Raw genomic sequence first — 57,671 nt, 5'->3', positions numbered from 1 at the left:
GATAACATGAACTATCGGTTATATCTCAGCTTACAAGAGTATCTAAACGAATAAAAAGGAGCAGCCGTCCAATGGACAATCTGCTCCTTTTTCTATACACATGTTTAGTTTGCACATCTTAAAATGAGTTCCTCTACTGATCGTTTGCAAGCTTTGTTCCCTTTGTAAGCATGGATCTCTTTATAAGCGTTCAAATGATGCTTGATCCTGTAGTGGTATCTGTCCTAACAAAAACAGTCTGCATACACACTCTAATCCAGCATTCATTGCACATGTAGCCGCAAGTAAACAGCAAACGATACCCGATTAATTCACCAGTTTCGTACTTTTCAGCCAGTCTACCAGTGTCTGAGCGCCTTCACTTTGACTCATATCCGGATTCGCAGTCAAGGATGCATTGCCTGAGGAACGAATACCGGTATCGTTACCCTGAGCAAGTGCCTGCTGCAACTCATCCTGTGCCCATTTACTAGAGCTACCTGCTGCTGTGCCTGTAGCAGCTGTACTATTTTCACTGAGTCCATACGCGGATGCAGCACGGGTCAAAATAACAGCCAGTTGTTCACGGCTAATGACACGATCCGGTGCAAATTCGGTGTTGCTCACACCTTTAAGCACACCTGCCTGGAATAGCGCCTCAACCGCACGACTTTCTTCCGATGCCGTTCCCAGATCGGTAAATGTGCTGCTCGTAACATTCGCTGTATTCACACCAAGTGCGCGTGACAGATACAGCGCAAGTTGACCGCGTGTTAATGAGCGATCCGAAGAGGCGGGCGCACGATCGACCGTGGGTACAATTTGCTTTTGCTCCAGTAGTTGCATAGCGGTTGAGCTACTGCTCGTTGCTGGCGCTGCTGCTTTAACGATCTGTACAGTGCTGCCTTCCAATGTGTGCACAGTCGCTTGTCCCTGGGCATCAAACGTTACAGGCACAGTATACGTGTGTCCAGCTGCGTCTGTCGCAAGTGCAATATAGCTGCTTGTATCGCCTATTGCTTCAGGTACAGCGAAACTGAGCTTCACATACCGATTTTCATACGTGGATGGAGTTGTATGGGTATCGGCATTAACAACAGCCAAATTGAGCTGATACGCAGTGTTCGCTACCGGGCTGATCGGTGTTCCTTTCCAATCAACTGTAACCGGTGCAGCGACCTTTTGCGTCGTTAATGTCCATGTGGCTGCTCCATCGGTGCTTAGATTTTGCTGCTGGGTTACACGGCTCAGTACAGATGATGGAAGCTGTACATTTATATCTCCCGTTTGCAGTGTCAGACCATTTTGCTTGCTAAGCAGATCCTGTACGACATTGCCTGCGAAGTTCAATTGATACTGCTGCTTATCTTTTAAAATGCTGGCATCAATCGCAATGCTTTGCTTCGGTTGTGCTTCTTTGATCGTGTTAGCGATACGATCATAGAGCACATTGAGCACGGCATTTTGCTCCGTGCTTGCCGCAGATAGGGTGGCAACACCCCGTGTGCGTCCGTTCGAGTTGCTTGCTGTGCTCTGGCTGTTATCCGTGTGTACCGCATCGATCGTCATATCGCCAGCTGTTGCTGTTGGTGGCACTGCTGGTTGTGCTGGCTGTACGTCTGGTTGAGCTGGCGTAACAGGAGCAGACGATTTATTTTTATCTTTGTCTTTATCCTTGTCTTTTTCAACGACGAGTGTAACCGTTGCTGGCTCAGAACTCAGCTGGTGCGAATCGATTGCCCGATAGGAAAATGTGTATGTTCCTGCTTCATCGCCGATGTATGTGAATTCTCCTGTTTGCCCATCGAGTGTTAACGTGCCATTCTCTGGCTGACTGACCAGTTGATAAGATAATGTATCGTTCTCATCCTGATCGGTTGCCTGTACTTTACTAGCGAAGATCGCGGATTTTTTAATGACAAAATTAAAGCTTTGCGCAATAGGTGCAGAGCCGCTTTCACCTACAGTTAATGTGGACTGTCCTTTAAAAAATTTCTGCTGAAAATAAGCGATCGAATCGCCATGATACACTTCTGGCTCGCCTTGATTAATCTGATAAGAGGTTGGCGTAGAAGCTGTACTCGCTGCTGCGTCTCCATTGGCAAGCGTCACTCCAGGTGCAGCCACAATTCCTGTTGCCAGAATCGATGTTCCTGCGAATTGAATCATCTTTTTGGCATTGGATGTTTCTTTCGTTTTTTTAATCATCATATAGAACCCCTTTAAAGGACAGATTTCGATATACTTGAAGAAACAAGTATTTATCTACTTATCGGTTAAGGTATTCGCTTTAGTTAGGTAAATTTGACGATTATTGTCGCTTTATTTGATTAAATTAACACTTGCAGTAATAGTTGTTATTTTTTATTCCTATTTATATATAAAATGTGGTAGTAACTGATTCATTAGCCACATATTCAGCGATATGCTTAGCTATATAAAAACGACTTTCTCGTTTTCCAGGTTATTATGCTCCAAGTCATTCCTCTATTCCATAAAAAAAGAAGCAGAGCCACGGACTGTCATCGCAGCTCTACTTCTACTTCTACTTCTACTTCTTGCTCACTCCATCATTCCATGCGATTCCTGCGTCTCGGTCATCAACTCATCCAGTGCACGACCATACTTACTTAGTCGCTCCATATCTTTCTCTGACGGCTCCATATTGCGAGAAGGGTCCATATTATCTTCAATATCTGCCATCTTCACTGTGCGTGCAATCGAATTTTGCTTGGCACGCTGGATAAATGCTTCATAGTCTTCCTCTTCACGACGGCTCATCGCCTGTACCGCCTCAATGATCTCCTCTGAGAATCCTTCCGCTGCCAGATCATGTGCGGTCACCTCGGTATCCTCTAACACATCATGTAAAACCGCTACAATTCTCGCTTCCTCCGCATTCATTTTCAACATTACTCGTAATGGATGCAAAATATACGGTTGCCCTGCCCGATCCACTTGACCGGAATGGGCACGTGTTGCCAAAATAATCGCTCGATCCAGATTGCTCATCTTGTTCGCTCCTCCCATTTGCTTATACTGCTTATAATCATCTATTCGCTGTTCTGCCTGAGCATAACGATGTGCTACGCTCCCGTGCACAAGCGACGTGCACGATAACAATGCTCGCTTTATGTATTATTACACGGCAACAGCCGGATGAATCTGCTCATCCAGCTGTTGTCGTCATATTACATACTTGTTTTTCTTCATCTGATCGCCATTACATTTATGCTTGTTTTTTATTTAAAGTGTTGAAGATCGTCGCCTGGCACGGTCTCTTCTATTCATTCAATCTGGATACACATTAAAATCAGTAATGAGCTGTGCACAGCTTCCATCTGCCGCATAGCCAATATAACTATGATACACGCCGTTACCAAAACCACTTGAAAATATCGCCATATTATCGCCCGTATCCAGCTCGGTCATTAGCCAGCTCCGGTTAGCACGAAAATTGTCCATTGCCGCCGTTTCCCACGCATCCATTAGTTGTTGAGCCAGTTCGGGGTTGTCCAGCTCTTGCTGTTCGGACAGCCAGCGATAGCCTCTGGCATCCAGATAGCTTCCTGTGCCGGAATCGACGGCAAAGCCCCAGCGTGCTTGCTCATATAAATTGTTCGGGTCTGCTTCAGGACTGAATTCACGCTCAGCACCTTCCCAAGTGGCTACAGGTGCATCGCTGAACACGATACGTGCAAACGCTACGCGCTCATCTGCTGCCAGCTCACGGTCCGCTTGCGGATCGGTAATACGAGCGATCGATAGTTCTACTCGAAAAGCTCCTTTAGGGAACTCCTGCACAAAAGGGGTCGATTCAATCAGGCTGTACGGATCATCTGCAACAATTTTGCCGGTGGTCACGCGCAGTTCTCCAATAGACTCGGTATAAAAAGCAAGATTTCGTCGTTGTCCTCTCCAGAATTTGACCTGTTCCAGGTGAAATCCTTCCTTGAACACATCCTCCAGTACGCCACTGTGATGTAATACCTTGTCCATCCTTCTTTCCTCCCTTAGCAGTCAAATCATAGGCATGCCGACAGAGCGATAATTCGGCGGTTCTCTAATGAAGCGAAACGGTAAGCTAGCACATTGCTGCCAGCCACTATAGCGCTCACGGAAATCCTGCCGATCTCACTATTGCGTGTGGTGAGGTCGAACGTATAGGGGATGACGCTGATCATACCAGCCGCTGGATAGTAGATTAAATAACATTATACGCTTTCAGACGCAGGAAGAAAGATTTTTTATTGGATATGTTTAAAAATAGGACTTTTGCTTTGGATTCTCCCCTTCCAATGTGAGAAACCGTTGGGATTTGAGCAATCATTTCTATATAGATCACGATAGCTCATTGCATTTATGCGCAACAGTGCTGTATTTGCTACACTTTCTGCAAACGTCTATTTTTTGCAAAAGTTGATTTTAGGATTGAATGATTTTCATAGATCACGCATAATGTGAGAGATGAATGTTCATGAGAGGATGGAGAAGAAGCTTGGAGCAACCGTCAACGTTCAGCCGGGCGATTAACGAGATTATGGATACGTGTATGCTGGCAGGGCAGATTATGCTGCAAAGCGGAGCGGAAACGTATCGTGTGGAAGATACGATGACCCGTATTGCCGTCGCTTCAGGCATGCCTGGAGCACATAGTTATGTGACCCCGACCGCAATCATGTTCTCAACGACCGGCGCAGAAAGCGCACGGCTCGTAAGAATCGATGAGCGCACAACCGATCTGCACAAAATTGCGCAGGTTAATGATATTTCGCGGCGAATTAGCAGTGGCGAATTAACCGCAACCGAAGCGTATACATTACTCAAAGTCATTGAAGCCGGGCCGCAGGAATATACGCCCTGGATGAAAATGATTGCCGCTGCACTGGCAAGTGGCTGTTTTACGATTATGTTTCAGGGAAGCTGGAATGATTTTTTACCTTCGGTGATCGCCGGATTTTTCGGCTATACGACGATGCACTATTTGCATAAATGGGTGCAGGTTAAATTTTTCGCTGAGCTGTCAGCCGCCTTTTGCATCGGTTTGCTTGCTTCGATCTTTATCGAGTTTCATATCGGACGTGAGCTGGACAAAATTATTATCGGCTCGGTCATGCCGCTTGTTCCGGGGCTGCTCATTACGAATGCGATTCGTGATCTGATGGCAGGTCATCTCGTATCCGGCATTTCCAAAGGTGCGGATGCGTTATTAACCGCGTTTGCGATCGGCGCAGGTGTCGCTATTATTTTAACATTTATGTAATCCAGCTTGTCTGGACAGAAAGGCAGGTCAATTCTGTTATGCTGGCTCAGCTTATCACCAGCTTTATCGCCTCTGTCGGCTTCGGTATTATTTTTAATGCACCGCGCCGTTCTTTGCTACAATGCGGCATCGCCGGGATGCTTGGCTGGATGGTGTATGTGCTGCTATATACGCATATTAATCCGATTGCCGCTACGCTGATCGCTACATTTATCGTGGGCGGCATTAGCCAGATTTTTGCGCGTATATACAAAACGCCGATCATTATCTTTAGCGTTGCCGGTGTGATTCCGCTCGTACCCGGCGGACTTGCTTACAATTCGATGCGTAATTTCGTTGAAAATGATTACGCCGCTGCGACTGCACTTGCGGCTCAAGCAGCGATGCTGTCAGGGTCGATTGCATTGGGGCTGGTATTGTCAGAAGTGTTTAATCAAATGATACGCCGTGCTGCCCGGTAATGGGTGCACGGCGTATTTGAATAGTTATGATTGTTTCTTTACTCCTTAAGAAGGCAGCCGACCTTCATCATAGCAACGGGCTAGCCAGTTGACGAAATCATCGTTCAAGCCTAGCATATGGGCGCTGAAGATAAGGTCGATGTCGTCGCTGACGTAGGCAGCCAGGTCGCCGCTACCGGAAGCTTTGATCGTTTCGTCAAAGGCAAGGCGGCTCCATTCCTGGAGCTGGTCTTGTTCGGCTGGTGTGAGTCCTTCGCGGCGTAGCTTTTGATAGGCTTCAATCCAGGCGGTATCAAAATCGGCACCATCGCGGTAGTCGAGATAGGCGGATTCATCCAGCTGTTCCCATACAGTTGCCGGCAATAATTGTTGTCGTTCCAGTTTCGGCTGTAATGAAGTGATCATCGCATCTAGCATGCTGACTCTCCTTTATTCGTTCAACTTGGCTTATTACAGGACAGTTTAAGCCACATATTCACTTCGTCCCAGCCGATAACATACGCTTTAAGCATATAACCCGGAGCACGTGATTCGGCTACAGATGATCCATTACATTCACGGTCATCCAGAATGCCGTATGCGTCGCTAGGCAGGCTGAGAATCGTGCCCTGCGGATAAAAAACCTCTACGATACCTGCTACCTGATCGCCGGGAGCGAAGCGCTGCTTCGTATGCTCCCATGCTTTACGATACGGACGTGTTGCTTCTGTCCATACGTCTTCAAATTGCTCGCGTGTAATGTCGCGTCCCTCTGCATCGTCCATACTCTGATCAAATACTTGATCAAACAGGCAGAAATGCAGTTCCTCATCTGGACGGCATGACACGATCCAGTGTTCTTCGTCCTCTATGACCTGACGCAATACAGTGCGCTCATCGTCAACTTCAAAGTAGTAGTTCTCCTTGCTTTCTTCAAAGCGCAGCTTATAATATTCCATTACTCGACCTGATCCTGTCCACCACTCGTTGGGCTGGATTGATGATGACCTGCATAATAAGGCTCGCCCGGGTCCAGATCAAGCACAACACGGCGTGGTATCACAAGTGCATATTGATGCTCGACACGCCAGCGTTGATTCTCATGCAGTCCGATCGTTTCGCCATCAGCGATAATATCACCTTGATGATACACATAATCCGCTACATTCGTAATAAACTGCGCGACTTCGCCAGGTTCCATATCGTAGAAATGGCACTGCACGTCCGGTACGCCGAGCGCGGCCAGTCCACAGCTATCCATGACCATTTCCTTGCGCTCGCCTTCACCAGGAATCTGGTACAAACGAATATTAAGTGCACCATATAGCTGTTGATCCTGCTGAAGCGCCTGGAGCAGCTCGGCTGCGGATACGAGCTTATCGCTTGCTTTGTAATATACCGCCTCACATGGCGCAACTTCCAAAATCGCTCGCAGCACATCGTTAAATAGCGGCAATCTGCGCTGTGGCGGCATCCCTCGCGCCATCATATCGGTCAGCATCAATTCATGGTTGCATGCTTCGACGGTAGCGGCTGCTTCTGTCCAATGCCAGGACTGCTGAAGCGCAGACTCGTACATCTCGACCGTCGGTGTATCATTGACTGGCATCAATACCGTTTGTACCGGCATCGGACCTTCCTGATAGTTCAATGTATGATTCAGATGGAAGAAATGGTAGTGATCCTCATCTTCCTCATGTCCAGCTTCGCTGCGTGCTTCCCATACTGCTAGCGTTTCCTCTGCGTCTTCAGCTAAATCTTCTGATGTGCGCACAGGGCCTGTGTATTCGATAATTTTTGCATACAATGCTTCACGATCGATAACAGGCTTTTCCTTATATAATAACTGCACCGTATAAATGGGAGCATAGCCATAATCCTCTTCCATTTCGCGTTGTTGCTGTGGGTCCGGTTGACCGGGTTGCATAGATGTCATTGTCTAATTAAGCCCCTTTCCTTTTTCAAACTAAATCGGTATGCTGCTCCTTATTACCCTGTTTCATGACATTCTGAACGAAGCGTAATCCGTTATTTTATGTATCACCCTGTTGTCATTGAGACGTCCCGCATAGCTGTCTTGCTCCAAAGTAGTGTATAATTTGGTGTAGAAGCAGTTCAACCTGTCTTCGTTTCAAACGGAACCTTAGCGGGGTACTCTGCAATTATAACCGCTTTGGGCTTCGATGCACAGTATCATGCCTTTAGCAGGCAAACCACCATCCAAGGAGGTTTTGTTATGATTCATCCACATACCGTTACGATCCGCCAACATATTCGTGATTTTACAGATTCGCAGGATGAAACGTTGTTAAATGAACATGCCCATGCCGGGCAATGGAGCATAGCACAGGTGCTTGAGCATCTTTATTTGATGGAAACCGCGATTACGACGCGCATGGGTGCCGTCCTACAGCAAAATGAACCTACACCACCGCCGTTGTCTCAGCATAGCGATGCTCCATCGTTCCGTCTTACACCAGATCGCTCGCGCCGCATTGAAGCACCCGCGGATCTCGTGCCTGCGGATAAGCATATGACGCGTCAGGAACTATATACGCGTCTGTCACGCTCCCGCTCCCATCTGGAAGAGCTACTCCAAACGGCTGATCCACAACAGCTGCAACAGAAAACGATGAATCATCCTGTGTTTGGCTCGATGACATTGGAAGAATGGGTCGAATTTATCGGACTGCATGAACAACGCCATCTGGAACAAATGAAGGACATTCAATCCGCGCTTACCGCCGCTCACGGTTAAAGCAGTCGTCGTTGGCATCGCCATGACTAGAAAACCGCCAGAAGACGATAAGTGGTGTGCAGCCGGAGCAGCTATATCGCAGCCGGCATATAGCTGCTGTACTATAGCGTGAAGCATGACGTTTATGATTGAATTCATGACGTTTACAATTCACTTACGGTTATGACGGATTGGATAATTGTCCAGTCGTTGTACCCTCCAGCCGCTTATTCCATTTAAGGAGTGAGCGGCTTTTGAAATTTCACGGATTAGCGCATTCCACTTCCAACTTTATTCGGCTTCCACCATCCGATACGTATAGCCAGAAGCAATGATCTCGATATGACTGTCATAGCCTGCAATAACATAATGCTTCAGTTGAAGTCGTTTCTTGGGATCGTATTGCTGTTGCTTGGCTGATAACCACTCTGACGCTTGAACCTCATACAGTCCCGGATCAGGATGATATCCGTACTGCTTCCAGAACGCTTCCACCTCATCTGCACCATCGGCCAGTTCAATAGTATGCTCGACATGCTCAAACAAATTCAATGTTACACAGCGTAGCTCTGCAACAGGCTGAAATACAAGCGCTAGCTCACGATATTGCTCCTGTTGCCAATCTTCGATCGTCTGCACATCAAGTGTAACGGTGACTCCACTGGATTCGGTATACATTGCAGTCAGATCGGTAGTCGATATGTAAAAGTTCACTTTCTCAGGTACTAACTTGAGCATAAAAGCTTCCACCTCCTTTGATCCTGTTAAACTGTGCTCATTATACTTGATTATTATTCAAAGCTCCTCCAGTCCATAAAAGCTTCCCTAGTCCATGTTCGAGAACATGCTGCTTTTCTCCTGCTATTTCCCCTCCCTGTACCGCTCCATACTTAGCGATAGCTACACATCTACTTTGTCTGTCCGCTGCTGCTACATATGACCGACTGACTTTTCCTGAGCTACATTAACCGCTACAATAGACAAAGTGAGGATGCGTGCTTCGTAGGCGTACCATCCGTACCGATATGATTTTACAACGACAAGGAGCTGTAACTTATGGACGACAGAATTGCTACACTTCGTGGATTGATGAAGCAGGCCGAGCTTGATAGTTTGCTAATTACCGATCCCAAGCATGTATACTATCTTAGCGGCTTCGCGAGTGATCCACATGAACGTTTTCTAGGCTTATTTATTCCGGAAGGCAATGAGCCTTTTATTTTGCTGCCTGCTCTCGATGAAGATAAAGCGCGCAGCACATCGACGATACAACGCATCGAAACGCATCTGGATACCGATAATCCGTATGTTCGCCTGCAAGAGTGTATCGGCGGCAAAGTCGGAACACTGGGCGTGGAAAAGGAACATTTATCGGTGGCACGGTTTGAACAGCTTTCCGAAGTGTTGCAAGCAGAAGCCTACCACGATATAACGAGCATGCTGAACAGTATGCGTTCACGCAAATCACTGGATGAAGTCGAGCGTATGCGCCTATCGATCCAAAAGATCGAGGAAGTGCTGCGCCGCGGGATTTCCAGTGTGAAAATAGGCATGACTGAGCTTGATCTTGTAGCCGAGCTGGAATATCAGATGAAAAAAGTCGGTGCGGAAAAGCCAGCTTTTGATACGATGGTATTGTCCGGTCCGAATACGGCACTACCGCACGGTGTACCAGGTCAGCGTAAACTGCAATCCGGTGAACTCGTCATGTTCGATCTGGGGCTGTTTTACAATGGCTATGCTTCTGATATTACACGTACATTTGCAATCGGTGATATCGATGACGAAACGTCTCGTGTATATCATACGGTGCTGGCTGCCAATGAAGCTGCCATTCAAGCGACCCGTCCGGGTGTAACCTTTGCTTCAATTGATAAAGCAGCACGTGACGTGATTACCGAAGCCGGCTATGGCCCACGCTTTATTCACCGACTTGGACATGGACTTGGCATGGATACGCACGAATATCCGTCTGTACATGGCGGCAATGAAAATCTGCTCGAATCCGGTGTGCTATTTACCGTCGAACCGGGCATTTACATTCCGGGTCACTGCGGCGTGCGGATTGAAGACGATGTGATCGTTACCGATCAAGGTGTGGATGTGCTGTCTTCGTTCCCAAAAGAGCTGACGGTAATCGGTTAATGGATTCAATTCGTTAAATCCGTTATATCTGTTACATCTGTTACATCTGTTATATCTGTTAAAACAGATGCGACCAATACTGGCTTTTATCTACTCTATAACTTGTAAATACACAAATGTAGATGCCCAAACTTCTACATTTCTATAGTTGCGACACTTCTATTGTTTATATATTTCGATGACCTATACTTTATATATTTCGATAGCGTGTAACTTGTAGCTGTATTTCGATTGACCGATTGTTTGATCAGCCAATTACCCATCACAAAAAACCACGCGCTCTATACCGATCATGCGTATAGAGCGCGTGGTTTTGTTTGTATACTGATTCGTTATGCCATGCATGGAGCGTACATGGATACTGTTCTGCTACTATTCGAATCTCTGAACCGATCGATGTAGTAACATATTTTGTTTTGCCAAAATCATTTTTCGTTGAACGACATGTTAAGAAATTGCTAACACTAAAATTGGATGCTTATACTCTACACCTTTTATAATTACACTTTGATAGTGTAGTTAACATAAGCTGTACCGTTAGCATACAGACTACAATTTATTAGCTTACATTTGGATAACAACGGTTTAATAAAATCATCAAGTCCATTCTCGCTCTGCTTCACTATGATCCGAACCGTGTCGAAGCAGTAAGGGCTGATCTTCTGCCGGTACTTTGAACGTACGCGCCCAGTACAGGAATGGCGTACCCGCAGCGGTCAAAATGAATTTTAAAATATACGTCGTAAACAAAATTTGCAGCCAGACCGACCATTCGTATATACCAAGAAACGCAATTGTGCAAAAGATCAGCGTATCCACAAACGAACTGATCATCGTGCTACCATTGTTACGAATCCACAATTGTTCTGGTTTAGGAAACGAACGACGCAGCCAGCGATACAGACGTACATCAAGCAACTGACTGACCAGATAGGATGTCAAACTCGCAATAAGCAAAATGGATACCTGTCCAAAAATTAACTCCAGTGCGCTCTGCGCATCTGCCGAAATATCCACGCCAGGCGCAACTTCGAATTGCAGCGCCATCTGCATCACGATCGTTGTAATGATCAGCGTTAGAAATCCAAACCACACTGCGCGACGAGCGACCTGAGGCCCGAACCGTTCATTGAGCAGATCGCTTGCCAGATACATACTGACATAGAGCGTATTGCCAAGCGTCGTGACTACACCAGCCAGCTCAATCGTTTTGATCACCTGAATATTCGCTAGAATCGCTGCAATCGCAATCCAGCCATATATCCCTTTAATGCCAAACAATCGATAACTGAATACAAACAATGTATACGTAACAAGAACGAATAAAATACCCCACCATAGGTTAAACAATCGAATTTCCCCCTAGTTTTGATAACGCGGGATGGTTACGAACCGCGAAATGTGCTGAAAACTGTTTTACTTTATCACAGGACTAATGACTCTACAAGCCCGATTTGTATGTTAATACGCTGATGCACTGTTTAAAGCAGCTTATTTCGTCCTTACCAAACCGTTGACTAGCGTAAGGTAAAGTGGACATTTTGTACTGAATTTGTCGTTATACTTTCGTTCTGAATGCCATTGTAAAGACATCCCCATCCAAGTCCTATATCAGTATATTATGTAATATACATGTTAGATATCACACTTTTTTCACAAATTCGCTTTTGATTTTCAGTTTTTTTTGCAATTTTAACATTTTATATGTGTAAAGAACTATTCAAACAACGGTCAATTGATATAATATAAATAAATAATTAAGCCTTTTTACTTAGTCCATTTAGCACGTATAAAGCCTGGTTTCACATATTCACTGCTACTAACAGATTATATGGTTCCGGAAGCTTGAAGGGAGTCGGATGTTTCATTGACAAAAAGAGCCTAAAATCGTCAGAATAGGCTTTTATTCCATTAGATGGTCAAAAGATAATTTAGCTCACTACTCACGTCACTTATTTTTACGTATGTAAACTGTGTTTGAATGAAAGACAGGATGAAATAGCCTATTTAAGTCTTAGATCTCTCATCGTGTCAAGTACAGGAAGGGGATTGTGTATGTTTCGAATAAATCAATCGATTAGCCGTAAGATCATGGTTACATTTGCTCTGCTTATTATCGTTGTCTGTCTTGTGATGAGTACATTCTTTTATTTTATGACCCGTGGAGTGGTCAATAATAATGTCGTTCCTCAATTCCGTCAGGTGCTTAACATCGCAATGGATGGCATTTTGAAAGATCTCGATAATACACAGGTGATGCAAGCAGCACAGGGCAATAGCGGAGAAATTATGAAGCTGGAAAGCTATCTTAATGATCAGTTAAATGCATACGAGCTGGACAATCTGTATGTACTCCGTATCGATAAAGATAAAGCTGTCGTTGCTGCAACGTCTAACAAATCCAAAAACTTTAAGGACGGACAGGAAGTAGAGCTAAGCGACAATATTAATACCGCTATAGACAAAGGTAAATTGCTCACTGATCTGTATTCTACGGAAAATGGTGCGCATGTCACATATTATTATCGTGTTCCAGGTAGCTCCATTCTAGTCGCTGCAAGTATGGATGCCAGCTTTGTCGAAGGCATTACGACGAATCTGATCCTCACTACATTAGTCGTTGCCATCGCTTCAGTCGCTGTATGTCTGTTCGTTGCTTATCGTTTTAGCCGTAAAATCACATTGCCACTTGCTCGTCTTGTACGTCATACCCGCCTTGTTGCCGAGGGGAATCTGCAACAGGACATTAAAATGACAGGTAGCGATGAAATCGCCCAGCTAGCACGTGGCTTCCGCCTAATGACGGAAAATCTGCGCATGATGGTCAATCATGTGATCGATAGCTCGGATAAAGTTTTATTTGGTACCGAAGCACTCAGTAAACGCATTAACAAAATGCAAGGCATGGTCGATCAATCTGTCCACTCTATTACTACGATTAAAGATGGCAGCACAATGATCGCTACGTCTTCTACGGAAAATGCGCGTGCGATGGAAGAGATCACCAATGGCATTCAACATATCGCTTCTTCGACTGCCGACATTTCCGATCAACTGGGACAAGCATCGGAACACGCTGTATCCGGTAACGGTATGGCACAGCATGCGATCCAGCAAATGAACTCGGTCGAAATGGTCGTATCGGATACACGTGAATCGGTACAGATGCTCATCGATCGCTCGGAATCGATGAGCCAGATTCTATTATCGATTGGCGAGATTACGAAACAGATTCAAATGCTATCGCTCAATGCATCGATCGAGGCTGCTCGTGCAGGCGAGCATGGACGTGGCTTCGCTGTCGTCGCGGCTGAGGTTCGTCATCTAGCCGATCAATCACGTGGAGCTGCACAGCAGATTGAATCGGCACTGCAATCCATTCGTGAGGAATCACTCAAATCAACTGAATCGATGAACCGTGTTAGCGTAGAAGTACAATCCGGTGCACAACTCGTACAGCAGGCAGGCCAGTCGTTCGATCAACTTGTGGAGCTGGTACAACAGGTGAACATGACTGTACAATCGGCTTCAGCGGCAACACAGCAAATCTCTGCTGGTTCTGAAGAAGTGAGTGCATCTGTAGATGAAACGGCTGAAATCACGCACAAAGCGTTGGAGAACATTCAAGGCATTGCCAAAAATACAGATCATCAATCATCGGAAATGTTGGCTTATGCAGCGATTATGGAAGAGCTGAACGAACAGGCTCGGTCATTGCAGGATGCGGTTAGTAAGTTTACACTTAAATAAATGCGATTGGACTAGAATCTGATTTGTCTGCAAACTTAGATTGTAAATGGTGCACCATTCCGGGAAGGAATAAGGGGACGGACTTCGGTATCGCACAGTAATCTATGAATCCGAAGTGAATGGTAGATTCCCGTGCTCAAAGGCAGTACGATATTTTGCTTAACAAAAATTCTTTTTATTGAACCTCGTGTTAGAAGATCGCTAACACTGTACGATGTATAACATACGAGTTTATGCACAACAAATATCAAATCTTATACACTAAGAAGCCGACTTCTGCGCAAAGCAAGAAATCGGCTCTTTTAGTTTGTGTATTTTAGTTAGTTCATAGCTGATATGTTAATCTGTTTGTAATTGATTCAGTCATTGGGGATGTAGCAGTAATGGCCGAAACAAATCTTACCGCCGTTTCAGCAACAGCTGGGGTACATCGATATCAGGATGATGTACAATCGCTGGGCGGATTCGGAATAGTTGTTTTAATACGGACTCTTCCATTAGCTGTGCAGGAGTGCCTTGCATCATCATTTGCCCGTCCTGTAGTGCTAACAAACGATCGCAATAGCGGGCAGCCAGATTCAGATCGTGCAGTACGGCAATCACCGTAATGCCGGTTTCTCTACGCCATGTGTCCAGCCATTCCATAAAGTGAACCTGATAGGCGATATCCAGATACGTTGTCGGCTCGTCTAATAAAAGCAGTTTAGGTTGCTGTGCCATCACTTTTCCAAATGCGACCCGTTGTCGTTGCCCTCCGCTGAGCTGATCAAGGGGACGATCAGCGAGCTGCTTAAGATCCAGACGCTCCATAATTTCTTCCAGCAATTGATCTGACGTTTCCAGTTGATCATGACCGAGCCAGTTTTGATAAGGATAACGCCCCATCGCCAGCACCTCTTTAACCGGATAATGTAGTGGCGCCAATCCCTCTTGCCCCAGCACTGCCGTATGCCTTGCCAGCTCGCGGCGACTGTATTGGTACAGCGGACGATGTTGCAGCAAAATATTCCCTCGCTCTGCACGCTCCGTACCTGCTAGCAGCTGTAAAAGAGTCGTTTTGCCACTACCATTTGGACCAACAATGCCCCAGCATTCTCCCGGTTGTACTGACCAGTTGATGTTATCTAGCACTGTTCGTGCGCCGTAGCTTTTGGCGATATCGTTTAGCTGGAGGAGCGGACTATTATGCTCAGCAAAAGCAAACGAATGCGTTAACGATTGGGATGGTGCTGAGCTTCGTTTTTTCCACTTTTTCAGCATTGCTCCACCTCCATTGTGTACTAGCATATCGACCCATTTACATCCTAACTTTAAGTGTATGCTGGCATATTTAAAGTTCTGACTGTGCAAATTAAATTAATGTTGATAAAGGGAATGGGTTGCTAACACATAGTGCTTCTTGTTCTTTATTCATCGTTCTCGTTCTCGTTCTCGTTCTCGTTCTCGTTCTCGTTCTCGTTCTCGTTCTCGTTCTAAATTATACACTGGGTTTCCATTCCAGTTGCCATTTATCACTACGTTTTTTACATCCATCTCTATAACGTTTTACATATAGAAAAAAAAGCTGACTCCTAACCGTATCCGTTCACATACAATATGAACTATACAAACAGACTATAAACACATCCGCCACCAGCTATCTTTATCACATCATATCCGATTGCTTCTTTTTACTCCGATGCAACAGATACGCAAAGAACGGTGCCCCGACAAAAGCAGTTACCACACCAAGCGGTATTTCCGTAGGTGCCAGTACGGTACGTGCCGCCGTATCAGCCCACATGAGAAAGATCCCTCCACCGATAGCTGATAACGGGATGAGCAAACGATAATCAGGTCCCAGCAGCAAACGAATCATATGCGGAACGACCAGACCGACAAAGGCAACAACCCCGGATACCGATACCGCTGCGGCGGTAATGAGCGTAGCGATCACGAGTACAACCGTTTTCGTTCGATCGACATTCACGCCCAGATGTGACGCCTCTCGCTCGCCCAGCGACAATACATTCATCGCACGCGCCTGGCTCCACAGCAGCACCAGACCGACAATCACATAAGGCAGCATCGCCATGACATACGGCCAGCCACGTAGACTCAGGCTACCCATCGTCCAGAAAATAATCTCGTTCACACTGCCTTCCGACATCGACGCCAGAAACGATACAATCGCCCCGAGAAACGACTGCATAACAACGCCTGCCAAAATTAAGCTACCTGTCGGAATTGTGCCCTGCTCTCGTGCCAGCGCCAGTACAACATATAACGTGATAGCGCCACTAACAAAAGCAATCAGCGGCAATGTCCAACCGCCGAATAACGAATATTGATAGCCGGTAAAAATAAGTACGGCCGCGCCAACAGAGGAGCCGGACGATACACCGAGTGTAAATGGGTCGGCTAGCGGATTACGCAGCACGCCTTGAAAAGCCGCTCCTGCCAGACCCAATGCAGCTCCAACAAGCAACGCTAGCATGACACGCGGCAAGCGAATATTCAGCATAATCTGCTCTGCCGCTTCATTCCAATCCGGTGTGATCCAGCGCTGTATACCTGGCATATGATGCAGTAAAATGCGTGTAATCTGACCACCCGGAATATATACCGAACCAATCCCCGTATTCAATACCACACTAATGACCAGCAACATTAAAAATAACAGCAACGGCCATATGCGTTGACGACTCATTGTTTGAACAGATTCGGATAGATGGCGTGAGCGATTTCAACCAGACCATCTGTTACACGCGGACCCGGACGGCTAACGAGATCATCATCCAATCCGAATAATTGATTATTTTGAATCGCTTTGATCTTATTCCAGCCACTACGAGCGCGAATAATCTGATCCAGCGTCTGGTTCGTTTTCGTATCCATCGATCCTTTAGAGTACAAAATCACATCTGGATTCGCAGCGACGATCGCTTCCTCATTAATCTCATGCCAGCCTGTCGTATCGCCAGCAATATTGATACCTCCAGCAAGGGTGATCATCTCATCCATAAACTCTCCTTTACCAACGGTCCAGCCTGGTGAAAATTCAATGTATACCTTTTTCTTTTGCTCCGGTGTTAGCGATGCAACTGCATCAGTTACCATTTTTACCTGCTGGCGCATATGATCGGTTACTTGTTGCGCTTCCGCCTGATGATTCGTAATTTTGCCGTACAGTTCGATGTTGCTGATCACATCATCAATCGTTTTTGGCGTCGTTTTGAAAATAGGAATGCCCGCAGCGCGCAGCTCTTTGACGAGTGCTTCACTGGAAGAAATGCCGGTAAATACTACATCCGGGCGAAGTGCAACGACGGCTTCCACATCCGGCTTGCTCACACCACCGATACGCGCTTTCGTTTTCACCGCTTCAGGATAATTGTCGTACTCGGACACACCGACAATTTGCTGATCCAGTCCAAGTGCGAACAACGCTTCCGTCTCGGCTGGGGAAATAGAAACGATCCGTTTAGGCTCTTCTTTAAATGTAAACGCATAGCCTGTCGCATCCTTGATGGTCAGTGGATACGTAGTCTGCTCGCCAGTAGCCTTGCTTCCATTAGAGGATGCGGCACTATTGTTGCTCGTCTCGCTGCTCTCTGTTGCAGATTGCTCTGTTGTCGGTGCTGGCTGCGTTGGAGCACAGGCAGCCAGCATCGTGGACAGCATAGCCGCCATAACAATCGAGGATAGCCAGCGGAATGGGGAAGAATTAAAGTTCATCGTACAATCTCCTTTGGTTTTAAGGCGTATCCGCCATTATTAGGTACATTCGGTCAATACGAATACAATCCCTCTGATTATAGGGCATAACAATCGCGGCTACAATTGCATTTACCGTCTATGTATCGTGGTATGTATCGCGCATACGAAAATCCCCTTCAGTCAGCCATATCGATCTCATCGTAAGACGAGTCATACATGGCTGGACAGAAGGGGGTTCTACTTGCTATAGGATGCCTGTTATATGGTGTCTATTTTTAACTACATAATACTTGTTGCACTTCATCTTCATCGTGTCTGCTTCACCTTATGTTAGCGCAATCGACATCAACTTGGTGCTGTACCAAACAGGCTGCATTAGCTCTGCTCACTTCGTTTATGCTTGTCTGTTCCATCATATACTTGCCATCGTGATCAGGTGATGCGATTTTCCTGATCTTTCATCCGATTTTGCTGATCCGGCTGACGCCCTTGATCGGACACTCCCTGTTCCAAATCAGGCGCATTGTCCTTGCCTTCCACAAACTTCTTCATATCCTGATTGTGTTCATTTTTTTCCTGCTTACTGTTCAGCAATTCTCGAGCTTGATCATTCATGATGATTTGCCTCCTTTTGCAAGCGTTAGTTGTTATTACCCTTCCGTGTTTCCTGTAAAACGACATTCTGGATTTTAATGGAATTTATCGTTCCAAACTATTGCTTTACGATATTGTCATTTTGCAACATTCAATTGGTTTTGGAGACCATTTCGTTTACAATAAGTAAAAAGGCTTTACGCCTGTATGCTTTTATTTCTAGTGTTAGTGATTTCCTAACACGGGGTTCAATGAAAAAGTGATTTTTGCGAAAGCAAAATATCTTACCTTTTCTAGTGTTAGCGATTTCCTAACACGGGGTTCAATGAAAAAGTGATTTTTGTACAAGGTAAATAATACTGGAGGAACGTCCTATGCTCTTTATCGATAATCAGGGAATTAACGACCCGACCATCAATCTGGCGATAGAAGAATTTGTACTCAAACACCTGCCGATGGATGACAGCTACCTGCTCTTTTATATTAATGAGCCGTCTATCATTATCGGCAAGCATCAAAATACGATCGAAGAGATCAATGCTGAATATGTAAAAGCGAATCATATTCATGTCGTGCGTCGTCTATCCGGCGGCGGTGCGGTGTATCATGATCACGGCAATCTGAATTTCAGCTTCCTGACTAAAGATGACGGTCAATCGTTCCATAACTTCCGCAAATTCACCCAGCCTGTCGTTGAAGCGCTACAACAGCTTGGCGTTGATGCCGATCTGTCCGGACGTAATGACCTGCAAGTCGGTGAGCGTAAAATTTCCGGCAATGCGCAGTTTTCTACTCGCGGACGCATGTTCAGCCACGGTACGCTTATGTTCGACTCGGAGCTGGACAATGTGCAATCTGCACTCAAGGTAAATCCAGAAAAATTCAAATCCAAAAGCACCAAATCGGTACGCAGCCGCGTGGCGAACATCTCTGAATTCCTTACCGAGCCGCTAACGATGCAGCAGTTCCGTGACGAGATTTTGCGTCATATTTTCGGTGTTGAGCCAGGGGATGTACCCCAATACGTGCTGACCGAAGCAGACTGGAACAAAATCCACGAAATTTCGGCGGAGCGCTATCGCAACTGGGATTGGAATTATGGCCAATCTCCAGCATCGAATATTAAGCATACACGCAAGTTCCCGGTCGGCATTATCGATATTCGCATGGATATTAAAGACGGTCATATGCAAGAGATCAAAATCTATGGCGACTTTTTCGGTATTGGCGATGTGGCAGATATTGAAGATCGTCTACGTGGCAAACGCTATGAAGAAATCAGCGTCCGTGAAGCGATGAGTGGCGTGGATATTAAGCATTATTTTGGCAATATTGAGCTGGATGAATTTATCGGGCTTGTATTGTTGGAAGACTAAGCTAAACACTACGCTGAAAAGGAACCTTCGAACATGTAACGTTCAAATGTGTTGCTTTTACGATTGCCTATCTTCTTACGATTGCCTGTATTTACTTTCAATACGGTTAAACAATTATAGATTCAATGATTTCAATATAGATAAAATCAACTGGATAGAAGGAGCCTACCTATTATGTACAAACTGATTGCGATTGATATCGACGATACCCTGATCAATGACGACAAAGAAGTAACACCTGCTACCCAGCAAGCGCTGGAGCAAGCCGTAGCTAAAGGCACGGTCGTGACACTCGCGACTGGACGTGCGTATGCATCTGCTCAAGCGATTGCGCGTCAAACCGGACTGAATGTCCCGATCATCACTTATCAAGGTGCACTGGTGAAAAACCTGATGGATGAAAAAGTGCTGTATGAGCGCTATGTACCCGTTGAAGCCGCACGCAAACTGCATGACTACTGCATCGAGCATAATTTGCATTTGCAAACGTACATCGATGACAAACTGTATGCACGTGAGCTGAACCAGCATCTGATCGACTACACAACACTCAACCGCACACAATACTATATCGAGCCTGATTTTGCCAAGCTGATGGAACTGCCAACACCTAAAATGCTGATCATCGACGATCCCGCTTTCCTGGACGAGCTGCAACCGATCTTGCGCGAACTGCTCGGCGATAGTGTACACATTACCAAATCCAAACCAGAATTTCTGGAAATCATGCACAAAGAAGGCACCAAAGGCGCTGCGCTGACATTCCTGGCAAACCATTTTGGCTGTGACCTGAAAGACACGATCGCTGTCGGCGATTCCTGGAACGATCATGAAATGCTCGAAGCTGCCGGTCTCGGTGTGGCTATGGGCAATGCCATCGAACCACTTAAAGCGATCGCCAACTATATCACAGCTAGCAACAATGAAGATGGCGTCAAAGAAGTGATCGAAAAGTTCATCCTTAATCCTGAGCAAGCTTCCGTTTAATTCACTACAGCTTTATTACTATGGGTCTACACAAAGGCTAAACTTAAACTCGTCATATATCAAAAGCACCTTGCCAGAGAGTATAGGATCATCCCGTTCATTATAAGGAACAGATAATCCCATACTCACCGCAAGGTGCTTTTTAGTATGCGCTATAAGGTGTGATTTTAGATGTGCTTTTTGGTGTGTTTTTAAATGTGTATTGTTAGATGTATGCTATTGTATACACTTTCAGGCATCATACTTTAAACTTTTGGATTCGTTTTAAATAGGTTTAAGCTTAGTTTCAATGGAGCTTTCCCTCGGAAATACATTCCTTTTGAATACATCTATCTCTTACATCTATCTCTGTGAGATACATTGGGTCTACCCAATCAGCGACTCAAAGACGCTGCCTTATTGCTTGCCGGAGATGTATCCCTTAGATCCAGCCCCTGTACTGTACACGCATCGTGCCTATTTTGTGAAGAATCGCTCCAATCGACCGAATCGACGAATCATGTTCGTATGGAAGCACAATCCGGTACACAGCTCGTTCAGCAGGCAGGTCAACGAAATGCTCTCACCAGCAGATCAAGAACTCTGCATCTGATCCAACGCCTCCAAATAAAGCACCTGCAAAAACTTCTTAATACTCACCTTGCTCTTACCATCATCGCGTTCCTCGTCAATCTCTTTCATTTTCGCCCGAATATCTTCAAAATCAAAATATAACGGTGCATAATGCTCAAACTTCGGATTTCCGTAATCCGTTAAACCGATCGATGCGAGATGCGTCAGCGCTGTCGTTACCGTCCGACGAATACGCTGCTCAATCGCCTTCGCTTCTTTGTCGATCTCACGCGGTGTACTTTTGTACGCTGCTGCCACTCCTTCATACAACTGCTTGAGCGGTGGAAAAGGACCACTTTGCCCGTGTTCCAGCAGCATTTGCATAATCGCTGTAATATCGTTGCAGCCTGCTTCACCTACGATACCCAGATTCATATAAATAGGGCGAATCACTTCACTCACACTGCGCGGCTTCACCGAAGCGGTCGTCTGACGATCAGCGGATAATAAATTGAGCGTATCGAGTTTGGATAGCGACGACTTCAGCTCATTCAAATATTGCCGAATTTCCGCATGCTCACTCACACGTGATAACACGGATTCGACTTCAATTCGATTGATCGGCTTACGAATGAAAAACTCAATTCCAGACTGGTACGCTTCGCCAACCATTTCTTGATTTTCAATCTGTGAGATCATCACATATTTCCCGTTAAAGCCTTGTCGTTTGAGCTGTACAATCGTTTCCAGTCCATCCTGATCGGGCATAAGCCAATCGATAAGTACCACATCTGGACGTGTTTCCATAATGATGCGGGCGCCTTCTTCGCCACCGCGTGCTGTTCCGGTGACTTCCCCCAGTCGGCTCTCCTGAATAATATTTTCCAGCATCGCTCGTGTTGCTGGATCATCGTCCACAATACAAAAAGTCAATCCCATATTACTCCCCCTTTTTTAACGCTCCGGTCGGTAGCTTCACGCGAAAAATTGTCGTCCACGGCGCGTTTTGCTCATCAGAGTACAACTTGATCGTGCCACCAAGTGAGGAGATAATATCGTGTACATGCGATAGTCCAATGCCAGTCGCTGCACTTCCCCCTTCGCCAAACTTGGTTGTAAAACCGGGTTCGAAGATCGTGTCCCGATTTTTGGCAGGTATGCCTTTACCAGAATCCGATACCGTAATGACCGTCCAACGCCCTACCTGCTCAATGCGCAGTTCAATCGAACCGCTCTGCCCGAGCGCTTCAATCGCATTGGCCAGCAGATTATTCAGCAAAGTGAGCAATGGTATATAATCGGAAGTTACAAAATCATCGTCCAGATAAGCGCTAATCACTGCCTGCTTTTTCAACATGACTGCGTATTTACGGTTACCACGAATCGCATAATCCATAATTTCGGACATCGCCAGCATCGTTTGCGCTTCCTGATCAAACAGCTTGAGCAGTCCAGCCGCAACGCGCTGAGAATCCTTTTTGACCTCATGTATTTCCTGGGTAATACCGAGCTGTCGCTGGCTAAATTCTTTCAACTCTGCGCGTTTTAAATCCATATACAGCCGATAGCTGCTACTTGTAACACGTTCAATCGTATCCATCGATTTGCGCAAATAAAACACTTCACCATACAGCCCTGAATTGACCGACAGCATCTGTTCCATCCGCTTATTCTGCTCCTGCGATAGCGCCCGAATCTGGCTAACCGCGATGCTGCTATACAGTCCAGTTACGAAAAATCCACGTATGGCAGCTACCAGTGCAATATAGCCCCATGTTGCCGGGTTGGAAATATCCGAACCATTTAACAACGAACGTGATACCATCTCTACCGTATTGGAGCCAAAATCGATACAGGTCGCGACTACGCCCAGCAATAGCAAATGCATCCGTTCAATCTGACCTTGAATAAGCGACATGCCTACGGCAAATGTAAAATAATATAACCCAGCCGATGTGTGAACCTGTAAGCTGTTCATCACGCCAAAGTCTTCCGGTGTAAATATATAATCTAGCACTATACGGAAAACAATAACGGTTACCGCCGTATACAATCCCGTTCGAATATACGGAAGCCGGGACATGAGCAGCAGAAACAACAAAAAAGCACTGCCACCAAGACCAATGCGAAACAGATCGCCAGGCACCGGATTAATTTTAAATTCCCCTGCAATCGCCGTGCCCAACGCCACAACAAGCATCTGTATTTTTTCGTTTCGGAACAGAGCAGGCATCCGCCCTTCAGCCTCCTTGCGGCGGAAGCGGGCGACAGGCTTCCTGAATGTGGAAAGCACGACACTCGCCGATTTTTGAAATTGTTTATATGTTACCATAAAATGTCCCTCTCATGCGGTTTTGATCGTAAAAATACAACGCCCTTCTGTTAACAACTCTCCTGTCTATACAACAAAAGCCGGCCTCCTTCCGGAAACCGACCTTGTGCTATGTCTTTACGCATATGAATCATCATACGGCCGACCATCGTCCATAGCGATGCTATTCGTTGATGAGCATATGAATGTGCATAAGTTCAGGCAGTTCGAGTCTCCAAGCGTCTGGAGATCTGGGATAATGTATAATTTACAACAAAATAGATCATGGCGACAAGTAACAAAATCGGAATCGAATAGTTCGGACTTTGACCGATAATAATCTGCGCATTGTGCATCAGCTCTGCCAGTGCCACGATCACGGCCAGTGACGTATCTTTGAGCAGTGAGATAAACTGGCTTACGAGTGGTGGCACCATACGACGCAAGCCCTGCGGCAGTACGATATGCCAGAGCGTCTGAATCGAACCGAGACCTGACGAACGCGCCGCTTCAATCTGTCCTTTCGGAATCGACTTCAGACCGGCACGTACAACTTCCGAGATCATCGCCGCTTCAAACAGCGTCAGCGCAATAATTGCTCCTAACGGAATCGTAAACTTAAACTGTAAGCCAAAAAATGAAATTTGTGGAATCGCAAATTGGATGAAAAAGATAATGAGCAACAGCGGCAAATTCCGCAGCACTTCTACAATAACCGCCAGCACCTGTGATAGTACAGGCACACCCATATAGCGGATCACTCCGATCACACAGCCGATCACAAAACTAAACAGAATCGCCCAGAAAGCGACGTATAAGGTCATTTGCAGACCTTCCATCAGAAAACGCAAATTATCAGCTGAATAAGCTCCTGCAAAATCCATAGTACTCCTCCTTCTCTCTGCGCCCTTCGTGCATCTATTCGGTAGCTAAAAAGCCATCTCACTTTCTTTATTCATACGAATCAAAGGATATACATCAAACGTAATTAGCTGCCCTATGAATGTGAAATCCCTTCGTTTTACGAGCTTTTCGCCAGTCGACGCTCCAGCACATGAGAACCATAGCTCATCGGTAAGGTCAGCACCAGATAAAACAAGCCAGCAAATACATAAGCACTCACCGTTGCATAGCTATCGCCATTGACCTTATCGGCAAAGTACATTAGATCAAGACCGGCAACTACAGTTAGAACAGAGGAGTTTTTGATCAAATTAATAAACTGATTGCTCAGTGGCGGAATAACGAGTTTAATCGCCTGTGGCAATACAACATGGATCATTGCCTGTACATACGTCATACCTGACGAACGTGCCGCCTCCATCTGCCCTTTAGGTACAGACTGTATGCCTGCACGAATCGCTTCCGCAATAAAAGCAGCCGTATATACCGTCAATCCCACTGTCCCCGCTTGAAACCCATCCAGACGCATGCCAAACGTAGGCAATGCATACCAAAAAAAGAATACGATCAGCAATAGCGGTATATTACGTACAAACTCAACATAAGCGGTACCGATCCATTGCAGCGGCTTTACGCCAGTAATTCGGAATACTGCCAGAATAGCGCCAAATACAAAGCTGCCAATCAGCGCCAGTACACTCGCCAAAATCGTATTCAGAAAACCTTCCAGATAATAGGGAAAATAATCGACTAAAATCGAAAAATCGACCATCCAGCGTCCCTCCTTCAGCTTTACTTATTGCTTCATATTGCTGTACAGCTAACGAGTTTGGATCGGCTACAGTAGCCATTGCCTACAGCCATCATTCATGCTCGATCGTTTAATGTCACGATCATCGCACTCAGCATGCTCATGTTGCTGCTGAAATGCGTACATGGTCTTGTTTAACATCCATTCGCATTTCCGTTAATGAAAAAGATGGGCACGACTGGCCCACCTTTTCTTCTGTTCCGGTTAACCGACCGATGCTTGATCACTTCCGTTTGGAAGTGGTCGCTTATTTGCTTTCAGGCTCTTTTCCGATCCATTTTTTGTACATTTCATTGTAAGAACCGTCTGCTTTCATAGCTGTCAAACCTTTGTTGATCGCTTCAACGAGTGCGGTTTGACCTTTTTTCACCGCAATACCGTAAGGCTCATCGGTAAATGGTTGACCGACTACTTCATAGTTCGGGTCCTGTGCAGCCATACCATACAAAATCGCATCATCGGTCGTCAGCGCATCGCCTTGACCTGCTTTGAGTGCATTAAATGCATCCTGGTAGTTATCATATTCGAGTACTTTGACACCGGGTACTTTAGCTTCAATGTTTTTGATCGAAGTTGCGCCTTTTGCTGCCAGAATGGTTGTATCTGCCGTTACATCCTCAATCCCTTTGATCGGGCTACCTTTTTTCACGAGCAGGGATTGACCTGCCTGGAAATACACATCGGAGAAATCAACTTCCTTTTTACGCTCATCGGTAATCGTCATCGTTGCGATAACCATATCCACATCGCCATTGTTGAGCATCGGGATACGCGTTTTGGATGTCACTTCTTTTAGCTCCACTTTGCTCGCGTCACCGAGAATACTTTTCGCCAGCGCATGGGCCATATCTACGTCAAAGCCTTCTACATTGCCTGTTCCCGGGTCCTTTAATCCGAACAGTTTTGTATCATACTTTACACCGACGATTAGCTTACCGCGTTGCTTGATCTGATCCAGCTGTGAACTGGCATTATCCGTACCATTGGCGCCATTGCTTGCACTCGGAGCAGTCGTTGTGCTGCATGCTCCCAGGACAGTGACCAGTGCGATCATACATACGAGCAGCAATGAAAATTTCTTTTTGTTCATCATTGTAGTTCCCCTTTTCGTCTGGAATATGATAGTGGTAGGTGCGCATGAAAACTTAGACTGTGGGCGTACATCACTCTGGGAAGGAATAAGGGATGGACTCCGTTATCGCATAGGAATCTATAGAGTAAGAGAAAATGTAGATTCCCGTGCTCAAAAGATGTAAGATATTTTGCTGCGCAAAAATCACTTTTTCATTGAACCCCGTGTTAGGAAATCGCTAACACTAGAAGCTGTAAGATATTTTGCTTTGCAAAAATCACTTTTTCATTGAACCCCGTGTTAGGAAATCGCTAACACTAGAAGCTGTAAGATATTTTGCTTTGCAAAAATCACTTTTTCATTGAACCCCGTGTTAGGAAATCGCTAACACTAGAAGCTGTAAGATATTTTGCTTTGCAAAAATCACTTTTTCGTTGGACCCCGTGTTAGGAAATCGCTAACACTAGAAGCTGTAAGATATTTTGCTTTGCAAAAATCACTTTTTCATTAGACCCCGTGTTAGGAAATCGCTAACACTAGAAGCTGTAAGATATTTTGCTTTGCAAAAATCACTTTTTCGTTGGACCCCGTGTTAGGAAATCGCTAACACTAGAAGTCATTCTTTCCTCTTATTTCTTTCCCGTAGTGAAGTGCGCTTTGCATACTTACAAGTTTTCCTGCACACAAGTTTTGATGTAGCCGTTAGTGACTTAATCGTCATTCATACAGAATTTAAAATCTGTATGATAGTAATATCAGTATGCATAGTATGCATTAGAAACTAGCATCTAAAGCCTTCATCATGCTGGAAGCAGGCAACGTATTGGTTCAACATTTGCTGACTCCATTGGTTATATACTGATTAACATAACAGGCAGATGTATCGCTTAATGATTCAACAAGCGACTTAAAAATAACTGTGCACGCTCTTCGCGTGGGGCGGAGAAGAATTGTTCTGGTGGTGCTTCTTCGATAATTTTGCCTTGATCCATAAATACGACGCGATCGGCAACTTCACGGGCGAAGCCCATTTCGTGAGTGACCACAACCATCGTCATACCTTCACGAGCAAGTGTCTTCATAACGTCCAGTACTTCGCCGACCATCTCCGGGTCGAGCGCTGAGGTAGGTTCGTCAAACAACATAATTTGTGGCTTCATGGCCAGTCCGCGTGCAATGGCTACACGCTGTTGCTGCCCACCGGAGAGTTGGGATGGATAGGAATTGGCTTTATCCGCAATGCCGACCTTTTCCAGATACTGCATGGCGGTCTCATGTGCTTCTGACTTGGACACACCGAGCGCCTTGATTGGAGCAAGCGTAATATTGTCGATTACCTTTTTGTGCGGGTACAGATTGAAATGCTGAAACACCATGCCGATATTGCGACGCAGCTTATTCAGATCGGTTTTACGATCATCGACACGTACACCATTGACGGTCAATTGTCCGCTGCTCGTTTCTTCCAATCGATTGATACAGCGGAGCATCGTGCTTTTACCGGAACCGGAAGGACCAAGCACAACAACGACCTCACCTGGTTTAACATGAAGATTGATTCCAGTTAACACCTGAAAATCACCATAAAATTTGTTAACTTCATGGAAGGTTATCATCTTACTCCCCCTTTCATATGTACAAAATAGCCATTTATTAGGATTATGTTGTAAGGAATAATGACATTTTTAATAATCCTAAGTCAGGACTACACAATCCTACATAATCCTACCTAAAGCAACGAAAAATAAGACATTTTATACAAATAATCATCCGAAAAACACAAAGAAACCGGCATCATCAGATACCGGTTCATGTCAAAATGATTCCATTGCTATGTAGCTTAATACTTCATCGATATAAGAATATGGCATTCTGTTATGCCCTTCAAAGCCGAAGTAGATCGATCATTTGCTTCGGCTTTATTTTATATCAATAGAAGACGCTATCTGCCAATAAAGACGGCATCATAAGCATCATTGTATAGCTATTGCCTTCACTCCTCATGCAGTAGTGCAGAGTAATTACCCAGATCAACAGTCATACCTGTACGGGCAGGTGTTGCGCCTGTTGGTAAAGGTAAATTGTCACGTACATCTACATCATGCGACATATGGGTGAAAATAGTCTGGATCGGTGAAAATTCCTCAATTAATGCTGCTGCTTCATGCATATCATATACAGAACGCGTTTCGTACTGCGCTTGCTCATGGACAAAGCTCGTGCCCAGTACAAGCAGATCCAGTCGCTCCAGCGGACGCTTTTGCTCCTCTGTCAGACCGATCGCATCCGGGCAATATACCCAGCTAAAATCCTGCTTTTCCAGTCGATACGCATAGGAATAACCATTATGACCATGATGCACCTTCCACGGTGTGAGCTTCCAGCCGCTCAAAATCATGCCATCGTCATTGGCGATCATCTCCAGGTGGCGATTGATCCATGGAAATTGACGCATGATCAAATCCAGCACTTCCTGTGGTGCAAACACACGTCCCTGCTTTTTTTGCCAGCGACAGGCGTCTGCCCATTCCGGTAACCCACCAATATGATCAAAGTGTGCATGTGTAATCACAATATCGGTAATATCGGCACGACGGTTAATCATTTCCATTTGCAACCGCCAGTCAGGACCGCAATCCATCAGGAAATCGCCACCACTACCTTCGATGAGTACCGAGGAGCGCAATCTACGGTTGCTGCCTCCGCTACGTGCTTCTTCGCATACTTCACAATCACAATATACGCGGGGGACCCCCATCGCATCTCCGGTACCCAAAAAAGTTAATCGGTCCACTATGCGTCCGTTCATTCCGTCTTCTCTCCTTGCGCCTGATGGTATCGTCTTTGCTCGTCATGATTACAGTATGCGGATTGGCAAGCAGCCGTAATTGCGAATAAAAAAGTCAGGCTTTTTATATTGGTTCATAGTTACTTGTATTCATAAGATGATATCTTAGAGTATACCATTTTCCTGAAATTTGCGATATCCGATCGTTCAAACTTCCTAAGGCAAATGTATACCTTTGTGATTAGGATGATAATAGACCTAACAAAAAAAGGAAAAGCAGCCTGTAGCGCTTTCCCTTTGATTGTTTGTTCGATCTTTTTGGATTTATCCATTCGTCTATACTTGTACATAAAGCAACGTTAATCCGTTGTTTCATTCATCAAGCTTGTCTATCGAATACATACCCGGTAACCATTCCATACGATACGATTGTTATGCTATCCATTTTAAATACCAGCCAGCACCTGATACCAGATTCCACGTTTGGAATACAGCGTGCTGCGCACTTCGCTCCAGCCGCCAAGATAGTTAATATCGAACAATCCGGATGGAGTCGGGTACTGCTTCTCATGCTGTTTGAACACCGCTTGATCGACGGGACGGAAGCCATTTTGGGCAAAAATCTCCTGTGCTTCCGGCGTATACAAATATTGCAGGAATGCTTCTGCTACTTTGCGTGTGCCATGCTTGTCGACGTACGAATCCACGACAGCCGCCGGGTTTTCGATCAAAATCGTATCGCTCGGTACGACCAGATCATAAGCGGCTCCCTTCGCCATTCGTGCCAGCAGTTCATTTTCATAGGTGACAATCACATCGCCCACACCATATTCAAACGCTGCCATCGATGCACGTCCACTTTTGTCCAGCGATTCGATATTTTGATGTACCGCCTCCAAAAATGCTTTTGCGGCTGCCGGGTCTTTTTTACCTTCGGCTCGCTCGGATGCTTTGAGTCCTGCACCATAAATCGCATTAATGTCCCATTGTGCGCCGCCCGATGTTTTTGGATTCGGATACAACACCTTTACACCCGGACGCGTCAAATCTTGAAAGCTGTGAATGCCGAGCGGATTGCCTTTTCGTGTGCCGAGTACCACGATCGAGCGTGTGATCATACTATTGTCTGGTGCAGCCTTTTGCCAGTCTTTTTTAACGAGTCCAGCTTTGACCAGCTTGTCGATATCACCTTCCAGCGACAAAATCGCAACATCCGCTTCAAACCCACCAGCAATTGCCCTAGCCTGTGTACCGGAAGCTTCATAGGATTCTTGAAACGTTACCGTCTGACCCGTTTTCTCTTTCCAATACGACTGGAATTTGGGCAAAATCTCACCGATCGCATCCTTCGCTACACTATACGCGCCGATTACTAGCGTGACATCGCCATTATTGGCAGACGCTGCTGATGCGGACGGTTCACTGTTACTGTTTCCGCACCCGGATAGCAGCACAGTGAGCACCAATACCACTGCCAGCATGCCGATACTGTGCCTTTTCCAATATGCGCCTGTTGCTGTTGTTTTCACGCCGGATTCCTCCTCTTGATCAGTGATCCGATCTGTTGTTCCGATCTTATAGTTACTATACTCGCACCGATGCGACATGATCGGCTTAATATAAACCTGATGATCTCCATATATTGCCGGAATGCTTGTTGACAACATGCACACGAACTCGTTCGTTACTTTACTCGTTTATCACGTTAACCTGTCGATCATTTTAAATAAACATCGACACATTATCCGCCTTCAGTGCATTTTCGGCAATCCAGCTCTCATCATCGTTAAACAGATAGGCACGATGCACCAGCACATGAACTTCCTGTCCAATCTCCAACGTCTCCTTTTCCAGTGACCGATACGTAATCAAGCGACTCGATCCGACTTCAACTTCTACCATCCATTGACTGCCGCGAAAATGTAGATGTCGTACGATGCCTTTTTCCGTAGCAGACAATAAGCGGAACTCACTCGCATGACCAATCTCGATATATTCTGGACGAATTAAGGCACGCGAAGCGCCGGAACTATTTTCAAAACCTTTCAGTCGATTCACATCTTCAATAATCGTCGATTCGCCGATAAACGAAGCGACAAACGGTGTGGATGGCTGCTTATAAATGTCCCACGGCGTCCCTTTCTGCTCGACACGTCCACCGTTAATAATCATAATCTCATCCGCTACCTCAATCGCTTCATCCTGATCATGGGTAACAAAGATCGAGGTGATGCCTACACGCTCAATCAGCTCGCGTAACCATGTGCGCAGCTCCTGCCGAATCTTCGCATCAATTGCGGCAAACGGCTCATCCAGCAGCAATAACTGCGGCTCTGGCGCAAGGGCACGGGCAAAGGCAACCCGTTGACGCTGACCACCGGATAACTGATGCGGATAACGATGCTCAAAGCCGGACAATCCGGTCAGCTCGACCAATTCCTGTACACGCTCACGAATCGCTAGCTTTTTGAGCTTTTTCACTTTCAGACCAAACGCAATATTTTCAAAGACGGTCATATGTTTAAACAGCGCATAGTTCTGAAACACAAACCCGATCTCTCGCTCCTGTGGCGGTAAATTGTTCACACGTTGACCGTGAAATACGATATCGCCACTGTCCGGCGTTTCCAGTCCTGCCAGCATGCGCAAAATCGATGTTTTGCCGCCACCGCTTGGACCCAGCAGACCGATCAAATGACCTTTTTCAATCGAAAAGCTTACATCTTTTACCGCGTGAAATTGACCAAAATGCTTGTCCAGATTACGAACTTCGATATGCATATCAGTGCACTTCCTTTCGTTTCTTCGCGCGTTCCATGAGCAGTAGTAGCCCAATCGAGAATACAGCCAGCACGAGCGCAACACCGTTGGCTGCGGTCACATTGAAGTTCTCCATATCCTGGTAGACGAGCGTCGTCGCCGTTTGCGTCTTGTTAATAATATTACCGGAAACGACTAGCACCGCGCCGAATTCCCCGAGCGAACGTGCTACTGTCAAAATCGTCCCGTAAATGACTGCCCAGCGAATCGATGGCCATGTCACCTGCCAAAATGTTCTCCAGCTATACGCACCAAGCGTGGACGCCGCCTGCTCCTGATCGGTTCCCAGCTCCTGAAGTACAGGCATCACCTCACGCACCATCAGTGGAAATGTAACGAACAATGTCGCGATGACCATCCCTGGAAATGCATACACTACTTTAAAGCCAATCTGTTCGAAAAAGGCACCGACAATCGTATCCGGGCCTAGCAATAGCACGATCATCAGACCACCGATCACCGGGGATACCGCATAAGGTAGATCGACAATGCTGTTAAATAGCTGTCGTAGCCGCCGACTGAGCCAGTTGGCGCGTACAAGATAAATGCCCATCATAATGCCAAACAGTCCATTCAACAGCGTAACGACGAGCACGATGGAGCCGGTCATCTTGAGTGCATGTAGCGCCTCCGGTCGAGTCAATGCTTTAACAAAACCGCCGGCTCCTTCGCCAAATGCGCCGGTTGCCAGCACAACGAGCGGAATCAGAATCAAAATGCTGAACACAAGCCAGGTGAGCGTAATCCATAATCTTTTCATTTGTCCGCTCTCCTTGTTTGCACGAGATTAATGAGCCACAGAATAAGGAACGATAAAGTAAGCAGTAAAATCGAAACGGCTGCCGCCCCTGCTTCATTATCACTCTCCACTTCACCGAAAATGTACACCGATGCCGTTAACGTGCGTCCCGGAATATTACCAGCTACAAGCACGACTGCACCGAACTCAGCCAGCGCCCGTGAAAAGGCAAGCATCGCTCCACTCAAAATCCCCGGCAGCATCGCTGGCAAAATTACACGAAAAAAGGTTAATGCGCGCGAAGCACCTAACGTATACGATGCTTCTTCTGCTGTCGTATCCAGCTCTTCCAGTAGCGGCTGAATCGCCCGAATGACAAATGGAAACGTAACAAACACCATCGCAACGATAATCGCTGGCTGATGAAAGACGAGATCCAGTCCCATTGCTGAAGCCGCACGCCCTACTACACTATGCGGGCCAAGCAGTACCAGAATCATCAGACCGCCAACCGCAGTCGGTAGCGCAAACGGCAGATCGACAATGCTGTTTAGCAGCGATTTGCCGGGGAAATCATAGCGTACAAGTACCCATGCACTCATCGTACCAATCGCTACGTTGATCATTGTGGCGACCAGTGCGAGTTGCAATGTGAGCAGTACAGCTTTCCAGGCAATCGGGTCAGCGATATTTTGTACAAATGCGCTCCAGCCGTCCGATAGCGAATTTACATATACGCCCGCAATCGGCAGCACGATCAGTATTAAAAAATAGAGCAATACGGTTGTCCGAAAGCCCCAGGTCCAGCCCTTGTGTCGAATCCAGGTATTATTCACGCCATAACTCCTTTACCGTTAAACACGAATAGTTGAATACATACATTACACATGTCATCATTCATAAACGTTTTTGATTGTTACCGAAGTTCACAAACATTTTTCGTTGTCGGCAATCTTTAACCTTTATTCCCTATTTGTATACTTGGATTTAAATCTTAGCCATACTTTAGCAAAATCGTCACATTTGCGTCAATCTTCTGTCGACTTTTTGCCAAAATGATTAATAGTTGCTCGATTAACGAATGGATTTGACTTTTTCAAGATAAAAATAGTCGATATATCGCTGAAATCATGCGATTTTACGCGACATGCTATCATCCCGTGGAATTATGTTTTGCCCTGCCTAAACTGTATCGGTAACAGTCGCTTTTCTAAAGCTGTATTCAATGTTTGCCAAAATCGGGTAATAGATGAGCAGAATAACGGCTGAAATTTGTCATTTGGGGCGATACGGATGTATTTTTAAAGAGGGTAAGCACCAGACTGACAAAAAGCCGATCAGGAGGAATGACAATGCTGGAAACGATGACAATTTCGACCCAGAAACGTGATGAAGTGAGAGATATTACGAGAGATGTAGCGGCGCTCGTAAGCCGCAGTGGTGTGCAAAGTGGTATAGTTGTTATTTATTGCCCACATACAACAGCAGGCATTGCGATTAATGAAAATGCCGACCCGGATGTGAAGCATGACGTGTTAATGCGGCTGGATGAAGTGTATCCGTGGGAGCATCCCAAATACCGTCATATGGAAGGCAATACCGCTTCCCATTTAAAGTCGATCACAACTGGCCCATCGCAAACGGTCATTATCGACGGTGGACGTATGCTACTGGGACGCTGGCAAGGGATTTATTTTTGCGAATTCGATGGTCCGCGTACACGTGAATATATCGTAAAAATTATGGAAGGTTAATCGATACGATACGTCCATCTCAGACGTTTAGTTCGTATATGTATAAAACAAGTTTATTTTATACATTACGTTCATGCGTTAAGTTTATACGAAGACTTCAATTCATATAAAAAGTTCACTTTAAGTGCAAAATTCACTTTAAATGATAAGTTCACTTCAAATAAAAAATTCGCTTCAAATGACAAAAAGGCGGCTTCTGATCTCTTGTATCAGGTGAGCCGCTTTTTATCATAACCACGATCGCTATATATCTCATTAGTATGACTTCCTTGTCCGCTATAGGGATTTACCGTTTTGACAGGGGAAAGTCTTAAAGCGTGCAGGCGCACAGCATCCATTCGTTACATCCTTTTTGAGTATAAATTTTACTGCTATACCATACGGATCAGTCATATCGACCCAAAGAGATGCCTGAACGTGTAAGAAGCTGCACCTTCTCCGGTATATTGGGCAAGTTCACTATCCTACCTTTATACCTTTCGTTCACAGTACCCGACATAACGTTTTGACATGGGTAATGGCGGCGGCTTCCACTTCCTCATAGGTCACTCGATCCTGAATATAATACGAGATAAAGCCGAGGATCGATAAAAATAAGCTGAGCGGCACCGTATGCATCGCTTCCAGCGAATGTTCATTCAGATCCATATTTCCTCTCACAATCGAAGCAAACACTTCAAAACATCGCGCTTGTTCAGCACGGCAATAGCTCAGCAGCTCTTCGTCGCGAATCATAAACATAATCTCATACTGATGCGCATTGTTCAGTCCAAAGCGAATAAATTCCAGCAGCAGCCGTTCAACTTTGCCCGTTCCCGCTTGCTCCGGCATATCTTTCACCTGATTCAGCAATTGACACAAATGATCAAAATCTTCCATTACAATCGCATAAAACAATTCCGCTTTTTCCTTAAAATGATAATAAAGCGAACCGTGGCTGTAGCCCAGATGCTGACCAATACTTCGCATCGATATCGCCCGGTATCCTTTTGTCACAAACAGATGCCTGGCAGCTTCCAAAATTCTCTCTCTTGATAACTCCTGCTCAACCGCTCTACGCGCCATAGTGTGATTCCCCTTCAAGCAAGCATTTTGCATGATCCGTTCCCCATCGTCTGGCAGCAATTGTAACTCTATTGCCATCATTGCCTTTCAAATGACATACCCCATTTGTCATCTTCCATCCAGACGATTGCCATGAGCGGATACATGACGTCATCGATTCTTTTTATCCGGTATGATCTATCATTGTTACAGCTCGTTCACTCTGCAAAGTAAAGCTGCTCCCCTTGTGTAATGAGAGATTGTCCCTGTGTAAGATCAGTCATCCAAGCTTCAAATGCGTCCGATTCACTTGCAACCGGAAGGCAATTCAAAATGACCTTGTCTGTAAATTCCGTTTCCCCCATGCGAATGTTACGATTACGCAATTCATTTTCCAGTTTGCCGAGCCATGTATAATCAATCTCGACCCGTACTTCCTGATGAAGCACACGGGTGATAGCTTTACCCGCTTCAATCGCAGCTACTGCACCGTCCGTATACGCCCGGATCAGTCCACCTGCACCTAGCATAATACCACCAAAATAACGGGTGACCACAATGACGATATCCTGCAACCCCTGGTTTTTGATCACCTCCAAAATTGGCTTACCCGCCGTACCGCTCGGTTCACCATCGTCGGACTGGCGCTGAATTTCTCCACGCGAGCCGATCAGATAAGCAGAGCAATTATGCGTGGCGTTCCAATGTTGCTTTTTGATGCGCTCGATAAATTCGAGCGCTTCTTCTTCGGTTGCCACCGGTTTGGAGTGACCGATGAAACGCGACTTTTTGATGACGATTTCCTTTTCGCCGGCTTCATGTATCGTTTTGTAGCGTTCTGGCTTGTCTGTTGTCATGATGTTCCTTTCCTTGTATAAGATCATTCTTGCCGATCATATGAGGCAGAACAAACAATAAGTATTAGTATATATTCATGTGTGGATGACTACACGATATGAGTATCTTAGCACCGATTGTATCCCCCAGTTACTAAAGATATCATACACCATATTTAGGTATCAAGAAAGCAGCCCCCCGACACTCCGGTCAGAGAACTGCTTTCCTCGTGAAGTTTATCCTATTTTACATCAAAAGTAGCGCTGTCGAAAAGACCTTTACAGAAGCTTCTTCCGCAAATTCGAGCAAAGAGGCGCTGGATTATTCGGAAAGACGTGCTTCCAGCTCCGCTTTTTGCTTTTCAAAGCCCGGTTTGCCCAGCAGAGCAAACATGTTCTTTTTGTAAGCTTCTACGCCTTCCTGGTCAAACGGATTCACACCAGACAGGTATCCGCTAATACCGCAAGCTTTCTCGAAGAAGTATACAAGATAGCCAAATGAATATGGCGTTTGATCTGGAATGTTAACGATCAAGTTAGGCACCTGTCCATCGGTATGTGCCAGCAGTGTACCCTGGAATGCTTTTTTGTTAACGAAGTCCAGTGTTTTACCAGCCAGGAAGTTCAGACCATCGAGATCTTCTGGATCTTCTTCGATCGTAATGTGGCTGCCCACTTCTTCGACTTGAATCACTGTTTCGAAGATGTTGCGGCTACCATCTTGAATGAATTGGCCCATAGAGTGCAGGTCGGTCGAGAAATCAACGGCTGCTGGGAAGATGCCTTTGAAGTCTTTACCTTCGCTCTCGCCGTACAATTGTTTCCACCATTCAGATACGAAGTGCAGCGATGGCTCGTAGTTCACGAGAATTTCGATCGCTTTACCTTTGCGATGCAATGCGTTACGTACCGCTGCATACTGGTAGCTTTCGTTTCCAGCTACATTCGGATTGCTGTATTCTTTTGCAGCTGCGGCTGCGCCGTCCATCATTTCCTGAATGTTGATACCTGCGGCTGCGATTGGCAGCAGGCCTACTGGAGTCAGTACAGAATAACGTCCGCCTACATCATCAGGGATAATAAAGCTTTCGTAGCCTTCTGCATCCGCCAGTGTTTTCAGTGCGCCTTTTGCACGGTCAGTTGTTGCATAGATGCGCTTTCTTGCTTCTTCTTTACCGTATTTTTTCTCCAATTCTGCGCGGAAAATACGGAATGCAATCGCCGGCTCAGTTGTTGTACCGGATTTGGAAATGACGTTAACGGAGAAATCTTTACCTTCGATCGCTTCCAGCAGATGATTCACATACGTAGAGCTGATGTTGTTACCTGCGAAGTAGATTTCTGGCGTTTTGCGTTTGTCTTTTGGCAGTACATTGTAGAACGAGTGGCTCAGCATTTCAATCGCTGCACGCGCACCCAGATACGAACCACCGATACCGATTACGATCAGTACATCGGAATCGCTCTGGATTTTCGTTGCTGCTTTTTGAATACGAGCGAACTCGTCTTTGTCATAGCTGTTTGGCAGATCGATCCAGCCGAGGTAATCCGAACCTGCGCCTGTGCCGTTGTGAAGCTGCTCATGCGCCAGACGAATCGGCTCTGCAAAATAATCCACTTCATGTTGAGCAACGAAAGAAAGAGCTTTGCTGTAGTCAAATTTCACTTTTTTAGACATAATTCAATACCCTCCCATTATTATATGCTGTATGCAGACTACGCTGCACCATCCCTCTGACAGCCTAATGTCTTTTTCCACTAGCTGTATGAGGCAAACCCAATGTTAAGTATGACGCGATGCTCATGGCAATGCAAGCAAGTGCTCCTGCAATGGAATGCAAGTCAGTGTCATTGCAATTAGCGTGAATGCACCACGTCTGTTTTTCAAACCTAAGACAAGACGATCAGACGGCGCGACAGACTTATACATCACAAAAGCTGCCACACTCAGCTATACCATAAAAGTAACTATGCTCAGCTGTATCACAAAAATAGCTATACTCAGCGTCCAATAGATCGTCGCTGTCCTACTTATCTTATGCAAAACAACATGCAACCAGACACCAAACGACTACCGTCATCAACGTGCCGATTCACCTGTATCCAGCGGAGCGGAAATGTTCTGGATGTAGGAACACAGGGAAACGTGGCACACATCGATATGCTTACCCGAATAATCGCATGTCCAAAACCGAACAACTGCGTAAAAGACAAATTGTCATTCGGCCAAGCTAACCCAGTCGCCAGTATAATGCAGCCACCTGACAGCAGCCAATGACTTATGTTATGGCTTTAAAATAAGAGCGATCAGGCGTATGAACAGCAATAGTCGGTAACCGTGCTAATCTCCAGCTTGAAGCGTGTATTCGCTGGCACTTCAAATGTCGCTGTACCATCGATATGCAGCCATTCTTCGCTACCTGGTAGCAGCACGGACAGTTTACCTGCCAGAATCTCCATCGTTTCATGTTGGTCTGTACCAAACTCGTAGGAGCCTGGCAACATAATGCCCAGCGTCACTTTGTTTCCGTCTGGTAACAGCACGGTTCTGCTGGTCACTTTACCGTCATAATATACATTCGCTTGCTTGATTACCGTTACATTTTCGAATTGGCTCATTCGTCATTCCGCTCCCTGCATGTGTAATGGCATTACTCTCGGAACTGTTGCAAAATCATTTCTAGCAAAACTAGTAAACTCACATTGAAATCATTTCTACAGCACCCGACATATATCAGAAAAAAGCGCAGGGCGGCGCTTGGCCACCTCTGCACCTTGTAAGCAATTCATTCTATGCATGATCTGCACCGCATGCGCTCTGCTCTGAAGACAGTCGCTATACGGTACGAATCATTTACCGCTAAGCGGCTTATCATGGATACAAAAAGCTTAGGACAGCAGACCTTTTACTTTTTGTACAACATTGTCTACAGTGAAGCCGTACTCAGCGATTACGCGGTCACCAGGAGCGGAAGCACCGAAGGTTGTAATACCCAGGATCGCGCCTTTGTCACCCACATAACGTTCCCAACCGAAAGTTTGTGCCATTTCGATCGCCAGACGAGGCTTAACATCAGGCAACAATACGGAATCACGGTATGCTTGATCTTGTTTCTCGAACAGTTCCCAGCTTGGCATGCTGATTACGCGAACTTCAATACCTTCCGCAGCCAGAGCTTCCTGTGCTTTAACAGCCAGTTGAACTTCGGAACCTGTTGCGATCAGTTGTGCTACCGGTTGACCCGCTTTGGCATCAGATACAACATAAGCACCTTTTTTAATGTTTTCGCGTACGCCTTCTGTTGTACCTGGCAGAATTGGCAGGTTTTGACGAGTCAGTACGAGCGCGATTGGACCGCCTTTGTTTTCCATAGCGTGTGCCCATGCAGCCGAAGTCTCGTTACCATCCGCAGGACGGATTGTAGTCAGACCTGGAATAATACGCAGAGAAGCCAGTTGCTCGATCGGCTCGTGCGTAGGACCATCTTCACCAACAGCGATACTGTCGTGAGTCAGTACATACGTTACAGGCAGACCCATCAGCGCAGCCAGACGCACTGCTGGACGCAGGTAGTCGGTAAATACGAAGAATGTACCGCCAAACACTTTAATACCACCGTGCAGCGCAATACCGTTCATTGCACCAGCCATCGCAAATTCGCGAACGCCGAAGTAGATGTTACGGCCAGCACGAGTTTCCGGTGTAAAGTTGTCCAGACCTTTCAGGTGAGTCATTGTGGAACTCTCCAGGTCAGCAGAACCGCCTGCCAGCTGAGGAACACCGTTGATCAGACCATTCAGTGCATTACCGGAAGCAACGCGTGTGGATACCGCTTTGTCTTCTGTGCTGTAGAATGGCAGTTCTTTATCCCAGCCATCAGCCAGGTTACCGGAGAATGCGGACTCAAATTGAGCTGCCAGTTCCGGATTTTCTTTTTTGTATTGAGCAAACATGTCGTTCCATGCTTGATTCGCTTCTACGCCGCGTTCTTTCACTTTTGCAAAGTGCTCGCGTACTTCGTCTGGTACATAGAAATCTTCTTCGTATGTCCACTCGTAAAATTCTTTTGTCAGTTTCGCTTCTGCGGAACCGAGTGGAGAACCGTGAGTACCACCGTGACCGCCGATACCTTGTTTGTTCGGGCTACCGTAACCGATCACTGTTTTCACTTCGATCAGTGTTGGACGGGAAGTATCAGCTTTCGCTTCTGCCAGTGCAGCTTCGATTGCTGGCAGATCGTTACCGTCTTCTACGCGCAGCACTTGCCAGCCGTATGCTTTGTAGCGATCTTCTACATTTTCAGAGAAGGACAGACCTGCTTTACCATCCAGCGTAATATCGTTGGAATCGTACAGCATGATCAGTTTGCCCAGTTTCATATGACCTGCCATTGAAGCCGCTTCGCTTGCTACGCCTTCCATCATATCGCCATCACCACAGATTGCATATGTGTAATGGTCGATTACGTTAGCATTGCCTTTATTATAAGTAGCTGCCAGATGTGATTCAGCGATTGCCATACCTACTGCCATCGCTACACCTTGACCGAGTGGGCCAGTTGTTGCATCTACACCAGCAGTGTGACCGTACTCAGGGTGACCTGGAGTTTTACTTCCCCATTGACGGAAGTTTTTGATTTCGTCCATTTCCAGACCATAGCCGGACAGGTGCAGCAGGCTGTACAATAGCATGGAGCCATGACCTGCGGATAGTACGAAACGATCGCGGTTTACCCATGTAGGATTAGCCGGATTGTGTGTCATTGTTTTAGCGAACAATTGATAGCCCATTGGCGCAGAGCCCATTGGCATACCAGGGTGTCCAGAATTAGCTTTCTCGATCGCATCGATCGAAAGCGTACGAATTGTGGAAATCGAAAGATTGTCCACATTGGAGTTTTCGGATTTGGAGATACTTTGTTCTTGCTCTTGTTTCTTGTCAGTCATGTTAATCCTCCTCATTCTTCTTGGTAAAGCGAGGTGCTCGGCTCTTATTTCATTTGAAACAAGATCGTCTATTTCATTTGAATACATATGCAATACATCTCAAATGAAATATGTCCCTTGAGTCTTTCAATTTGACTTATTAACCCTTTGTCCATTGTAACACTAGTTTCGACAGTTTACCATATCGTTATTTTGCCCCACTGTATTTATACCCAATATCCCCTATACGAAAAGAGGAGGACTGCATTTTGCGTATGATCATCAGACAGGGATTGCTTGCTGGATTGATCAGCGGCATCGTGCTCGGACTGGTATTGAAATGGATTCAATACCTTACAGGAACGCTCGTCTATACTTTATTGCTGAATATTGATTTTGTACCCTTGTTGCCACCACGTTTGCCGGAATGGCTGGAATTTACGATGCATCTTGTCGTTGCGCTAGTACTTGGTGTTGTGTTCCGCTGGTGGATCACACGCTGGCAACATCCGTGGCTGGCGGGATTAGCACTCGGTTTGGCATCATCATTATTATTTTTCCCGCTGACAATGATGTCAGATCGTGTGCCTGCGACTCATGACGGGTACGCGTATATGTACTGGTTGATTGGGCATCTGTTGTATGGAGTAGTGCTTGGTGCTATAGGTAGATGGCAGAATGGGAAATAGATAGTAAAGTCGCTCTCAAGCTCAAGCTCAAGCTCAAGCTCAAGCTCAAGCTCAAGCTCAATCAAAATCAAAATCAAAATCAAAATCAAAATCATTTTAATTTTATTCAACTGAAATGACTTAAAAGCCACTTTAAAGCTGCTTTAAACTACTTTAAAACTATTTTAAAATAACACTTTAGTATTAACAGCACATTAAACGGATTAGATTCATTAAAAATAACAGCCTTTGGCATCGCGCCGACAGCCCAAATCCGAAGCTGAAGAAATAACTTCATCTTGTCAGTTGGGTGGAAAGGCTGTTATGAGATTTTGCTTGAACCTATTTATGTTGAACATATGTATATTAAAAATTGCCGATATTATGCCAGAGCGTATACGCAAACTGTTTTTACTAGGACAAACACTACGCTGGCAAAGAATAAGTCGACAGACTTCGATCTCGTACAGGCATCCAGAGAGTAGGATAGGTAGATTTGTGTGCTCAAAAAATGTGTAACATCGGCTACCCCAGACTTCATCTTCAATACAAAAATGCCACTCCCATAATGGGAGTGGCATTTCTATATAAATTACATATTTAGCGTATCCCATACCAATTCAGCTTCAATACTTTTGTACTGATAATCAGCATTATCGTAATCAGTACGATCGTAATCAATATGATCTTAATCAGTATGATTTTAATCAGTACTGTCGGCTTGATTAGTTAAATACAACCGTTTTATTCTGGTGTACTAGAATCCGATCTTCTACATGCCATTGTACCGCACGAGCCAGTACCACACGCTCAATCGTACGACCGATACGTTTTAACTCATTCACATTATCACTGTGACTCACACGCTGTACGTCCTGCTCGATGATCGGTCCGCCATCCAGCTCTTCAGTTACATAATGCGCGGTTGCACCGATAATTTTCACACCACGATTATAGGCCTGCGCATACGGCTTACCGCCGACAAATGCCGGTAGGAAGGAATGGTGAATATTGATGATACGGTTACGATAATGCTCGATGAAGGATGGAGAGATGATCTGCATATAACGTGCCAGCACGATCACATCGATATCCGAACCGATCACTTCCAGTTGACGACGCTCTGCTTCCTGCTTCGTATCCGCTGTAACCGGAATATGATGGAATGGAATACCAAACGATTCCACATAGCTACGCATATCGTTGTGGTTGCTCACAACCATAGCAATTTCTGCGTCCAGATCGCCTGCCTGCCAGTGCCATAACAATTCAACGAGACAATGATCTTCTTTGGAAACAAAGATGGCGAGACGCTTTTTGCGGCTTACCTGATTGATCGTCCATTTCATCTGGAAACGTCCAGCGATCTGTTCAAAGCTCTGTTGCAGTGATTCCAGATTGTCAGCCAATTGGGGCAAATCGAATTCGACACGCATGAAAAACATACCGCCATCCGGGTCCATCGTATATTGATCCGATTGCACGATATTAGCTCCGTGCTCATACAAAAATTGAGAAACGGCTGCTACAATACCTGGTCCATCCGGACAGGAGATGAGCATACGTGCACGGTTATCCTGTGGTTCACGTGCAGATCGATTTTGTTTAACATGTACTTCCATAAGAAATTCATTTCCTCCTTAAATAACGATACAATGGCATATGATTTTACCAAATCAGCCGATATGGCAAAATATCTTATATTACAATCTATGTGATATGTCACACAAAGTAAATAGATTTCTTGCCCATTAGCTAGAAATTAACTATTTTAATATACCGCATTAAAGCGAAAAAGAACATGCAAAAAATAATCCCGGCGCAAACCGGGATTATTACGCTTATCTATCCTTATAAATAGGGAAATTACAACTCTATCGGATAAGTACAATTCTATGTGACAATTATAGCGATTGTTTACCTGCCAGCCACGCGATCAGGCGTGCATTGATCTGCTCCTCACGCAGCGCCGTGAACAGTCCTTCCTCAGCGACCATATCATACAGACGCTCCAGTGGCTCACGCGGATCTGCTTTCCGTGCCTTGGCATCATTTTTCAGTACCGCCCATGTATCCAGCACATACGTACGTGCATCGACTCCTTTTCCAGCAAAGAAATGATGCAGCTTGCCCACATCGTCCACAAACTCATTACCAAACCGTCCAGCAACGTCGCCGCGCAGCAAGGCGATTTCAATTTCGTACATGGGATGCTGCTTTTTCGCATCTTTGCCGATCCAGGGGGTTTCCAAAATAAAAGGACGATTGTTTAGCTTCTCGTGATGAACAACGCGCTGAATCGCTTCATAGCCAATCCATCCAGAACCGATCGGAGTATGACGATCTTTACCAGCGCCGACCGGATTTTTACTATCGTTGACGTGCACGACTGCGATACGGTCAAGTCCAACCAGACGATCAAAATCTTCCAGCACCCCATCCAGATTGTTGACCAGATCATAGCCTGCATCATGCGTATGACAGGTATCAAAGCATACGGTCAAACGCTCATTATGCGGTACAAGGTCCATAATGCGAGCGATTTCTTCAAAGCTGCGTCCGATTTCCGTTCCTTTGCCAGCCATCGTTTCCAGTGCAATATTCACATCGGTTTCGCGCACTCCAGCCAGCACTTGCTCCAAACCAGACGCAATCCGTTTAATTCCATATTCGGCATCCATATCGGTAAATGCACCTGGATGCAATACGATATTACGTACACCGATCTCATGAGTACGATGAATTTCTTCCTGCAAAAAGTTAACAGCCAGCTCATAGGTGTGCTCTTTATAAGAACCTAGATTAATAATGTATGGAGCATGAACAACAATTTCTTCCACACCCATCGCATCCATTTTGGCTTTGCCTTCCTCGATAAACATCGTGTCCATCGGTTTACGCCGCGTATTTTGCGGTGCTCCCGTATAGATCATAAATGAGCTTGATCCGTACTCATCTGCCTCATTGGCTGCACTAAGCAGACCTTTATTTGAAAACGATACATGAGAACCAATTTTCAACACGTTCTTTTCCTCCCTGGTGAAAGCTACTCTATTAGGCTGTGCTTCATTATGTTGTACTTACTCTGTCTGACACTCTGTACTTGCTCTGTTTTACTGACGACCAGTTCCATTCATTCTAATGGCTTATGGATGTTAACGACTAAGCTCATTGATGCTAACGACCATGCGAACAAACGGATAACTCTAGCCTATATAGCCACTAGCTCTATCGTTTATATCGAGCATATTCCGTCTATATAGAGCAATAGAGCAACTTCGCGAACAAGCCGCATAATATATACAGTATGTCCGCAAGGTCTCACTAGAACGGATGAAACCGCCAATGGAATCTCACCTATTTTAACGTGAATGGTTCCAGAAAGCTAGAAATCGTGCATGAATAAATGATAAAGATGATAAACGGTCAGTCGATGCCATTCATGGGTAATAGATTATATAGCATACATGAAAGGATGCTCGAATCTTATACTCGCATGCGTGAACGGGCATGTTCGGATAGAGACAATCGCATAATCTTGATGCTCCAATTAAACATCATAAGGCAACACCACGTGACAACAGTATAAACTTGATACATGGCTGATCTTACCTCTATACCAATATACTAATATACTAATATACCAATATACCAAACAGGATATAAATAGTTTGTTCATTGTTCTAGTACCTTGACCACCTCAAATATCTTGACCACTCAAATATAAAGTCTAGTTGATTTACGAAATCCCTACCTGTATTACAACATGAACTTATCTCTATTGAGATACATTCTATTTTATATTTGGGACCTTTATATTTAGGGCGGTCAAAGTATTAATTGCTTGATTACGTTTCTTGGTTATGTTTCTTGATTACGTTCAATGTAAATTTTGGATTGGAGTAAATGTTGGATCGGATTCAAGCTTTACATTATCGATATGATCGTCTCGAAAAACGAATGATTGAACGTGGTCAATGCTATAGCATGAACTATATATCTCATGAACTGAACTATGTATCTAACCTATGGCAAACGTATGGCATGGGGAGTGTTTTCCCTCGTTACTATTCAATTTTCACTTGTTTCTATAATTAAGTGATAATCGCTACTTTATAGATACGTTGACGATAGATACGTTGACGCAATTTCAACATTATATTGCCGTATAATTTAAGTATTCTATCCCATGCCATTATGCTTTGGCGATCCAATGGCTCAGCCTACACCCGCTAATCCGTATATTTCATTCCGTATATTGCATAATGATCTATATTTCACATCTGATCAAGGAGGCTTTATTATGAAAATTGTAATTTGTGGCGGTACAGGCTTTGTGGGTAAACATCTTGTTCCATACTGGCTTAATGAAGGACATGAGGTAACTATTGTAACTCGTAATTTGACGCCAGAACGTTCGGCAGCAGAACGAGTTAACTATATGACATGGGATGACCTGGAACAGCGCCCAGAAACAATCGAAGGCATCGATGCACTGGTGAATCTATCCGGTGAATCGCTTAATCAACGCTGGACAACCAAAACAAAATTGGATCTGGTAGAATCACGTATGCGTACAGTTAATATCGTATCGAAAGCATTGGAAAAGCTACAGCATAAGCCAGAAGTCGTTGTACAAGCGAGCGCAATGGCAATCTATGGCACATCAGATGATGAAACGTTTGATGAAAGCAGTGAGCGGCGAACGATGAATTTCCCTTCTAGCCTAGCAGAGCAATGGGAAGCAGTAGCAGATAGCATTAAAGATGTGCGGCTGATCAAACTGCGTATTAGTCTGGTGCTTGGCAAAGATGGTGGTGCATATCCATTAATGAGTTTGCCGTACAAACTATATGCTGGCGGCAAAATCGGCTCCGGCCACCAATGGGTATCATGGATTCATATTGATGATATCGTGAGATTAATTGATTTTTGCATTCAAAATAAACAAGTGGAAGGACCTGTCAATGCTTCATCGCCAGGACCTGTACGCTATGCAGAATTCGGCGCTACTCTTGCCAAAGTGATGCATCGTCCACACTGGTTCCATGTGCCTTCCTTCGCAATTAAACCTGTACTTGGTGAAATGTCTGCCATTTTGCTACAAGGTCAACGTGTAATTCCGCAAAAAGCACTGGATCACGGATTCACATTCCACTATCCTGATCTGCGCTCCGCCATTGCGGAACTAGAAGGTAAAGAAGTTGCCGTGCATAAAAACAAACGTGCATGATATGTAATATGCTTAATGGATTATACTTTATCTCAATAAATTACACTTTATTTAGACTTCATCATACGCTGAGATATTATCCCAACATTTGTGAAACGCTAAATTAATCACAACAGCCCGCAATTGGTGAATCTGTCCTGATGCAAAAATGTAGTAGGACCGATCTCAAATTGCGGGTAGTGGTGTGTATTTTTTAATATGCAGTATTCAATGCGACAGTGCTTAATTAGAAAAAGAAAGTTTATTGGGTTAAGTTTAGCTCATTGCATCTCTATTTAACTTGGTAACTTGGTTTGAAAAGATTTGGCTAGATTAGGTTAATTTCTAATGAGCTTCGGTTCTTTCTATTCAGTGTTGTTTAGTGATGACTGTAAACTAGTTATAAACTATCTTTATGGGGATTTGTTTTAGCTTGCTGCATGTGTGGCAATCCTTTTCTGTTAGGCTTCTTCTTCGCTATCTTATTAACTTTGTTGTTGCCTTGTTATCTCGCTCTTGTTATCTTGCTAATGAAGCAATTTCTTTTCCACTATTCTGCTAACTTGCTACTTCTGTGTATCTATTTTGCTAATGCGATACTTTTAGTTTACTTGCTGCGGTATTGTCGTTTTATTCATTTATTTATGTCGCATTTCTATTTCTATTTCTATTTCTATTTCTATTTCTATTTCTATTTCTATTTCTATTTCTATTTCTATAAAAGTCAAACCGTGTTATAGCTAAAATAAAACTACTATTTTACTGAAATAAAATATAATTGTGATTGCTATAAAGCTACCTATTCTACATCTACATACATATGCTTACTTATATGCTTACTCCTTTACGCCTATATGTTCACTCCTATATGTTCACTTCTATACGCTTACTTCTACCGTCACCATACTACTCGTCTCATCAGCTAGTTAGCCGCAGTGTATACAACGCTCTGGCGATCGTAAAGCTATCTCCGTCTTGGATTGGATACGATTTATACGGGACGAGCGATTCTCCTTTAAGTTGAGTACCATTCCGCGAGCCTAGGTCTTTGATGAACATCTGTCCATTGCGTACTTCTAGTTCCACATGATTGCGTGAAGTACCGACTGATTTCTCGTGATAATGCACCCCATCTTCCGCTCGTCCAATAATAAAGCTTCCCCTGCGCAGACGAATCGATTCCTTACTGCCTCCTTCCCTGTCGCGGCGTTCTAAATAACCATTCCATTCATTCTCACTCTTACATGCCTGATTTGATCTATCATGCTCATCTAATAGTACCGTTGCCATATGTGAAGATAATGTCTCGGTAGGAGCATGATTCATATATCCTGATGCTTCCTTTTCAAAATATCGCGCTTCTTTAGAAAATTCACCAGATGTGCTAACCGATTGTTCAGCCATAGGCGTACCTGAACGATGGGCATGTGCTGCATAAGCACGGTCAGCTTCCGCTACCCCATTTACATCCGATAGATACTCATTTCCGTTCCTGTTTCCATTCCCATTTTCGCTACTTTCCATTCCATTAGCAGTTTCAGACCGATTTCTGGAAGAGGCATAGGAAAAAGAACCAAACAACTCGGCAATGCTACGTTCTCTCTGTTCAATTGACTCCTGCGATGGAGCAGAATAAGCAGCAACATTCGTTGCACTGCCATTCATCCTGTATGCCGGTGAATGCCCCTCTTGCTCGGTATAGACAGCTTCTGGATTCCAGCGCAACGGCTCCTGTCCATAGGATTCAGCTTCTTCTTGAGCATCCTTACCAGCGCGTCCCGATGGGATTGGAGCAGCAGTGCGGGAAGGGACTGAATGAATATGTCCAGGCTCAGCCACTGCATTATTTTTCGGACCAATAGAGATTTTCCCTTTGAGCACCAGATAGATTGTGAGCACTACTGCAACGGTTAATGCTACACAACCATATAGCGTCAGATCATTTCCATGCTCCACATATCCGTAACGCCAGATCATCGCAATCAACAAAGCACTACCTGCCAGTAAATACGTACGATACGAGGAGGGAAGCTTTTTGGGTTCTTCTATGTCACCTGTGTCCTGATAATCTGGATAGTGACTGGATGGAGGTTGCTTTTTTTTAGCGTTAAATAGCGATAATTTAGGTTTGGTAGACGGGGTTACGGTTAAGCTGCTGGCGGATGACAATCCTGCAATTCCCTGTGTAGGTTTGAATGCAGCATGTGACTGCCCATTTTCTCCTAGCTTCTGCCGAGAACTACTATACTGCATTTCATCGGCACTTGCTGGATACTGATAGTGTGAATCCATTGAAGACTGACCAGAAGAACTCTGCTGCACTGCATTACCGTTATGATAACGGGAAGCTTGTTCTGCTGATAATATAGCCTCTTCACCTGAAGCATATGTCCAGTCACGATCATCTGATCTTGGTACATATGATGCTCCAAATAGATTGGGCTGACGCTCGGTAGCAAATGTTCCTCCGGCAAGCTGATGCAGTAATAGTTGTTTTAGCCCTGCCAGTGTAAATGACTGATCCTGACAATATCGTAAAATTTGCTGTACGATATTCCCATGAAGCTCGCGTACAGCCGTAATCCATTGCGAAGCCAGATAAGCAATATGTTCCTGCACCAGCTCATCTGTCAGCGGTTCCGTTACAGGCACATAAGCTATATACAATCGTCCAGCCTGTAATGTACCCTCCATAAACATGTAATCCTCATCTAAAATATAATTAGGCAATGAGAGCATATACTGGCTGCTCTCCTCCAGCGTCGACACAAGCTGTAATAACAAACCCACATATTCAGCGATACCAATCGTTTCACTTTGTAGACAGTGCTTTAACATTCGCTTGCCTGTAATATCGTAACGAAGCTGCGATTTCATATTCAGTTCATGCAAATGTAATTGCAATATACCTTGTATGCGACTTGACAGCATCATGCTTGTTTGTGTTCGACTCCACTCACTGGATGCAAAACTCTGCTCTCTATCAATAATCATGAATGTTTTGCCATCCTGAATAAAATCTTGTGTTAATAGGCTCCCCATAAACACGATCCCCTCCTTACTCCATAACAATCTTTCACTCTGCACATCTCACTGCTTGATCCATAATCGTATACATATTGATCCATAGTTTTATACATATAAATAACAGAAAACGATACCAGGCAATACAGCTGTCATAAACGGAAATGTTAAATATTGCTCATGCTCTGCCTGATCTGGTCGAATCGATTGCTTCCAAAATAAAGCCCCGATAATGCGCCAAAATATCATTCGCATACGGACAATCGTTTCGCGGCGCCAGATCATAATTACAACACCGATCAAGCCAGCAAATAAAATGGAATACATCATAACCTGCGCCGTCATCGCTAATCCAAACCAGGCACCAATCCCGGCAAATAGCTTCACATCACCCGCTCCAACCGCTCGCAGCACATACAATAGCAGCATAACACCAAAGCCTAGCAGCATCCCTTTACCGGCAAACGATGCGCCTTCCCAACCTGCATCCACGATATGATACATTAGCCCGGTAAGCGTAAAGATCAGATTCAGTACATTCGGAATTTTGCGTGCACGAATATCGGTCCAGCATGCCCATAAAATAAACACGCCACTGCCTATAAACATCGTTTCCATTCATTTGACTCCTCTTTTTTGCGAAAGTACATTGTTTGCCGTACTCGCTGATTTACTTTTATCGTTTTACGCTCACTCCTTCACTTCAAAACGTTCGGCGTATTGCTCTCATATTCATATTACTGTGCTCGATAAGCGCCTGTCGCTGAGGCGCCTGAGACTACAGGACGACCGTCATAGGTAGCAATTTCAAATGTACCGCGAATCTGCTGTCCATCTTCTGTCGTCAACACATAGGTGGCCCAGCCTGCCGCAGCTGAAGAAGGAATTTTCCATGTCCAGATCAGGTTACCATTCGCGTCCGCTATCATTTCACCAAGACCTTGAGCTTTACTAGCACCACTTTTATAATGCACTTCAAGCTTGACGCGTGCATGAGCTGGAGCTGTTGCTGCAATAGAGATAAGTGATTCGGGATGTGCAGGATGAGGAACGGATACGACACGTACCCCTGTCTCTTCTTTGCTCTCATCGCTAGAGGCTGCTTTCGCTTCTCCTGTATCGCCAATCCATAGACGCTCGGTGGCACGTGCCTGCAACATAATAGGCTTGAAAATAAGCGGCACTTTAAACGGAAGCTCATAACTTAGCTCGACTCCAAAATAAGGATCACCGGAAAAATCAGGTACCGTTACTTCGGTCACATGAATGCGGTCGTAATCCAGTCCATTATCTGAAGAAACCTGCTCAATGAGCGGTTTGATCGATGAATCGAGTACAGCCGCAGCCGCCTGATTTTTAAGCTGGCGAAGACGTGTATCGCCTGTACTGGCAGCATCTTGAATCCAGTCATTTAGTGGCGGAGGAAACGCTGAGCTATACTTCGCCGCCAGATCCGTCAGACTCAGCTTTTGCATAATGGGCGCATTATCAATCGCCTGCGTTGCTATTTTTACCGGATACATATGTGTCGCTACATACTTGGCTGTATCGGATGCCGTGTTGTTCAGCGCCGTGGATAACAATGTCATCTGTACAATATAGACGAGAAAAATAGCAACGAACAAAAAGATCGGAAGCACCATCGCCGCTTCCAGTACGATGCTCCCGCTTTCTTCACCACCCAGTCGTTTCATGGGACTAATAACTGTAATCCGCTTGTTGATCCGCATAATATACACCCTGCTTTATTGAACTATTGTTATAACCGGATTGCAGCATTTTCGTAATGCCTGGCAAAAACCATATTTTCATTCCGGTGCGTATATGGGCAGTCGCATACGTATCGCGTTCCTGTGGATTGATTTTTGTGTTGTAGCGAATAAGCGCCAGCATACGAGACATTTTGTTCTCATTGTTCGTTTGCAGTAAAAATAACCGCAAATAATCACGATATTCAAACTCCACCTTCAAATAATCTGAAAGATTGGTATGGCCTTTGCTAAACAAATCAAACATATCCATAATGGCACGTTCTACACCATAAGCAATTCCGGCTGCGAGAACTGCTAGCGGATGTCCTAATCGTGCATTTTTCACCAGACCCTCTGCGGTACGAATAGCCAGTCGCATACCAAAAATCTCAGTATACGCTGCGGTCAGATTCGCAACCGGACCATTGAATCCATACACGATATATTCCAATTGCTGCTGATCCACTGTCAGCATCGTCAACACCTCTTGTGCACTGCCGCTGTTCATCACATCATCAATCGGAAACCCTTCTGCCAGCGACGCATCACGTTGCTTTACAGAATCAAGCAAATTCCCCCACATCATCACATCAAACGGTTGAAAATAATGAATCGCATATTCATTCATAAAAAATTCATTACGGCTTTTCATAAGCACATCGGAAATACCACCAAACAGAATATCCATCGTATTCATCGATTCCTGGCTTTCATCGTAAGGATCGCTGTTTAGAGACTTTTCTGCATCAGAGCCGCCACCTACCACTCGGTTGAACTCCAGATTGGATGTATAGTAGCCGTCCACCTCGTCAAAGCTTACATTTGCTGCTTTGGCGCCAGCTCCAACGGCAGCGATGGTAGCAATCATCGCCGTTGCCTTTTTCATTGATTGTTTTGCTTTTTTCTCATCGGCAGCAACCGTATCGGTGCCTGCACGAGCAGTCGACACATCCTGCTCAATTTTGCCAACTGCACCTGAAGGTGAGTCCGGTTTGCCTGTATATGCTTGTACATAGTGATCCAGCAGCTTAGCAGCAGCAATCGTTTTGGATTCCAATACCGAAGCATTACCAGATGTTCGTGAAATTTGCTGCTGAGCTTCACTCGTTGCCACTTGTACAGCCGTCCTAATCGCCGTATAGTCTGTCTGCTGACTCGTATACGTCAATTCCATCCGATTCATTAACTCTTCGGGTAGTACAAGTTGCTCCAGATTTTTGCGCAGCTCAGCAATTTGCGTTTCTGCTGATGAATTTGCCGATGCATTGTTACTACCAGGCGTGTTTGTATTACGAACACGATCATAAGCCGCATTTGCAGCTCGGCTTTTGGCTTCTTTGATGATTGTAATGATCTTTTGATTTTGTTCACGAATCGTTTGCATTAAGGCAGTAGCATCTTGGTATGTAGATTCATGATCAAGTGTTAATCGATTTGCTTTAGGCATAACTTTGCTGATCAGACTGGACGCATTGCTTTTATACTTCGCTATCTTTTCCGTATGAATCGCTGACTTTTTGTTCTTTTTACGCTTTTTGTCCTCAGCGATTTTGCTTGTGTAATCGCCGAACTGCGCGGCTATATCAGCGAGCGATTGGATAGAGCCGATACTTTTGGCAGCGATATTGCTTGTTGTAGGATGCATAACCAGTTTCGCCAGTTCTTTTACATCCAGTGCGGTTTTCTTTTGGAGGGCGATCAGATCATCAATAGCTTTTTCTCGCTTTTCATAAGGAACGCGAACCTTGTTCAACACATCTACTGTCTGCGTCGTTTCCTTCATAATAATAGACATGCTACGTAGTTTCTCTACAACCTCCACGGTAAAATCGATCGGTGCTTTATATTTCATCTCTTCCTGCACCTGCTGATTGAATACATCATATTTACCGAGCGGACGGCTCATCGCAATCGAAGTATCACCTACTTGTAACGGAATAAGATGAAAGCTGTTATCCAGATCGGTATAACTCATATTGTCAGCCGCAGCGATATCAAGCAATGTATTCGGATCACTTTCGCCAAAAGCGAACAGACCATAACCTGACTGAAACTCCGGCTCATAAGCCGACATGACCGATCGCAGTAATGCATGTGTTAACCGCTCGGCCTGAACCTGCATAGCTGCAATACGTGCATAATCAATAAACACCGCTGTAAACAAAAACACACCGGCAAGTACAACAATCATAAAAATAGTGACCGCACCGCGAGCATCAGTTGCTCGGCGCCGCATCGTTCTCACCCAGACACGCCATCTACGAGCTGAACGTCGTTTTCTCCCCATAGTCCCTCCACTACGCTTTTCCATCATCCCAGCATCCATGCTATATGCTATACCATTCCTCCGCCCATCCTTATAAGCCAAACCACTGTAAAATCGCTCCGGCTTTATCCAGTTTTAGTACAGGTCCAGCTACCCCTGCTGCTTTGGCTGCATAATAGCGCATCAGTTCTATATTACGAATATATTCAACCGGTTCCACAATAACCGAGCCTGCTCCAATCTCGGAATGAAGTGGTTTTTTCAGCGTTCGCTCCAGTGCCGGAAATGAAATCGGGCGTGATAAATGAGTCTCAACCGAACGAACGAGCATCCCATTGCCGTATTTAATCGTTCCACTCATTTCACCAGGAACCCAGGAGGCAGCAGCAGATAGCTTTGTCTGAGGTAGTGATCCGCCGCTTCCTGCTGGAATGGAAACTTCAGCACCACTTGCCGCATCCCCCCAGCCAAATAGCTTGCTCAACATCTCATCTTGAGTAAGTCGCCAGTACAAGCCGTCATTCTCACCTTCTGCAAATGCGCCAGTGCTCGGATCTTTATAACTGTTATCCCACGAATAGGCTGCACGCTCAGATGTTTTGGAGGCAGCTTGTTTGAGCATCGTGTTTTGATATAAATACATACAAAAAAACAGTAACAGCAGCGTCGTAAACAAGATAATTGGAAACACGATGGAAGCTTCAATCGTGAAGCTTCCGCGCGTACTCCTCCAAAATTTCTGTTTTGTCATGGCCGTATTAATTTTTAAATTCTTCACTTTTATTGCCCATGTATTGAAGCATACCGTCTACAACTTTAGTAATCTTTTCTTTAAACGCCAGCGCAATCATCAAAATGACCGCTACGATCAGCACCATTTCCAGCGTTCCGATTCCATCCTCTTGCTTCCAAAAGCTTTTCATCCCATTCCAGGATTGCGTAAGTACGTTTGTCATTCGTTATTCCTCCTACATATTCATCATCATAAATGCCGGCGTGCCGACCAAAATCATTACAATTACGAAAATCATCACCATAGGCAGTACCATCTTGGACGATGCCTGTTCTCCTCGCATACGACTGACCGCTTTACGTTTATCCCATAATGTGCGAGACAGCTCGCGCAGTGCCAGTCCGAACTCTCCGCCACCACGGCGGAAGTTGAGCAGTACCGTTGTCGTAAATACAGACACCTCCTGCACGCCGCAGCGCTTGCTGAACGATTCTAATGCCTGTTGAAATGGATAGCCGTTCTCCAGCTCATTAAGCATCTGAAACAGCTCACGATATAGCGGATGGGTAGAGGCACTTGTCTGCTTCCGCTGCACACAGCGCGTAATCGCTCGCTGCGCCGTTTCACCCGCTCCAACAAGCAACACAATTTTGTTTAACAGCTCTGGCAATTCCATCAGAATCTCTTGTTCACGTTCTTGAACTTTTTTTTGCAAATCGCGTATGAGCGAAGCTGGTAATACGACAGCAAGCAATGTGCATAGTGCCAGCCAGGTGATACTTCCACCGTTTAGCGCCGATACGATGCAGCCACCTGTCAGTAACAGCCAGCAGTAGCCTGTCATTTCGGCAATGTACAATAATGTTCGTTCTCCGCTCAAATGGACCCCGAATCCTTTTTGAATATAGCTTTGAACACGATAAAATATACCGGGAAAGCGAGCTACAAACCGAACCTTTTCCAACAACACCAGCCATGCAGGCGTAAATCTTCTCAGCTTGATCATCTCAAATGGCACTCCAGCTAGCTGCTTATGCTTCTCATCGGCGCTTTGATACAATACCATCCAGCCTGCGATTAACGAAGCTGCAATCAATCCTTCCAGCCACACTCCAATCAGTTGATTCACCTCCTTTCAGGTCGAGTAGCAAATGTAGCTCACACCCGAATATTCATAAACTTGCGAATTAATATGAAGCAACCGGTCAGCGCCAGCAAGCAAACGGTAGATATAGCAATACCGAGTGGATTGCCATACAGCGGCTTCATAAAGTCTCCAGCGACCACATTTAAAAAGATCAAAAATATAAACGGTGTCGCCATCAATATGTATGACTCAAACTTCTTTTGCGCAATCATCACCATAATATCCTGCTGGATATCCAGCTTCTCGCCGATAATCGTTGATGTTTTGCGAACGACTTCTACCAGATCGCCGCCAGTTCGCTTACACGTAATAAATACATCCGCAAAATTGGCAATATCTTCACTGGCAGCACGAATACTAAAATCCTCCAGCGCTTGCTCAATCGGCTGTCCATAATCCATCCTCGTCGTAATGATCGTCAGCTCGCGAATCAAATCGTTATCACCATCCGGGTATAACATTTGTAAGTCCTGTGCCGCTTCGCGAAATCCATTTTCGACAGAGCGTCCTGCTGCCAGCGATGAAGATAAGGAATAGAGTGCCTGTTTGAAATGAGCACTTAATGCCTGTTGCCTGCGTTCAATTAAATAGTTGCGCAGTAAGCGTGGTGTAAACCAGGCTGCGCCTGCCAGTACGACACCTACTATCCAGCTGTGATAGAACAAATAGCCCACAACTGCAAAGACCGCTCCGCACACGATCATACAGCTAACTCGCTGTACGATGCTTAGCTGATAGGTCGTATAATCGACCAGCGTAGGCGATGGGGCATCGATAGATGGACGTTTATTTACAGGCGGTTTTATCGTTTGACGTGATCCACTGGACTTTGCTGGTGGATTAGATTGTGGTTTACCTAGCGAAGAACGACTGTTTCTATTCACTCCAAGCTCCTCCTCTCTACTCCGACGTTCTTTCCACCTCTATATTGGCGGCATGATAGGGTGTATTGCCGATGGCTGCCAGTTGTCTCCATTCCTCCACACCAGCGGCGCGAAGCTTATCGGTATGAATGAGCAAATTACCTGTTGGTATCAACTGGCCTGCAATTGTGCCTTCATGTTCTCCTTGCTCTTCAAACAGAAACAGCGGATTCAAGACAATTTCGCCATCGATTATGCCACGTACTTCGGAGATCTCGACAACGCGTCTGGAGCGATCCCGCAAACGCGACAAATGCACAAAAATATCAATAGCCGAGCTAATCTGCTGCCGTACAACCTGAATCGGAAGCTCAGCTCCACTAAGCACCATCGTTTCCAGACGACTGAGCATATCGCGTGAACTGTTCGCGTGACCGGTAGATAGACTGCCATCATGACCTGTATTCATCGCCTGTAGCAT

The 57,671-nt window shown here is 45.3% G+C and carries 50 protein-coding genes; 11 read left to right on the top strand and 39 right to left on the bottom strand.

Going from position 1 to position 57,671, the window contains the following annotated elements:
• Nucleotides 1-306: 306 nt before the first annotated feature.
• The 3 genes from AAHF22_RS10720 to AAHF22_RS10710 all read right to left on the bottom strand — a co-directional run bounded on the left by AAHF22_RS10720 (nt 307) and on the right by AAHF22_RS10710 (nt 3,978).
• A complete protein-coding gene (locus AAHF22_RS10720) occupies nt 307-2,187 on the bottom strand; it encodes an Ig-like domain-containing protein (protein ID WP_347324970.1) in 1,881 nt (626 codons plus the stop codon).
• A 354-nt stretch (nt 2,188-2,541) separates the two neighbouring features.
• Entirely contained in the window at nt 2,542-2,991 is a 450-nt protein-coding gene (locus AAHF22_RS10715) for an HD domain-containing protein (protein WP_347324969.1), read from the bottom strand.
• Between the two features lie 279 nt (nt 2,992-3,270).
• On the bottom strand, nt 3,271-3,978 hold the full coding sequence (locus tag AAHF22_RS10710) for a DUF4241 domain-containing protein (protein WP_347324968.1): 708 nt from the start codon (nt 3,976-3,978) through the stop codon (nt 3,271-3,273).
• 541 nt (nt 3,979-4,519) lie between these two features.
• Between AAHF22_RS10710 and AAHF22_RS10705 the strand changes: the two genes are divergently transcribed.
• Nucleotides 4,520-5,242: a threonine/serine exporter family protein gene (locus AAHF22_RS10705; protein ID WP_347325016.1), complete on the top strand. Its 723-nt coding sequence runs from the start codon at nt 4,520-4,522 to the stop codon at nt 5,240-5,242.
• A gap of 38 nt (nt 5,243-5,280) precedes the next feature.
• Nucleotides 5,281-5,703, top strand: a complete 423-nt coding sequence (locus tag AAHF22_RS10700) for a threonine/serine exporter family protein (protein ID WP_250342798.1) — start codon at nt 5,281-5,283, stop codon at nt 5,701-5,703.
• Between the two features lie 45 nt (nt 5,704-5,748).
• Here AAHF22_RS10700 and AAHF22_RS10695 read toward each other — a convergent pair whose 3' ends face one another.
• The 3 genes from AAHF22_RS10695 to AAHF22_RS10685 are packed head-to-tail and all read right to left on the bottom strand — an operon-like array spanning nt 5,749 to nt 7,618.
• A complete protein-coding gene (locus tag AAHF22_RS10695) occupies nt 5,749-6,120 on the bottom strand; it encodes an immunity protein PIM1 family protein (protein ID WP_347324967.1) in 372 nt (123 codons plus the stop codon).
• 20 nt (nt 6,121-6,140) lie between these two features.
• Nucleotides 6,141-6,641, bottom strand: a complete 501-nt coding sequence (locus tag AAHF22_RS10690) for a hypothetical protein (protein WP_347324966.1) — start codon at nt 6,639-6,641, stop codon at nt 6,141-6,143.
• The gene (locus tag AAHF22_RS10685) at nt 6,641-7,618 is read right to left on the bottom strand and encodes a DUF4261 domain-containing protein (RefSeq protein ID WP_347324965.1); all 978 of its coding nucleotides are present in this window, start codon (nt 7,616-7,618) and stop codon (nt 6,641-6,643) included. Before AAHF22_RS10685 ends, AAHF22_RS10690 begins: the two co-directional genes overlap by 1 nt.
• Nucleotides 7,619-7,918: 300 nt before the next feature.
• Here AAHF22_RS10685 and AAHF22_RS10680 point away from each other — a divergent pair, with 300 nt between their 5' ends.
• A complete protein-coding gene (locus AAHF22_RS10680; protein WP_347324964.1) occupies nt 7,919-8,440 on the top strand; it encodes a DinB family protein in 522 nt (173 codons plus the stop codon).
• A gap of 270 nt (nt 8,441-8,710) precedes the next feature.
• Here AAHF22_RS10680 and AAHF22_RS10675 read toward each other — a convergent pair whose 3' ends face one another.
• A complete protein-coding gene (locus tag AAHF22_RS10675) occupies nt 8,711-9,157 on the bottom strand; it encodes a hypothetical protein (protein WP_347324963.1) in 447 nt (148 codons plus the stop codon).
• 318 nt (nt 9,158-9,475) lie between these two features.
• On the opposite strand from AAHF22_RS10675, the gene AAHF22_RS10670 reads away from it, so the two are divergent.
• Nucleotides 9,476-10,564 carry a M24 family metallopeptidase gene (locus AAHF22_RS10670; RefSeq protein WP_347324962.1) on the top strand — a complete coding sequence of 363 codons (1,089 nt, stop codon included), beginning with the start codon at nt 9,476-9,478 and terminating at the stop codon, nt 10,562-10,564.
• Nucleotides 10,565-11,161: 597 nt separating this feature from the next.
• Here AAHF22_RS10670 and AAHF22_RS10665 read toward each other — a convergent pair.
• A complete protein-coding gene (locus AAHF22_RS10665) occupies nt 11,162-11,914 on the bottom strand; it encodes a queuosine precursor transporter (protein WP_347324961.1) in 753 nt (250 codons plus the stop codon).
• A 705-nt stretch (nt 11,915-12,619) separates the two neighbouring features.
• On the opposite strand from AAHF22_RS10665, the gene AAHF22_RS10660 reads away from it, so the two are divergent.
• The gene (locus AAHF22_RS10660) at nt 12,620-14,314 is read left to right on the top strand and encodes a methyl-accepting chemotaxis protein (RefSeq protein ID WP_347324960.1); all 1,695 of its coding nucleotides are present in this window, start codon (nt 12,620-12,622) and stop codon (nt 14,312-14,314) included.
• 399 nt (nt 14,315-14,713) lie between these two features.
• Here AAHF22_RS10660 and AAHF22_RS10655 read toward each other — a convergent pair whose 3' ends face one another.
• From AAHF22_RS10655 to AAHF22_RS10640, 4 genes are all read right to left on the bottom strand, one after another.
• Nucleotides 14,714-15,574 (bottom strand): ABC transporter ATP-binding protein, encoded by an 861-nt coding sequence (locus AAHF22_RS10655; protein WP_347324959.1) that lies wholly within the window; start codon nt 15,572-15,574, stop codon nt 14,714-14,716.
• 385 nt (nt 15,575-15,959) lie between these two features.
• Nucleotides 15,960-17,003, bottom strand: coding sequence for a FecCD family ABC transporter permease (locus AAHF22_RS10650; RefSeq protein ID WP_347324958.1), 1,044 nt, complete (start codon nt 17,001-17,003; stop codon nt 15,960-15,962).
• Nucleotides 17,000-18,031, bottom strand: coding sequence for an ABC transporter substrate-binding protein (locus tag AAHF22_RS10645; RefSeq protein ID WP_347324957.1), 1,032 nt, complete (start codon nt 18,029-18,031; stop codon nt 17,000-17,002). Before AAHF22_RS10645 ends, AAHF22_RS10650 begins: the two co-directional genes overlap by 4 nt.
• Before the next feature lie 414 nt (nt 18,032-18,445).
• Nucleotides 18,446-18,628: a hypothetical protein gene (locus AAHF22_RS10640; protein ID WP_347324956.1), complete on the bottom strand. Its 183-nt coding sequence runs from the start codon at nt 18,626-18,628 to the stop codon at nt 18,446-18,448.
• A 353-nt stretch (nt 18,629-18,981) separates the two neighbouring features.
• Between AAHF22_RS10640 and lplA the strand changes: the two genes are divergently transcribed.
• The gene (lplA, locus tag AAHF22_RS10635; protein WP_347324955.1) at nt 18,982-19,983 is read left to right on the top strand and encodes a lipoate--protein ligase; all 1,002 of its coding nucleotides are present in this window, start codon (nt 18,982-18,984) and stop codon (nt 19,981-19,983) included.
• Nucleotides 19,984-20,157: 174 nt separating this feature from the next.
• On the top strand, nt 20,158-20,970 hold the full coding sequence (locus AAHF22_RS10630; RefSeq protein WP_347324954.1) for a Cof-type HAD-IIB family hydrolase: 813 nt from the start codon (nt 20,158-20,160) through the stop codon (nt 20,968-20,970).
• Between the two features lie 573 nt (nt 20,971-21,543).
• On the opposite strand, the gene AAHF22_RS10625 is transcribed toward AAHF22_RS10630, so the two are convergent.
• From AAHF22_RS10625 to cysT, 11 genes are all read right to left on the bottom strand, one after another.
• The gene (locus tag AAHF22_RS10625) at nt 21,544-22,461 is read right to left on the bottom strand and encodes a response regulator (protein WP_347324953.1); all 918 of its coding nucleotides are present in this window, start codon (nt 22,459-22,461) and stop codon (nt 21,544-21,546) included.
• 1 nt (nt 22,462) lies between these two features.
• Complete coding sequence (locus AAHF22_RS10620; RefSeq protein WP_347324952.1) at nt 22,463-23,854, bottom strand: ATP-binding protein; 1,392 nt, start codon at nt 23,852-23,854, stop codon at nt 22,463-22,465.
• A 197-nt stretch (nt 23,855-24,051) separates the two neighbouring features.
• Nucleotides 24,052-24,717: an amino acid ABC transporter permease gene (locus tag AAHF22_RS10615; RefSeq protein WP_347324951.1), complete on the bottom strand. Its 666-nt coding sequence runs from the start codon at nt 24,715-24,717 to the stop codon at nt 24,052-24,054.
• A 137-nt stretch (nt 24,718-24,854) separates the two neighbouring features.
• Entirely contained in the window at nt 24,855-25,508 is a 654-nt protein-coding gene (locus AAHF22_RS10610) for an amino acid ABC transporter permease (protein ID WP_347324950.1), read from the bottom strand.
• 286 nt (nt 25,509-25,794) lie between these two features.
• A complete protein-coding gene (locus AAHF22_RS10605) occupies nt 25,795-26,640 on the bottom strand; it encodes a glutamate ABC transporter substrate-binding protein (RefSeq protein WP_347324949.1) in 846 nt (281 codons plus the stop codon).
• A gap of 866 nt (nt 26,641-27,506) precedes the next feature.
• Nucleotides 27,507-28,235, bottom strand: coding sequence for an amino acid ABC transporter ATP-binding protein (locus tag AAHF22_RS10600; RefSeq protein ID WP_347324948.1), 729 nt, complete (start codon nt 28,233-28,235; stop codon nt 27,507-27,509).
• 377 nt (nt 28,236-28,612) lie between these two features.
• Complete coding sequence (locus tag AAHF22_RS10595; protein WP_347324947.1) at nt 28,613-29,428, bottom strand: MBL fold metallo-hydrolase; 816 nt, start codon at nt 29,426-29,428, stop codon at nt 28,613-28,615.
• Nucleotides 29,429-29,853: 425 nt separating this feature from the next.
• The gene (locus AAHF22_RS10590; RefSeq protein WP_347325015.1) at nt 29,854-30,888 is read right to left on the bottom strand and encodes a sulfate ABC transporter substrate-binding protein; all 1,035 of its coding nucleotides are present in this window, start codon (nt 30,886-30,888) and stop codon (nt 29,854-29,856) included.
• A 241-nt stretch (nt 30,889-31,129) separates the two neighbouring features.
• On the bottom strand, nt 31,130-32,188 hold the full coding sequence (locus tag AAHF22_RS10585) for a sulfate/molybdate ABC transporter ATP-binding protein (RefSeq protein ID WP_347324946.1): 1,059 nt from the start codon (nt 32,186-32,188) through the stop codon (nt 31,130-31,132).
• A 1-nt stretch (nt 32,189) separates the two neighbouring features.
• Nucleotides 32,190-32,987, bottom strand: coding sequence for a sulfate ABC transporter permease subunit (locus tag AAHF22_RS10580; protein WP_347324945.1), 798 nt, complete (start codon nt 32,985-32,987; stop codon nt 32,190-32,192).
• Nucleotides 32,984-33,802 (bottom strand): sulfate ABC transporter permease subunit CysT, encoded by an 819-nt coding sequence (gene cysT / locus AAHF22_RS10575; RefSeq protein WP_347324944.1) that lies wholly within the window; start codon nt 33,800-33,802, stop codon nt 32,984-32,986. Before cysT ends, AAHF22_RS10580 begins: the two co-directional genes overlap by 4 nt.
• Nucleotides 33,803-34,318: 516 nt before the next feature.
• Between cysT and AAHF22_RS10570 the strand changes: the two genes are divergently transcribed.
• Nucleotides 34,319-34,720 carry a secondary thiamine-phosphate synthase enzyme YjbQ gene (locus AAHF22_RS10570; RefSeq protein ID WP_347324943.1) on the top strand — a complete coding sequence of 134 codons (402 nt, stop codon included), beginning with the start codon at nt 34,319-34,321 and terminating at the stop codon, nt 34,718-34,720.
• A 483-nt stretch (nt 34,721-35,203) separates the two neighbouring features.
• Here the strand turns inward: AAHF22_RS10570 and AAHF22_RS10565 are convergent, their stop codons facing one another.
• The 5 genes from AAHF22_RS10565 to tkt form a co-directional block, all read right to left on the bottom strand.
• Complete coding sequence (locus tag AAHF22_RS10565; RefSeq protein ID WP_347324942.1) at nt 35,204-35,785, bottom strand: TetR/AcrR family transcriptional regulator; 582 nt, start codon at nt 35,783-35,785, stop codon at nt 35,204-35,206.
• A 197-nt stretch (nt 35,786-35,982) separates the two neighbouring features.
• On the bottom strand, nt 35,983-36,621 hold the full coding sequence (locus AAHF22_RS10560; protein WP_347324941.1) for a YigZ family protein: 639 nt from the start codon (nt 36,619-36,621) through the stop codon (nt 35,983-35,985).
• Nucleotides 36,622-36,922: 301 nt separating this feature from the next.
• Nucleotides 36,923-38,278: a glucose-6-phosphate isomerase gene (locus tag AAHF22_RS10555; RefSeq protein ID WP_347324940.1), complete on the bottom strand. Its 1,356-nt coding sequence runs from the start codon at nt 38,276-38,278 to the stop codon at nt 36,923-36,925.
• Nucleotides 38,279-38,907: 629 nt separating this feature from the next.
• Nucleotides 38,908-39,219 (bottom strand): pyrimidine/purine nucleoside phosphorylase, encoded by a 312-nt coding sequence (ppnP, locus tag AAHF22_RS10550; RefSeq protein ID WP_347324939.1) that lies wholly within the window; start codon nt 39,217-39,219, stop codon nt 38,908-38,910.
• Between the two features lie 270 nt (nt 39,220-39,489).
• Nucleotides 39,490-41,547 carry a transketolase gene (gene tkt / locus AAHF22_RS10545; RefSeq protein WP_347324938.1) on the bottom strand — a complete coding sequence of 686 codons (2,058 nt, stop codon included), beginning with the start codon at nt 41,545-41,547 and terminating at the stop codon, nt 39,490-39,492.
• A gap of 254 nt (nt 41,548-41,801) precedes the next feature.
• On the opposite strand from tkt, the gene AAHF22_RS10540 reads away from it, so the two are divergent.
• The gene (locus AAHF22_RS10540) at nt 41,802-42,215 is read left to right on the top strand and encodes a hypothetical protein (protein WP_347325014.1); all 414 of its coding nucleotides are present in this window, start codon (nt 41,802-41,804) and stop codon (nt 42,213-42,215) included.
• Nucleotides 42,197-42,334, top strand: coding sequence for a hypothetical protein (locus tag AAHF22_RS10535; RefSeq protein WP_347324937.1), 138 nt, complete (start codon nt 42,197-42,199; stop codon nt 42,332-42,334). The genes AAHF22_RS10540 and AAHF22_RS10535 overlap by 19 nt, the downstream gene beginning before the upstream one ends.
• 585 nt (nt 42,335-42,919) lie before the next feature.
• On the opposite strand, the gene purU is transcribed toward AAHF22_RS10535, so the two are convergent.
• Both purU and AAHF22_RS10525 read right to left on the bottom strand, forming a co-directional pair.
• Complete coding sequence (gene purU / locus AAHF22_RS10530; protein ID WP_347324936.1) at nt 42,920-43,816, bottom strand: formyltetrahydrofolate deformylase; 897 nt, start codon at nt 43,814-43,816, stop codon at nt 42,920-42,922.
• A gap of 282 nt (nt 43,817-44,098) precedes the next feature.
• On the bottom strand, nt 44,099-45,217 hold the full coding sequence (locus AAHF22_RS10525) for a deoxyribonuclease IV (RefSeq protein WP_347324935.1): 1,119 nt from the start codon (nt 45,215-45,217) through the stop codon (nt 44,099-44,101).
• A 1,280-nt stretch (nt 45,218-46,497) separates the two neighbouring features.
• Between AAHF22_RS10525 and AAHF22_RS10520 the strand changes: the two genes are divergently transcribed.
• Complete coding sequence (locus AAHF22_RS10520; RefSeq protein ID WP_347324934.1) at nt 46,498-47,427, top strand: TIGR01777 family oxidoreductase; 930 nt, start codon at nt 46,498-46,500, stop codon at nt 47,425-47,427.
• An 897-nt stretch (nt 47,428-48,324) separates the two neighbouring features.
• Here the strand turns inward: AAHF22_RS10520 and AAHF22_RS10515 are convergent.
• The 9 genes from AAHF22_RS10515 to AAHF22_RS10475 all read right to left on the bottom strand — a co-directional run.
• Nucleotides 48,325-50,448, bottom strand: a complete 2,124-nt coding sequence (locus AAHF22_RS10515; protein ID WP_347324933.1) for a DUF6382 and FHA domain-containing protein — start codon at nt 50,446-50,448, stop codon at nt 48,325-48,327.
• Between the two features lie 90 nt (nt 50,449-50,538).
• Nucleotides 50,539-51,048, bottom strand: coding sequence for an A24 family peptidase (locus AAHF22_RS10510; protein ID WP_347324932.1), 510 nt, complete (start codon nt 51,046-51,048; stop codon nt 50,539-50,541).
• Nucleotides 51,049-51,167: 119 nt separating this feature from the next.
• Nucleotides 51,168-52,160, bottom strand: coding sequence for a TadE/TadG family type IV pilus assembly protein (locus tag AAHF22_RS10505; protein ID WP_347324931.1), 993 nt, complete (start codon nt 52,158-52,160; stop codon nt 51,168-51,170).
• Nucleotides 52,129-54,468, bottom strand: coding sequence for a hypothetical protein (locus tag AAHF22_RS10500; RefSeq protein WP_347324930.1), 2,340 nt, complete (start codon nt 54,466-54,468; stop codon nt 52,129-52,131). The genes AAHF22_RS10505 and AAHF22_RS10500 overlap by 32 nt, the downstream gene beginning before the upstream one ends.
• A gap of 70 nt (nt 54,469-54,538) precedes the next feature.
• Nucleotides 54,539-55,198, bottom strand: coding sequence for a TadE/TadG family type IV pilus assembly protein (locus AAHF22_RS10495; protein ID WP_347325013.1), 660 nt, complete (start codon nt 55,196-55,198; stop codon nt 54,539-54,541).
• Nucleotides 55,199-55,205: 7 nt separating this feature from the next.
• Nucleotides 55,206-55,403 (bottom strand): Flp1 family type IVb pilin, encoded by a 198-nt coding sequence (locus AAHF22_RS10490; RefSeq protein WP_347324929.1) that lies wholly within the window; start codon nt 55,401-55,403, stop codon nt 55,206-55,208.
• A 12-nt stretch (nt 55,404-55,415) separates the two neighbouring features.
• Complete coding sequence (locus AAHF22_RS10485) at nt 55,416-56,246, bottom strand: type II secretion system F family protein (RefSeq protein WP_371834052.1); 831 nt, start codon at nt 56,244-56,246, stop codon at nt 55,416-55,418.
• 92 nt (nt 56,247-56,338) lie between these two features.
• On the bottom strand, nt 56,339-57,133 hold the full coding sequence (locus AAHF22_RS10480; protein ID WP_371834051.1) for a type II secretion system F family protein: 795 nt from the start codon (nt 57,131-57,133) through the stop codon (nt 56,339-56,341).
• 94 nt (nt 57,134-57,227) lie between these two features.
• Nucleotides 57,228-57,671, bottom strand: a 444-nt coding sequence (locus AAHF22_RS10475; protein WP_347324926.1) for an ATPase, T2SS/T4P/T4SS family, incomplete at its 5' end; no start/stop codon positions are given.

The organism is Paenibacillus wenxiniae, from assembly GCF_039822605.1.
Lineage (GTDB): Bacteria > Bacillota > Bacilli > Paenibacillales > Paenibacillaceae > Saccharibacillus > Saccharibacillus wenxiniae.
Note: the sequence above shows the minus strand (reverse complement) of the source record. Positions and strands in the feature narration are given on the sequence as shown.

Coding starts and splice junctions, on each gene's coding strand:
- AAHF22_RS10555 (WP_347324940.1), bottom strand. CDS start 38,278: ATGTCTAAAAAAGTGAAATTTGACTACAGCAAAGCTCTTTCTTTCGTT.
- lplA (WP_347324955.1), top strand. CDS start 18,982: ATGCTCTTTATCGATAATCAGGGAATTAACGACCCGACCATCAATCTG.
- AAHF22_RS10650 (WP_347324958.1), bottom strand. CDS start 17,003: ATGAGTCGTCAACGCATATGGCCGTTGCTGTTATTTTTAATGTTGCTG.
- AAHF22_RS10615 (WP_347324951.1), bottom strand. CDS start 24,717: ATGGATTTTGCAGGAGCTTATTCAGCTGATAATTTGCGTTTTCTGATG.
- AAHF22_RS10640 (WP_347324956.1), bottom strand. CDS start 18,628: ATGAATGATCAAGCTCGAGAATTGCTGAACAGTAAGCAGGAAAAAAAT.
- AAHF22_RS10535 (WP_347324937.1), top strand. CDS start 42,197: ATGGCAGAATGGGAAATAGATAGTAAAGTCGCTCTCAAGCTCAAGCTC.
- AAHF22_RS10595 (WP_347324947.1), bottom strand. CDS start 29,428: ATGAACGGACGCATAGTGGACCGATTAACTTTTTTGGGTACCGGAGAT.
- AAHF22_RS10580 (WP_347324945.1), bottom strand. CDS start 32,987: ATGAAAAGATTATGGATTACGCTCACCTGGCTTGTGTTCAGCATTTTG.
- AAHF22_RS10620 (WP_347324952.1), bottom strand. CDS start 23,854: ATGGTAACATATAAACAATTTCAAAAATCGGCGAGTGTCGTGCTTTCC.
- AAHF22_RS10690 (WP_347324966.1), bottom strand. CDS start 6,641: ATGGAATATTATAAGCTGCGCTTTGAAGAAAGCAAGGAGAACTACTAC.
- AAHF22_RS10630 (WP_347324954.1), top strand. CDS start 20,158: ATGTACAAACTGATTGCGATTGATATCGACGATACCCTGATCAATGAC.
- ppnP (WP_347324939.1), bottom strand. CDS start 39,219: ATGAGCCAATTCGAAAATGTAACGGTAATCAAGCAAGCGAATGTATAT.
- AAHF22_RS10490 (WP_347324929.1), bottom strand. CDS start 55,403: ATGACAAACGTACTTACGCAATCCTGGAATGGGATGAAAAGCTTTTGG.
- AAHF22_RS10510 (WP_347324932.1), bottom strand. CDS start 51,048: ATGGAAACGATGTTTATAGGCAGTGGCGTGTTTATTTTATGGGCATGC.
- AAHF22_RS10600 (WP_347324948.1), bottom strand. CDS start 28,235: ATGATAACCTTCCATGAAGTTAACAAATTTTATGGTGATTTTCAGGTG.
- AAHF22_RS10505 (WP_347324931.1), bottom strand. CDS start 52,160: ATGCGGATCAACAAGCGGATTACAGTTATTAGTCCCATGAAACGACTG.
- AAHF22_RS10520 (WP_347324934.1), top strand. CDS start 46,498: ATGAAAATTGTAATTTGTGGCGGTACAGGCTTTGTGGGTAAACATCTT.
- AAHF22_RS10705 (WP_347325016.1), top strand. CDS start 4,520: ATGGATACGTGTATGCTGGCAGGGCAGATTATGCTGCAAAGCGGAGCG.
- tkt (WP_347324938.1), bottom strand. CDS start 41,547: ATGACTGACAAGAAACAAGAGCAAGAACAAAGTATCTCCAAATCCGAA.
- AAHF22_RS10515 (WP_347324933.1), bottom strand. CDS start 50,448: ATGGGGAGCCTATTAACACAAGATTTTATTCAGGATGGCAAAACATTC.
- AAHF22_RS10570 (WP_347324943.1), top strand. CDS start 34,319: ATGCTGGAAACGATGACAATTTCGACCCAGAAACGTGATGAAGTGAGA.
- AAHF22_RS10485 (WP_371834052.1), bottom strand. CDS start 56,246: ATGGTATTGTATCAAAGCGCCGATGAGAAGCATAAGCAGCTAGCTGGA.
- AAHF22_RS10710 (WP_347324968.1), bottom strand. CDS start 3,978: ATGGACAAGGTATTACATCACAGTGGCGTACTGGAGGATGTGTTCAAG.
- AAHF22_RS10625 (WP_347324953.1), bottom strand. CDS start 22,461: ATGGGATTGACTTTTTGTATTGTGGACGATGATCCAGCAACACGAGCG.
- AAHF22_RS10720 (WP_347324970.1), bottom strand. CDS start 2,187: ATGATTAAAAAAACGAAAGAAACATCCAATGCCAAAAAGATGATTCAA.
- AAHF22_RS10685 (WP_347324965.1), bottom strand. CDS start 7,618: ATGACATCTATGCAACCCGGTCAACCGGACCCACAGCAACAACGCGAA.
- AAHF22_RS10590 (WP_347325015.1), bottom strand. CDS start 30,888: ATGCTGGCAGTGGTATTGGTGCTCACTGTGCTGCTATCCGGGTGCGGA.
- AAHF22_RS10695 (WP_347324967.1), bottom strand. CDS start 6,120: ATGCTAGATGCGATGATCACTTCATTACAGCCGAAACTGGAACGACAA.
- AAHF22_RS10560 (WP_347324941.1), bottom strand. CDS start 36,621: ATGACAACAGACAAGCCAGAACGCTACAAAACGATACATGAAGCCGGC.
- AAHF22_RS10715 (WP_347324969.1), bottom strand. CDS start 2,991: ATGAGCAATCTGGATCGAGCGATTATTTTGGCAACACGTGCCCATTCC.
- AAHF22_RS10610 (WP_347324950.1), bottom strand. CDS start 25,508: ATGGTCGATTTTTCGATTTTAGTCGATTATTTTCCCTATTATCTGGAA.
- AAHF22_RS10500 (WP_347324930.1), bottom strand. CDS start 54,468: ATGGGGAGAAAACGACGTTCAGCTCGTAGATGGCGTGTCTGGGTGAGA.
- AAHF22_RS10680 (WP_347324964.1), top strand. CDS start 7,919: ATGATTCATCCACATACCGTTACGATCCGCCAACATATTCGTGATTTT.
- AAHF22_RS10675 (WP_347324963.1), bottom strand. CDS start 9,157: ATGCTCAAGTTAGTACCTGAGAAAGTGAACTTTTACATATCGACTACC.
- AAHF22_RS10540 (WP_347325014.1), top strand. CDS start 41,802: ATGATCATCAGACAGGGATTGCTTGCTGGATTGATCAGCGGCATCGTG.
- purU (WP_347324936.1), bottom strand. CDS start 43,816: ATGGAAGTACATGTTAAACAAAATCGATCTGCACGTGAACCACAGGAT.
- AAHF22_RS10655 (WP_347324959.1), bottom strand. CDS start 15,574: ATGCTGAAAAAGTGGAAAAAACGAAGCTCAGCACCATCCCAATCGTTA.
- AAHF22_RS10645 (WP_347324957.1), bottom strand. CDS start 18,031: ATGAACTTTAATTCTTCCCCATTCCGCTGGCTATCCTCGATTGTTATG.
- AAHF22_RS10585 (WP_347324946.1), bottom strand. CDS start 32,188: ATGCATATCGAAGTTCGTAATCTGGACAAGCATTTTGGTCAATTTCAC.
- AAHF22_RS10495 (WP_347325013.1), bottom strand. CDS start 55,198: ATGACAAAACAGAAATTTTGGAGGAGTACGCGCGGAAGCTTCACGATT.
- AAHF22_RS10605 (WP_347324949.1), bottom strand. CDS start 26,640: ATGATGAACAAAAAGAAATTTTCATTGCTGCTCGTATGTATGATCGCA.
- AAHF22_RS10670 (WP_347324962.1), top strand. CDS start 9,476: ATGGACGACAGAATTGCTACACTTCGTGGATTGATGAAGCAGGCCGAG.
- AAHF22_RS10700 (WP_250342798.1), top strand. CDS start 5,281: ATGCTGGCTCAGCTTATCACCAGCTTTATCGCCTCTGTCGGCTTCGGT.
- AAHF22_RS10660 (WP_347324960.1), top strand. CDS start 12,620: ATGTTTCGAATAAATCAATCGATTAGCCGTAAGATCATGGTTACATTT.
- AAHF22_RS10565 (WP_347324942.1), bottom strand. CDS start 35,785: ATGGCGCGTAGAGCGGTTGAGCAGGAGTTATCAAGAGAGAGAATTTTG.